Source organism: Mesorhizobium sp. WSM4823, from assembly GCF_055811195.1.
Window position 1 is genome coordinate 449,499 of record NZ_JBVVQL010000002.1, and the last position, 57,671, is coordinate 507,169.

General features: G+C 61.1%; 42 protein-coding genes and 3 pseudogenes (1 of these 45 only partly in view). 26 read left to right on the top strand and 19 right to left on the bottom strand.

The genetic code is table 11. The annotated features are described in order from the left end of the window. The first annotated feature begins 197 nt into the window (after positions 1-197). The 11 genes and pseudogenes from pyrH to lpxB all read left to right on the top strand — a co-directional run bounded on the left by pyrH (position 198) and on the right by lpxB (position 11,643). Complete coding sequence (gene pyrH, locus AC0L26_RS07085; protein ID WP_111546675.1) at positions 198-920, top strand: UMP kinase; 723 nt, start codon at positions 198-200, stop codon at positions 918-920. Positions 921-1,044: 124 nt separating this feature from the next. Then, complete coding sequence (gene frr, locus AC0L26_RS07090; protein WP_095485252.1) at positions 1,045-1,599, top strand: ribosome recycling factor; 555 nt, start codon at positions 1,045-1,047, stop codon at positions 1,597-1,599. 11 nt (positions 1,600-1,610) lie between these two features. Then, positions 1,611-2,354, top strand: a pseudogene (locus AC0L26_RS07095) (isoprenyl transferase); the annotation flags it as partial. Continuing rightward, positions 2,351-3,196 carry a phosphatidate cytidylyltransferase gene (locus tag AC0L26_RS07100; RefSeq protein WP_473631904.1) on the top strand — a complete coding sequence of 282 codons (846 nt, stop codon included), beginning with the start codon at positions 2,351-2,353 and terminating at the stop codon, positions 3,194-3,196. The pseudogene AC0L26_RS07095 and the gene AC0L26_RS07100, both read left to right, overlap by 4 nt. Positions 3,197-3,312: 116 nt before the next feature. Further along, positions 3,313-4,455, top strand: a complete 1,143-nt coding sequence (gene rseP / locus AC0L26_RS07105; protein ID WP_473631905.1) for an RIP metalloprotease RseP — start codon at positions 3,313-3,315, stop codon at positions 4,453-4,455. A gap of 217 nt (positions 4,456-4,672) precedes the next feature. Next, entirely contained in the window at positions 4,673-7,042 is a 2,370-nt protein-coding gene (bamA, locus tag AC0L26_RS07110) for an outer membrane protein assembly factor BamA (RefSeq protein ID WP_473631906.1), read from the top strand. A gap of 176 nt (positions 7,043-7,218) precedes the next feature. After that, entirely contained in the window at positions 7,219-8,277 is a 1,059-nt protein-coding gene (lpxD, locus tag AC0L26_RS07115) for a UDP-3-O-(3-hydroxymyristoyl)glucosamine N-acyltransferase (RefSeq protein ID WP_473631907.1), read from the top strand. Continuing rightward, the gene (fabZ, locus tag AC0L26_RS07120) at positions 8,278-8,736 is read left to right on the top strand and encodes a 3-hydroxyacyl-ACP dehydratase FabZ (protein WP_352929897.1); all 459 of its coding nucleotides are present in this window, start codon (positions 8,278-8,280) and stop codon (positions 8,734-8,736) included. A gap of 13 nt (positions 8,737-8,749) precedes the next feature. After that, a complete protein-coding gene (gene lpxA / locus AC0L26_RS07125) occupies positions 8,750-9,583 on the top strand; it encodes an acyl-ACP--UDP-N-acetylglucosamine O-acyltransferase (protein WP_473632144.1) in 834 nt (277 codons plus the stop codon). Then, entirely contained in the window at positions 9,570-10,469 is a 900-nt protein-coding gene (locus tag AC0L26_RS07130) for an LpxI family protein (protein ID WP_473632145.1), read from the top strand. Before lpxA ends, AC0L26_RS07130 begins: the two co-directional genes overlap by 14 nt. Beyond that, entirely contained in the window at positions 10,459-11,643 is a 1,185-nt protein-coding gene (lpxB, locus tag AC0L26_RS07135; RefSeq protein WP_473631908.1) for a lipid-A-disaccharide synthase, read from the top strand. The genes AC0L26_RS07130 and lpxB overlap by 11 nt, the downstream gene beginning before the upstream one ends. 68 nt (positions 11,644-11,711) lie before the next feature. Here lpxB and gltA read toward each other — a convergent pair whose 3' ends face one another. Next, positions 11,712-13,040 (bottom strand): citrate synthase, encoded by a 1,329-nt coding sequence (gene gltA, locus AC0L26_RS07140; protein WP_473631909.1) that lies wholly within the window; start codon positions 13,038-13,040, stop codon positions 11,712-11,714. Positions 13,041-13,221: 181 nt separating this feature from the next. Then, positions 13,222-14,646 carry a glutamate--tRNA ligase gene (gltX, locus tag AC0L26_RS07145; RefSeq protein WP_473631910.1) on the bottom strand — a complete coding sequence of 475 codons (1,425 nt, stop codon included), beginning with the start codon at positions 14,644-14,646 and terminating at the stop codon, positions 13,222-13,224. 102 nt (positions 14,647-14,748) lie between these two features. On the opposite strand from gltX, the gene AC0L26_RS07150 reads away from it, so the two are divergent. Beyond that, a complete protein-coding gene (locus AC0L26_RS07150) occupies positions 14,749-17,205 on the top strand; it encodes a ComEC/Rec2 family competence protein (protein WP_473631911.1) in 2,457 nt (818 codons plus the stop codon). On the opposite strand, the gene lexA is transcribed toward AC0L26_RS07150, so the two are convergent. From lexA to AC0L26_RS07180, 6 genes are all read right to left on the bottom strand, one after another. Beyond that, positions 17,199-17,951 carry a transcriptional repressor LexA gene (gene lexA, locus AC0L26_RS07155; RefSeq protein ID WP_352929915.1) on the bottom strand — a complete coding sequence of 251 codons (753 nt, stop codon included), beginning with the start codon at positions 17,949-17,951 and terminating at the stop codon, positions 17,199-17,201. The two genes, AC0L26_RS07150 and lexA, sit on opposite strands and share 7 nt — an antisense overlap. A 104-nt stretch (positions 17,952-18,055) precedes the next feature. Beyond that, a complete protein-coding gene (locus AC0L26_RS07160; RefSeq protein ID WP_473631912.1) occupies positions 18,056-19,261 on the bottom strand; it encodes a molybdopterin molybdotransferase MoeA in 1,206 nt (401 codons plus the stop codon). Beyond that, the gene (gene moaC, locus AC0L26_RS07165; protein WP_473631913.1) at positions 19,261-19,758 is read right to left on the bottom strand and encodes a cyclic pyranopterin monophosphate synthase MoaC; all 498 of its coding nucleotides are present in this window, start codon (positions 19,756-19,758) and stop codon (positions 19,261-19,263) included. Before moaC ends, AC0L26_RS07160 begins: the two co-directional genes overlap by 1 nt. Positions 19,759-19,824: 66 nt before the next feature. Continuing rightward, on the bottom strand, positions 19,825-20,676 hold the full coding sequence (gene trpC, locus AC0L26_RS07170; RefSeq protein ID WP_473631914.1) for an indole-3-glycerol phosphate synthase TrpC: 852 nt from the start codon (positions 20,674-20,676) through the stop codon (positions 19,825-19,827). A gap of 4 nt (positions 20,677-20,680) precedes the next feature. Then, positions 20,681-21,691 carry an anthranilate phosphoribosyltransferase gene (gene trpD / locus AC0L26_RS07175; RefSeq protein ID WP_473631915.1) on the bottom strand — a complete coding sequence of 337 codons (1,011 nt, stop codon included), beginning with the start codon at positions 21,689-21,691 and terminating at the stop codon, positions 20,681-20,683. Beyond that, positions 21,688-23,580: a peptidyl-prolyl cis-trans isomerase gene (locus AC0L26_RS07180; RefSeq protein WP_473631916.1), complete on the bottom strand. Its 1,893-nt coding sequence runs from the start codon at positions 23,578-23,580 to the stop codon at positions 21,688-21,690. Before AC0L26_RS07180 ends, trpD begins: the two co-directional genes overlap by 4 nt. Before the next feature lie 144 nt (positions 23,581-23,724). On the opposite strand from AC0L26_RS07180, the gene tpiA reads away from it, so the two are divergent. The 5 genes from tpiA to AC0L26_RS07205 all read left to right on the top strand — a co-directional run bounded on the left by tpiA (position 23,725) and on the right by AC0L26_RS07205 (position 28,801). Continuing rightward, positions 23,725-24,492, top strand: coding sequence for a triose-phosphate isomerase (tpiA, locus tag AC0L26_RS07185; protein ID WP_473631917.1), 768 nt, complete (start codon positions 23,725-23,727; stop codon positions 24,490-24,492). Positions 24,493-24,666: 174 nt separating this feature from the next. Continuing rightward, positions 24,667-25,128, top strand: coding sequence for a preprotein translocase subunit SecG (gene secG, locus AC0L26_RS07190; RefSeq protein ID WP_352929935.1), 462 nt, complete (start codon positions 24,667-24,669; stop codon positions 25,126-25,128). Between the two features lie 212 nt (positions 25,129-25,340). Beyond that, entirely contained in the window at positions 25,341-26,474 is a 1,134-nt protein-coding gene (locus AC0L26_RS07195) for a L,D-transpeptidase (protein WP_473632146.1), read from the top strand. A 130-nt stretch (positions 26,475-26,604) separates the two neighbouring features. Beyond that, positions 26,605-28,242, top strand: a complete 1,638-nt coding sequence (locus AC0L26_RS07200) for a CTP synthase (RefSeq protein WP_473631918.1) — start codon at positions 26,605-26,607, stop codon at positions 28,240-28,242. 19 nt (positions 28,243-28,261) lie between these two features. After that, positions 28,262-28,801 (top strand): DUF1697 domain-containing protein, encoded by a 540-nt coding sequence (locus AC0L26_RS07205; protein ID WP_473631919.1) that lies wholly within the window; start codon positions 28,262-28,264, stop codon positions 28,799-28,801. 30 nt (positions 28,802-28,831) lie between these two features. On the opposite strand, the gene AC0L26_RS07210 is transcribed toward AC0L26_RS07205, so the two are convergent. Continuing rightward, positions 28,832-30,289 carry an NCS1 family nucleobase:cation symporter-1 gene (locus tag AC0L26_RS07210; RefSeq protein WP_352929942.1) on the bottom strand — a complete coding sequence of 486 codons (1,458 nt, stop codon included), beginning with the start codon at positions 30,287-30,289 and terminating at the stop codon, positions 28,832-28,834. A gap of 115 nt (positions 30,290-30,404) precedes the next feature. On the opposite strand from AC0L26_RS07210, the gene AC0L26_RS07215 reads away from it, so the two are divergent. Further along, positions 30,405-30,905, top strand: coding sequence for a DUF982 domain-containing protein (locus tag AC0L26_RS07215; protein WP_473631920.1), 501 nt, complete (start codon positions 30,405-30,407; stop codon positions 30,903-30,905). On the opposite strand, the pseudogene AC0L26_RS07220 reads toward AC0L26_RS07215, so the two are convergent. Together AC0L26_RS07220 and AC0L26_RS07225 are read right to left on the bottom strand one after the other, a co-directional pair. Then, positions 30,892-31,086, bottom strand: a pseudogene (locus AC0L26_RS07220) (winged helix-turn-helix domain-containing protein); the annotation flags it as partial. The gene AC0L26_RS07215 and the pseudogene AC0L26_RS07220 sit on opposite strands and share 14 nt — an antisense overlap. A gap of 6 nt (positions 31,087-31,092) precedes the next feature. Beyond that, a complete protein-coding gene (locus AC0L26_RS07225; protein ID WP_473631921.1) occupies positions 31,093-31,386 on the bottom strand; it encodes a hypothetical protein in 294 nt (97 codons plus the stop codon). 90 nt (positions 31,387-31,476) lie between these two features. Here AC0L26_RS07225 and AC0L26_RS07230 point away from each other — a divergent pair. Together AC0L26_RS07230 and AC0L26_RS07235 are read left to right on the top strand one after the other, a co-directional pair. Beyond that, positions 31,477-31,824 (top strand): annotated as a pseudogene (locus tag AC0L26_RS07230) (ABC transporter permease); the annotation flags it as partial. Next, positions 31,821-32,492, top strand: coding sequence for an ABC transporter ATP-binding protein (locus tag AC0L26_RS07235; protein WP_473631922.1), 672 nt, complete (start codon positions 31,821-31,823; stop codon positions 32,490-32,492). The pseudogene AC0L26_RS07230 and the gene AC0L26_RS07235, both read left to right, overlap by 4 nt. A gap of 77 nt (positions 32,493-32,569) precedes the next feature. Here AC0L26_RS07235 and AC0L26_RS07240 read toward each other — a convergent pair whose 3' ends face one another. The 5 genes from AC0L26_RS07240 to AC0L26_RS07260 all read right to left on the bottom strand — a co-directional run bounded on the left by AC0L26_RS07240 (position 32,570) and on the right by AC0L26_RS07260 (position 40,220). Next, on the bottom strand, positions 32,570-34,348 hold the full coding sequence (locus tag AC0L26_RS07240; protein WP_473631923.1) for an alpha,alpha-trehalose-phosphate synthase (UDP-forming): 1,779 nt from the start codon (positions 34,346-34,348) through the stop codon (positions 32,570-32,572). Positions 34,349-34,510: 162 nt separating this feature from the next. Next, positions 34,511-36,673, bottom strand: a complete 2,163-nt coding sequence (locus tag AC0L26_RS07245; protein ID WP_473631924.1) for an amylo-alpha-1,6-glucosidase — start codon at positions 36,671-36,673, stop codon at positions 34,511-34,513. A gap of 51 nt (positions 36,674-36,724) precedes the next feature. After that, complete coding sequence (locus AC0L26_RS07250) at positions 36,725-37,786, bottom strand: glycosyltransferase family 4 protein (protein ID WP_473631925.1); 1,062 nt, start codon at positions 37,784-37,786, stop codon at positions 36,725-36,727. Positions 37,787-38,000: 214 nt separating this feature from the next. Further along, a complete protein-coding gene (locus AC0L26_RS07255) occupies positions 38,001-38,174 on the bottom strand; it encodes a hypothetical protein (RefSeq protein ID WP_473631926.1) in 174 nt (57 codons plus the stop codon). 105 nt (positions 38,175-38,279) lie between these two features. Then, the gene (locus tag AC0L26_RS07260) at positions 38,280-40,220 is read right to left on the bottom strand and encodes an autotransporter outer membrane beta-barrel domain-containing protein (protein WP_473631927.1); all 1,941 of its coding nucleotides are present in this window, start codon (positions 40,218-40,220) and stop codon (positions 38,280-38,282) included. A 1,055-nt stretch (positions 40,221-41,275) separates the two neighbouring features. Here AC0L26_RS07260 and AC0L26_RS07265 point away from each other — a divergent pair. The 4 genes from AC0L26_RS07265 to AC0L26_RS07280 are packed head-to-tail and all read left to right on the top strand — an operon-like array spanning position 41,276 to position 47,978. Then, positions 41,276-42,499 carry a glycosyltransferase family 4 protein gene (locus AC0L26_RS07265; protein ID WP_473631928.1) on the top strand — a complete coding sequence of 408 codons (1,224 nt, stop codon included), beginning with the start codon at positions 41,276-41,278 and terminating at the stop codon, positions 42,497-42,499. Continuing rightward, a complete protein-coding gene (locus AC0L26_RS07270; RefSeq protein WP_473631929.1) occupies positions 42,496-43,752 on the top strand; it encodes an O-antigen ligase family protein in 1,257 nt (418 codons plus the stop codon). Before AC0L26_RS07265 ends, AC0L26_RS07270 begins: the two co-directional genes overlap by 4 nt. A 4-nt stretch (positions 43,753-43,756) precedes the next feature. Further along, positions 43,757-45,754: an asparagine synthase (glutamine-hydrolyzing) gene (asnB, locus tag AC0L26_RS07275; protein ID WP_473631930.1), complete on the top strand. Its 1,998-nt coding sequence runs from the start codon at positions 43,757-43,759 to the stop codon at positions 45,752-45,754. 1 nt (position 45,755) lies between these two features. Then, the gene (locus AC0L26_RS07280) at positions 45,756-47,978 is read left to right on the top strand and encodes a GumC family protein (protein ID WP_473631931.1); all 2,223 of its coding nucleotides are present in this window, start codon (positions 45,756-45,758) and stop codon (positions 47,976-47,978) included. A gap of 506 nt (positions 47,979-48,484) precedes the next feature. Here AC0L26_RS07280 and AC0L26_RS07285 read toward each other — a convergent pair. From AC0L26_RS07285 to AC0L26_RS07295, 3 genes are all read right to left on the bottom strand, one after another. After that, a complete protein-coding gene (locus AC0L26_RS07285; protein WP_352929972.1) occupies positions 48,485-49,525 on the bottom strand; it encodes a glycosyltransferase family 2 protein in 1,041 nt (346 codons plus the stop codon). Continuing rightward, positions 49,522-50,838 (bottom strand): lipopolysaccharide biosynthesis protein, encoded by a 1,317-nt coding sequence (locus AC0L26_RS07290; protein WP_352929974.1) that lies wholly within the window; start codon positions 50,836-50,838, stop codon positions 49,522-49,524. The genes AC0L26_RS07285 and AC0L26_RS07290 overlap by 4 nt, the downstream gene beginning before the upstream one ends. Positions 50,839-51,080: 242 nt before the next feature. After that, the gene (locus AC0L26_RS07295) at positions 51,081-51,788 is read right to left on the bottom strand and encodes a helix-turn-helix transcriptional regulator (protein WP_473631932.1); all 708 of its coding nucleotides are present in this window, start codon (positions 51,786-51,788) and stop codon (positions 51,081-51,083) included. A 284-nt stretch (positions 51,789-52,072) separates the two neighbouring features. Between AC0L26_RS07295 and AC0L26_RS07300 the strand changes: the two genes are divergently transcribed. Together AC0L26_RS07300 and AC0L26_RS07305 are read left to right on the top strand one after the other, a co-directional pair. After that, a complete protein-coding gene (locus AC0L26_RS07300; RefSeq protein WP_473631933.1) occupies positions 52,073-53,842 on the top strand; it encodes an adenylate/guanylate cyclase domain-containing protein in 1,770 nt (589 codons plus the stop codon). 108 nt (positions 53,843-53,950) lie between these two features. Next, positions 53,951-57,671 carry the 5' portion of a cytochrome P450 gene (locus tag AC0L26_RS07305; protein WP_473631934.1) on the top strand. It continues 443 nt past the right edge of the window, so 3,721 of the gene's 4,164 nt are visible here — the first part of the coding sequence; the start codon lies at positions 53,951-53,953; the stop codon falls past the right edge of the window.

A 57,671-nucleotide genomic window follows, 5' to 3' on the forward strand; every position in this document is an offset into this window, starting at 1 on the left:
GGGGTGTGGGGCGCCGCGTATTTAAAGGGCCAGTGTTCATTGTCCGCTCTAACCAAATGCGGGCCTTTTTTTTTCGCGGGGGGGGGCGGGGCGCCCCCGCGCGCCCCCCTTCGTGTATCGGAACGCCAATGTTTCGGGGCAGCGCCTGCGCGGGGGAGCCGCTCCAGGCGCGTCACACGCGCAACGATGAGGACCAGATGACGGTGAAGCCCCTCTACCGACGTGTCTTGCTGAAAGCGTCAGGCGAAGCGTTGATGGGCGAGCAGCATTTCGGCATCGACGTTTCGGTCGTCGATCGTATCGCCGCAGACATCGCCGAGGCCCGCGCCCTGGGCATCGAGGTCGGCGTCGTCATTGGCGGCGGCAACATCTTTCGCGGCGTGGCGGTTGCGTCCAAGGGCGGAGATCGCGTCACTGGCGACCACATGGGCATGCTCGCCACCGTCATCAACTCGCTGGCGCTGCGCACCTCGTTGAACAAGATAGGCGTCGACGCGGTGGTGCTGTCGGCAATCGCCATGCCTGAACTTTGCGAGAGCTTTTCGCAGCGCCAGGCGACCGCCTACATGAACCAGGGCAAGGTCGTCATCTTCGCCGGCGGCACCGGCAATCCGTTCTTCACCACCGATTCGGCCGCGGCGCTTCGTGCCGCGGAAATCGGCGCCGATGCGCTGTTCAAGGGCACTCAGGTCGACGGCGTCTATTCGGCCGATCCCAAGAAGGACCCGAACGCGACTCGCTTCGAGCGCATCAGTCATGGCGAAGTCATAAAACGCGGTCTTTCGATCATGGATACAGCCGCGATTGCACTTGCGCGCGAAAACAACATTCCGATAATCGTCTATTCGATCCACGAGAAGGGTGGTTTCGGTGATATTCTGAGGGGCGGCGGCCGTTGCACTGTCGTCGCGGACGACTGATCGGGAGCCCGATACCGAACCGGGTCCGCCTAAGCGAAAAGCGGGAACCGGTTTTCGGATTTAGGCTCGAATACGGGGCTACCCCTGAACAGTGAACCCGGGCTAACGGGTCGAGGAGATGATGATGAGTGGCGAATACGATGATCTCAAACGGCGCATGGACGGGGCGATCGCTGCGTTCAAGCACGATCTGGCTTCGCTGCGGACCGGCCGCGCGTCGAGCAACCTGCTCGACGCGATCCAGGTGCAGGCCTATGGCACCACCATGCCGATCAACCAGGTGGCGAACGTGTCGGTGCCGGAGCCGCGCATGATTTCGGTTTCGGTCTGGGACAAGTCGATGGTCGGCGCGGTCGATCGCGCCATCCGCGAGTCCAATCTTGGCTTCAACCCGATCGTCGACGGCACCAATCTCAGAATTCCGCTGCCCGAGCTCAACGAACAGCGCCGCAAGGAGCTGGTCAAGATCTCGCATGGTTATGCCGAGAATGCGCGCATCGCCGTGCGCCACGTGCGCCGAGACGGCATGGAGTTTCTCAAAAAGGCGGAAAAGGACGGCGACATCAGCGAGGACGATCAGCGCAAGCGGTCCGACCAGGTTCAGAAGCTCACCGACGAGATGATCGGCACTATCGACCATCTGCTTTCCGATAAGGAAGCTGAAATCATGCAGGTTTAAGGGTCCGACCCGAAAGCGAAACTATGACAAGCCCCGCGCATGTCGCGATCATCATGGACGGAAACGGACGCTGGGCCAAGGCGCGCGGCATGCCACGGCTTGCCGGTCATCGCGCCGGCGTCGAGGCCCTGCGCAACACGGTCCGCGCTGCTCCTGGCCTCGGCATCTCCTTCCTGACCGTTTACGCCTTCTCGTCGGAAAACTGGTCGCGACCGAAGTCCGAAGTCAGCGATCTGATGGGCCTCCTGAAAATCTTCATCCGCCGCGATCTCGCCGAACTGCACCAGAGCGGCGTGCGGGTCAGGATAATCGGCGACAGGGCAGGGTTGCAGCCTGATATCAGGAGCCTGCTGGAAGAGGCCGAAACGCTGACTATGCGCAACGAGGCGCTGACCCTGGTCATCGCCTTCAACTATGGCGGGCGCGACGAGATCGTGCGCACGGCGCGCAAGCTTGCCTCGGCTGTGGCGCGCGGCGAGCTCGACAGCGAGGCGATCACGGCCGAGTCCTTTGCCGGCTCTCTCGACACTCAGGGCATTCCAGACCCGGAACTGGTCATTCGCACCAGCGGCGAACTCAGACTGTCGAATTTCCTTCTGTGGCAGGCGGCCTATAGCGAGCTTGTATTCTTGCCTTGCTACTGGCCCGATTTCAGCCGCGAGCATTTGGCCGATGCGTTGCGCGATTTCGCTGGCCGCGAGCGCCGTTTCGGCGGACTTGGCGCTCAAGACGTCGCCGTGACTGCCAAGGGATGAGCAACCTCCGGCTTCGCGTGATTTCTGCCGTCGTGCTTGCTGCTATCACGCTTGGCCTGACCTGGCTCGGCGGACTGCCCTTCCGGTTGCTTTGCGCCGCCATGACGATCCTGATCTTTTACGAATGGACGCGAATGTGCCGCCCGGTCGCTGCCACGGGTCTTGGTCTTCTGCCTGAAGCGCTGCTTCTGGTCTTCGTCGTCGCCTTGGTCGCCGGCCTGCCGGCGTTTTGGCTGCTGCTTCTTATGGCGGCGATGGTCGTTGTCACCATCCTCGTGGCTTCGATGCGCCAGAACTCGATGCACCAGACTTCGATGCACCAGACAGGGCCCTGGGACGCGTCCGGCCTTGCCTATGCCGCCATTTCCGGCCTGTCGCTTGCTCTTTTGCGCGACGGCGACCGATCCGGCCTAGTCGCCATTCTCTTCCTGTTCGCGGTGGTTTGGGCGACCGACATATCGGCCTATTTTGTCGGTCGCGCTGTTGGCGGTCCGAAGCTGGCGCCATCGATCTCGCCCGGCAAGACGCAGAGCGGGGCGCTCGGTGGGGCCGTTGGCGGGGTTGTTGCCGGGCTGCTTTTGGCCGCCTCTGCCGGGGCCGGCAATCTCGCAATTCTCGGTATCGTTGCGCTCGTCCTATCGGTCGTTGCCCAGGCCGGCGACCTTTTCGAATCATGGGTGAAGCGCCGTCACGACCGCAAGGATTCGGGCACGCTGATACCGGGCCATGGCGGTGTGATGGACCGGGTCGACGGGCTTGTCGCGGCGGCCTTCGCCCTATACGTCATCGGGTGGATTTCGGCGACCGCCGACCATCCGGCGCAGGGGCTGTTTCCAGCTTGATCGGCATTGTTCCTTGGCCCGGTTTCCTGACCTGCGCAGGATGCGCCATGGATTCGCCTGGATTGATGTCACAGTCGCGGTACGAGCGTGCTGCGGACGAATTTTGAGGACATGAGTTGAACGAGATTCTTCACGCGGTTTTCAGCACGGAGGGCTTTTTCCTCGGCACGCTGGTGCCTTTCCTGTTCGTGCTGACCGTGGTCGTGTTCGTGCACGAGATGGGCCACTACCTCGTCGGCCGCTGGTGCGGCATCGGCGTAAAAGCCTTTTCGATCGGCTTCGGCCCGGAGCTCTTCGGCTTCAATGACAGCCATGGCACGCGTTGGAAGCTCTCCGCCATTCCGCTTGGCGGCTATGTCAAATTTGTCGGCGACATGAATGCCACGTCGAGCCAGCCCAGCTCGGAGGAGCTTGAATCGCTGACCAATGCCGAACGCAAGATTGCCTTTCACACGCAGCCGGTCTGGAAGCGCGCGGCGACTGTGGTGGCCGGCCCGCTGTTCAACTTCCTGCTGACGATCGCCGTCTTTGCGGTGCTGTTTTCCGTCTATGGCCGCCCTGTGATGGAGCCGATGGTGGCTGAAGTCACCGCCGGCAGTCCTGCGGCCAGGGCAGGCATCCTGCCCGGCGACCGATTCGTCAGCGTCAACGGCAGCAAGGTCCAGACCTTCTCCGACGTCCAGCGCCTGGTTTCGGGCCGCGGCGGCGATGCCATTACCTTCGTCATGTTGCGGGACGGCAAGGAGATCACCGCCACTGCGACGCCGGAGCTGATGGAGCAGCAAGACGGGCTGGGCAACAAGGTCAAAGTGGCCGTGATCGGCGTCGTCAACAATCAGGAATTCGGCCAACCCAGGCTAGTGACTTACAACCCGATCGAAGCGGTAGGGGCGGCGGTCGAGGAGACGGGATACATCATTCAGCGCACCGGTCAGTTCCTGCAGCGTTTCGTCGTCGGCCGCGAAGACAAATGCCAGCTGGGCGGGCCAATTAAGATCGCAAAGATGTCGGGGCAGGCGGCAAAACTGGGCTTCGACTGGCTTGTACAACTTGTTGCTTTGCTGTCGGTCGGGATCGGTATTCTCAACCTTTTGCCGATTCCCCCCCTCGACGGCGGCCATCTGTTGTTCTACGGCGTGGAGGCAGTCATTCGGCGGCCGGTGTCGGAACGGATGATGGAAATGGGTTACAGGGCTGGCTTCATGCTCGTGTTGGGCTTCATGGGGTTCGTTTTCTGGAACGATCTGTTTGGATGCTGAAATCATGAAGAAATTTGGCTTCGACAGAGCCAATGTTGAGACGCCGTTTACCATGCGTGGGGATATGCGTGACGCGAAAGCCACGCAACAGGGTTAAGTAAATACAAATTAACCAGGAGCCTTGCGTGTAGGGAAAATCCGGTTAATACGGTAGGGGAAATTACCGCACGTCCGGTTTTCTCGCCGTGGGGACTTCGAGAAAAGGTACAAAAGCCCGATGAAGGCAACTTCCAAGTTTCTGAGCGCCGCGTCCGCGGTGGCCATGTCCGCCGCTCTGGTCGTGCCAGGTGCGCTCGCAGTGCAATTCGTTGCCACATCGGCGGTCGAGGCCGCTGTTGTCTCAAGAGTCGAAGTCAGCGGCAATCAGCGTGTCGACGCCGACACGATCCGCAACTACGTCACGATCAAGCCCGGCAAGGCCTTCTCCAGCTCCGATATCGACGATGCGGTCAAGGCGCTGTTCGGCACCGGGCTGTTCTCGGACGTCCAGATCAATCAGGTCGGTTCTTCGCTGGTCATCAAGGTTTCCGAGTATCAGGTCGTGAACCAGGTGCTGTTCCAGGGCAACAAGAAGCTCAAGGACAACGCGCTTGCGGTCTCAATCCAGTTGAAGCCGCGCGGAACGTTCTCGCAGCAGGCGCTCGATGCCGACGTCGAGGCGGTCAAGGCCGCCTACAGGCGTATCGGCCGCGACGACGCCGCCGTGACCACCCAGATCATGGATCTCGGCGACAACCGCGTGAACGTGGTCTTCAACATCAACGAAGGCGGCCGCACGCAGATCGCCGCGATCAATTTCGTCGGCAACAGCGCCTATTCGAGCCGTCGTCTGTCCGATATCATCTCTACCAAGCGCTCGTCCTACCTTTCGTTCGTGCTGCGCGACGACGTCTATGACGAAGACAAGCTGCGCGCCGACCAGGAGCTGCTGCGCCGTTTCTATTACAATCACGGCTATGCCGATTTCCAGGTCGTTTCCGCGGTCGGCGAACTCGACGAGACCACCAACAAATACACGGTGACCATCACCGTGCAGGAGGGGGATCGCTACACATTTGGCGACGTCAGCGTCGAGAGCACGATTCCCGAGGTCGACGGCGCATCGCTGCAGTCGGTGGTCGAGACCCACAAGGGCGATGTCTACAACGCCAAGAACGTCGAAGACACCATCATCGCGCTGACTGAGACGGTCGCCGGTTCCGGCTATGCCTTCGCCCAGGTGACGCCGCGCGGCGACCGCAATTTCGAGAACCACACGATTTCGGTGGTCTATACGATCGACCAGGGCACCAAAGCCTATGTCGAACGCATCGAGATTCGCGGCAACGACCGCACACGCGACTATGTCATCCGCCGCGAATTCGACGTGAGTGAGGGCGACGCCTTCAACCAGGTTCTCATCCAGCGCGCGAAGAAGCGGCTGGAAGCGCTCGATTATTTTGAAAAAGTCGAAGTTTCCACCGTGCCCGGCTCTGAGCCTGATCAGGTGGTGCTGGTGGTCGACGTGGTCGAGAAGTCGACCGGCGAGTTCTCGGTTGGCGCCGGCTATTCGACTGGCGGCGACACGTCAGGCCCATCCGTCGAAGGATCGATCACGGAGCGCAACTTCCTCGGACGCGGCCAGTTCATCAGGATATCGGCGGGCGGCGGCAGAAATTCGCGCGACTACAACTTCTCCTTCACCGAGCCCTATTTCCTCGGGCGGCGCATTGCCGCTGGTTTCGATGTCTTCAACCGGACCAGGCAATATGACGAATACGAGAGCGAGACGATAGGTGCGACGGTGCGCTTCGGCCTGCCGATCACCGACAACATCTCGACACAGCTGGCGTACAATATCGCGCAAGAGAAGTATAAGCTCGACGATGGCTGCGAGACCGACGGCGAATACGATCCCCTCAAATGCGATGTCTCTGAAGCGATCCTCGAAGGTATTGACGAGAGCCCGTGGCTCAAGTCGTCGATCAGCCTTGGCCTGGTCTACAACACCATCGACGACATGAAGAACCCACATGAAGGGATCTACGCCAATGTCAGCACGGAGGTGGCCGGCCTTGGCGGCGATGCCAAATTCATCAAGGTGACGGCGCGTGGCAGCGTCTACCAGACATTGTCGGAGCAGCTTGATCTGGTCGGGTTGATTTCGGGCGGCGCCGGCCACGTCCAGGGCTACGGCTCCGGCGATCTGCGCATCTTCGATCATTTTCAGAGCAGCGACCGGATGATCCGCGGCTTTGCCTATGGCGGCATCGGTCCTGTCGACGACCAGGGCTTTGACGACCATCTCGGTGGCACCACCTATTTCAACGCCTCGGCGGAGGCCCAGTTTCCGATGCCGATCATTCCGGAAAGCTTCGGCCTGCGCGGCGCAGTTTTCGCCGATGCGGCGACGCTTTATGGTAGCAAGGTCAGAGGAGATTTGGTCGATCCGTCGTCAACCGACATGCAATGGCGCGCCTCGGTCGGCGTCGGTCTGATGTGGGCGTCACCGTTTGGCCCGATCCGCATCGATTATGCGGTACCGGTCCTCAAGGAAGACACCGACGACGTGCAGGAGTTTAACTTCGGCATATCGACCCGCTTCTGATCGGCGGGCAACGATGCTTCCGGGCCGTTGGTCCGGAAGAGAGTGAACCGATACTACAGCGCCGTGCGTCCTCCGGAGGCGCAAAGCACACTGTGGCACTTTGATTTGCACATGATCCTTCCCGAAGATCGATTCCGATTTTTGGGGTCATGCGCTAGCTGGATATAGCTTCTGGAATGACCGATCCGGTGTTCTTCGCGCCCTCACGCCGGTACACGGCTGGCGAAGTCGCGAATCTGACCGGCTCGGTGCTTGTCGATTCGGGCCTCTCCGATATATCGATCGAAGCTTTGGCGCCGGCAAGCGAAGGCGGCGAGCATGCCCTCGTCTTCGTCGATGGCAGGCGCAACTTCGCGCTGATGCAATCGCTGCGGGCAGCGGCAGTTCTCTGTCCCGCCGAATTTGCCGGCAAAGCGCCGGCGGGCATCGCGGTTCTGGTCCATCCGCGCCCGCAACAGGCTTTCGCGATGGTCGGGCGCCTTCTCTTCCCAGCGGCTGCGACACCGGCGCCGATGACCGGCGAAACCGGCATCTCGCCGCATGCTCATATCGACCCATCGGCGCATATTGAGGCCGGCGCGATCATCGAGGCCGGCGCGATCATCGGCCCCCGCGCTTCTATCGGCAGTGGAACCGTCATCGCCCCTCATGCCGTTATCGGTCCCTCCTGCCAGTTCGGCCGCGACGGCTATGTCGGCCCAGGCGCCAGCATCCAGTACGCGCTGATCGGCAACCGCGTCATCATCCATGGCGGTGCCCGCATCGGTCAGGACGGCTTTGGCTTCGTGGCTGGCGCGAAGGGCCCGGAGCGCGTCCCGCAGATCGGCCGTGTCGTTATCCAGGACGATGTCGAGATCGGCTCAAACACCACGGTCGATCGTGGCGCCATGTCCGACACGATCATCGGTCAGGGGACCAAGATCGATAATCTGGTGCAGATCGCTCATAACGTCCGCATCGGCCGCAACTGCATAATCGCCGGCCTTTCAGGTATTTCCGGTTCCGTGACGGTGGGCGACAACGTCACCATGGGTGGCGGTGTCGGCCTTGCCGATCACCTGACCATAGGGACCGGGGCCAAACTTGCTGCGAGAAGCGGGTTTATGAGCAACGTTCCTGCGGGCGAGATTTGGGGAGGATATCCGGCACAGCCGATGGCGGAAGCCATGCGGGAGATCGCAGCTTTGCGAAGACTGGCCAGGGCGCGCAAATCCGGCGAGGGGGGGAATAGCTAGATGATGGCGGCGACGACGCTCGAAGCGGTCGACATATTGGGGTTGATGAAGCTCCTGCCGCATCGCTATCCGTTCCTGATGATCGACCGCATCATCGACATCGATGGCGACGAGTCCGCTATCGGCATCAAGAACGTGACCATAAACGAGCCGCATTTTCAGGGTCATTTCCCGGATCAGCCGGTCATGCCCGGCGTGCTGATCGTCGAGGCGATGGCGCAGACGGCCGGCGCCATCTGCATTCGCAGCCTTGGCACCGAAAAACCATCGCTGGTCTATTTCCTGACCATCGATAACGCCAAATTCCGCAAACCGGTCGTTCCTGGCGACCAGTTAAAGATTCATGTGAAGAAAATTAAGAAACGCGGCAACCTTCTCAAATTCGCTTGCGAGGCTCTGGTCGACGGCGTCAAGGCCGCGGAAGCCGAGATCTCAGCGATGATGGTTACGAGCGACTGACGATCGAATGCTTATGAAAATCCAAACGGTTATCCATCCATCTTCGGTCATCGAGGCAGGCGCTAAAATCGGCGAAGGCGTCCGCATCGGGCCGTTCTGTCACATCAGCGGCGACGCCGTGATCGGCGACCGCGTCGAACTGGTCAGCCACGTCTCGGTGATGGGCGCGACCACGATCGGCGCCTCGACCAAGGTCTATCCGATGGCGACATTGGGCGCGCCGCCGCAAAACACCAAGCACAAGGGCGGCCGCACCACGCTCGTCATCGGTGAGAACTGCACGATCCGCGAAGGCGTGACCATGCACCTCGGCACCGATTCCAGCCGCGGCGAGACTGTTATCGGCGACAACGGCAATTTCCTTGCCTATGCCCATATCGCCCATGACTGCGTCGTCGGCAAGAATGCCACGTTTGCCAATCAGGCGACGCTGGGCGGCCATTGCGAAATCGGCGATAACGTCTATATCGGGGGCCTCACCGCTGTTCATCAGTTTGTCCGCGTCGGTGACAATGCCTTTCTCGGCGGCTGCTCGGCAATTGTCGGCGATGTCATTCCCTACGCCATCGCCGTCGGCAATCGCGCCAGCCTTCGCGGCCTCAACATCATCGGCCTGAAGCGCGCCGGCCTGCCGCGCGCCGAGATCCTTACGTTGCGCAAGGCTTACAGGACGATCTTCGATCGCTCCCGAACCGTCGGCGAGAATATCGAGCTCGCAAAGGCGGAATTCGCTTCATCGCCGACGGCCATGAAGATCATCGATTTCATCGCCAGTCGCGGCAAGCGGCACTACGCCGTCCCGTCGCTCAAGGGCGGCGACGGTGACGATGGCGATGACGAAGGCTGAGATCGCCGGGGCGAAGCTTCAACTCGCGCCAGGCTCTAGGATCGGTATCGTTGCCGGTAGCGGCAGCTTGCCCGTGGAAGTCGCCGAAGGCCTGGCCGCGCATGATCATCCGCCTTTCATTCTGTTGATGGAGGGCGAGGCCGACCGGCAGGAGCTCCGCCAGTACGAGCACGACAGCTTGGCACTTGAGCAGATCGGCTCATTGGTGGCGACGCTGAAGCGTCACGGCGTCACCCATCTGGTTCTTGCCGGCGAGATCAAGCGCAGGCCGCGGCTGATCGACATGCGCCCGAGTCTCGGATTGCTGGCGATCGTGCCTTCGGTGGTCCTGGCGCTGGCGCGCGGCGATGATGGGCTTCTGAAAGTCCTGACACGAGGCCTTGAAAAGCGGGGCATCAAAGTGGTCGGCGCGCATGAGGTGGTTCCCGAACTGGCAGCGAGCCAGGGAACTCTGACCGCGGCAGGACCAAATCGATCCGACTGGCGTGACATCGAGGCAGGGCGGGCCGCCGCGAAAGCCATTGGCGCGCTTGATATCGGCCAGGCGGCAATAGCGGTCGGTGGGCGGGCGATCGCGCTGGAAGGCATCGAAGGCACTGCCGGGCTGCTTGAGCGGGCAAGAGAGTTGCGCGGCCATGGCAGGCTGGCTGGCGGCACGCGTGGTGTCCTGGTCAAATGCGCCAAGCCCGGCCAGGAGTTGCGCGCCGACCTGCCGTCGATCGGCCCGCAGACGGTCGATGCGGCGCATGCAGCCGGCCTTGCCGGCATTGCCATCGAAGCTGGTCGTTCGCTCATTCTGGAGGGCCCCGTCACCATCGCGCGCGCCAATGCGCTGGGCCTTTTCATCGTCGGCCTGCCCGTCGAGGAGCCGGCCTATGGCCAGTGACAAGCCGCTGAAGATCGCCATCGTCGCCGGCGAGGAATCCGGTGACCTGCTTGGCGCCGACCTCATCCAGGCGCTCAAGCGCACGACCGGCCGCGAGGTCAGGCTTGTCGGCATTGGCGGACGCCATCTGCAGGCGCTTGGCCTCATCCCACTATTCGAGGGCAGCGAGATCGCGCTGACGGGGCTGAGCGCGGTCCTGCGCGACCTGCCGCGCCTGATGCGGCGGATCAGCCAGACGGCCGGCGCGGTCGCCGGTGAAAGGCCCGATTGCCTGATCACCATCGACAGCCCGGATTTTTCACTCCGCGTAGCCAAGAAGGTGCGTGGCGCCGATCCGGCAATCCCCATCGTCCACTATGTCTGCCCGAGCGTCTGGGCATGGCGGCCGGGCAGGGCGCTGGCGATGAGACCGTATGTCGACCATATCCTTTGCATCCTGCCTTTCGAGGTGAAGGAACTCGCCCGCCTCGGAGGTCCGCCCGGCACCTATGTCGGCCATCGCCTCACGCATGATCCGGGCGTGCTCGGTGCTGCCAAGGCGCAAAGCCTGCCGCGCGACCTGTCCGAGGATCGCGTGAAGACATTGCTGGTGCTGCCCGGCTCGCGTCGCGGCGAGGTGCGAAGGCTGGTCGGCCCATTCGGCAAGACGATCTCGATCCTGCGCGCGCGGGGGCATCGCTTGCGCCTGCTGTTGCCGACGGTTCCGCATGTCGCCGACCTGGTCAGGACTTCGGTGGCGAGTTGGGACGAGAAGCCGGAGATCATCCTTGATCCCGAACGCAAATGGCAGGCTTTCGGCAAGGCCGATGCGGCGCTGATCGCATCGGGAACGGTGTCGCTGGAACTGGCGCTGTCGGGCGTGCCGATGATCTCCTGCTACCGGCTCGATCCGGTCATGCGGATGGCCCAACGCTTGATCACCGTATGGAGCGCCGCCTTGCCCAATCTCATCGCCGACCGTCCGGTGGTGACCGAGCACTACAATGAATATGTGCGGCCACACTATCTGGCGCGGCAGCTGGAAGCGCTGTTTTCCGACACTGCCTACCGCACTTGGCAGAAGGACGGTTTTGCCGAAGTGGCCAGACGCATGGCCACCGGCAGGCCGTCCGGCGATATCGCGGCGGGGGTGGTGATGGAGTACATAAAGAAGCGAATAGGGAGTAGCGAATAGCGAGTAGGGGCAGACTGGCGTCTAGCGTTCGCTGTCTTCTTCCTATTCGCTACTCACTATTCGCTCAACTACCGCTTCGCAATAGGCACGTAATCCCGTTCCGGCGCACCTGTATAGAGCTGGCGCGGACGGCCGATCTTCTGGTGCGGATCCTCGATCATCTCTTTCCACTGCGCGATCCAACCGACTGTGCGGGCGACCGCGAACAGCACGGTGAACATTGTGGTGGGGAAGCCCAGCGCCTTGAGCGTGATGCCCGAATAGAAATCGACGTTCGGATAAAGCTTCTTCTCGATGAAATAGGCATCGGTCAACGCGATCTTTTCCAGCTCCATGGCGATGTCGAGCAGCGGATCGTCCTTGATGCCGAGTTCGCCCAGCACCTCATGTGCGGTCTTCTGCATGATCTTGGCGCGCGGATCGTAGTTCTTGTAGACGCGGTGGCCAAAGCCCATCAATCGGAACGGATCGTTCTTATCCTTGGCGCGGGCGATGAATTCCGGGATGTGGTCGACATGACCGATCTCGCCCAGCATGTTCAGAGCGGCCTCGTTGGCGCCGCCATGCGCCGGTCCCCACAGGCAAGCGATGCCGGCAGCGATACAGGCAAACGGATTGGCGCCCGACGAGCCGGCGAGGCGGACGGTCGAGGTCGAGGCGTTCTGCTCGTGATCGGCGTGCAGGATGAAGATGCGCTCCATCGCACGCGCCAGCACCGGGTTGATCTTGTATTCCTCGCACGGCACGGCGAAGCACATATGCAGGAAGTTGGCCGCGAAATTCAGCTCGTTCTTCGGGTAAATGAAGGGCTGGCCGATGTGATATTTGTAGGCCATCGCCGCTATCGTCGGCATTTTGGCAATCAGCCGCATCGATGCGACCATGCGCTGGTAGGGGTCCGAGATATCGGTGGAGTCGTGATAGAAAGCCGACAGCGCGCCGACCACGCCGCACATCACCGCCATCGGATGCGCGTCGCGGCGAAAGCCGGTGAAAAAGCGTGACATCTGCTCGTGCACCATGGTGTGGCGCGTCACCCGGTAGTCGAAATCGTCCTTCTGCGCCTTGGTCGGCAATTCGCCATAGAGCAAGAGGTAGCAGACTTCGAGGAAGTCGCCATGCTCGGCCAGCTGGTCGATGGGGTAACCGCGGTGCAAAAGAATGCCGGCATCGCCATCGATGAAGGTGATTTCCGACTCGCAGCTTGCCGTCGACGTGAAGCCGGGATCGTAGGTGAAGGCCCCGGTGGTGCTGTAAAGCGAGCCGATGTCGATGACATCTGGTCCGACCGAACCGCTTCGCACCCTGAGCTCGTGAGTTTTGCCGCCGAATTCAAGTTTTGCAGTCGATGCTTGGGTTTTGCCGCCAAATTCCATCTTTGTCGCAGCTTCGGACATTGCAAACTCCTTTTGGTTTTCTCACTGCCGGCAAGGCAATATATCTGCAACGCAACACGTCGAAAGGATCGGAGTTCGCGCGTTTGCGCCCGCTTTTGGATTTGCGTGCCAAATTGGGCCAAGACCTAATGTTGCACTGCGAAACCCGCCTTTCAATGCCAATCTTCTTGGGCCAGTTTTGCTAATCGATTTGATCGGATATGCGCGCCAGGCTTTCGTCGCGGCCAAGCACGGCAAGCACATCGAACACGCCGGGCGAGGTGCTTTTGCCGGTCAGCGCGGCACGCAGAGGTTGGGCCACGGCACCGAGCTTATGACCGCCTGCCAGAGCATATTCGCGGATCGCAGCCTCCGCGGCGGCGGCCGTCCAGTCACCTGAAACTGCCTTCAGCACCGCGTGGGCACCCCGCAGGATCTCGCGCGCCTCACCGCTGAGCAGCGCTGCCGCCTTCTCGTCGATCGGCAGCGGCCGCTCGGCGAACAGGAAGCCGGCGCCGTCGACAAGCTCGACCAGCGTCTTGGCGCGCTCCTTCAGGCCTGGCAGCGCTGCAAGCAATTGCGCCTTGCGCGTGTCGTCGAGGCGCGTTGCGATCGCCGGGCCGCCTTCGAGATAGGGCAAGGTGGCGATGAAGATATCGAGCAATTCGGCGTCGCTCATCCGGCGCATATGCACGCCGTTCAGGGCCTCCAGCTTGGCGAAGTCGAAACGAGCGGCGCCCTTGTTGACGTCGCCGATATCGAACCAGGCAATCATGTCCTTGATCGACATCACTTCGTCGTCGCCATGGCTCCAGCCGAGCCGCGCCAGGTAGTTGAGCAGCGCCTCGGGCAGATAGCCCATGGCGCGATAGGCCTCGACACCGAGCGCACCATGTCGCTTCGACAGCTTGGCGCCGTCGGCGCCGTGGATCAGCGGAATATGCGACATCGACGGCACGTCCCAGCCCATGGCTCGATAGATCACCATCTGGCGGGCGGCGTTGGTCAGATGATCGTCGCCGCGGATGATGTGGGTGATGCCCATGTCATGGTCGTCAACGACGACAGCATGCATATAGGTCGGATTGCCGTCCGAGCGCAGGATGATGAAATCGTCGAGATCCTTGTTGGGGAAGCGCACCTCACCCTGCACGAGATCATCCACCACCGTCTCGCCCTCGGTCGGCGCCTTGATGCGGATGGCGCCCTTAACGCCCGCAGGCGCCTCCGACGGGTCGCGATCGCGCCAGCGTCCATCGTAGCGGGGAGGGAGCCCCTTGGCCCGCGCGCTCTCGCGCATCGCCTCCAGCTCGGCTGGCGTCGCATAGCAATAATAGGCCTTGCCCATGCGCACCAACTCCTCGGCCACCTCGCGGTGGCGCGGCGCGCGCTCGAACTGCGATACCGGCTCGCCGTCCCAGGTGAGGCCGAGCCAGGAGAGTCCGTCGAGGATGGCAGCGGTTGCCGCAGCCGTCGAACGCTCACGATCGGTGTCCTCGATGCGCAGCAGCATCGTGCCGCCGGTGTGTTTCGAATACAGCCAGTTGAACAGCGCCGTGCGCGCCCCGCCAATATGCAGGAAGCCGGTGGGCGAGGGGGCAAAACGGGTGACGACCTTGTCGGACATGGAACTCTCGGGCAGGCGCAGGAAACGGATGTGGTTGCGCGGACTTTCGCGCGTCGCGCGTTCATGTAGCATAGGAGGTCAAGGGCGCAAGGGGCAGACCCGATGGCTGGACCAGGCCGCGGCGTGAACGAGAGCGAGGGCGCGGTCGCAAGCGTCAGCGAACGATCGCTGTTTGCCGACGTTCCTCACGCCGAGCCGCTACCCGTTTCGTTGCCTGGGTCGCACCCGGGCATCCAGCCTCTTTCGCCAGCCCGCTCCGCGCCAATACCCAGTCCAACACCCGGGCTTGTCGTTGGCTTCCGCCGACAGTTCCGTCGCCTCGCACCATCCGCTGTCCGCAACAGCGTTGTTTCGGCGGCCGGCATGGAACTCGACCGCGGCGTCGCCTTCCTGCTGGTGCCGGTTTTCCTGGCATCCGGCGTGATCGTCTATTTTTCGCTTGCCGTGGAACCGGGCTTTCCCCAACCCATCGCCGTCGTGGTCCTCACGGCATTGTGTGCAGCGGTCACGCGGTCATGGCGCAAAACGCATTTGTGTTTCATGGCAGCGTTGCTGTGCGCACTCGGTGTGCTCGCCGCCAAGGTTGAAACCTGGCGCGCGGGAACGCAGATGCTCGGTTCGGTAATCCAGACCCAGCTCACCGGCCGCATCGTCAGGCTCGACCAGATGGCGAACGGCCGGATCAGGCTGACCATCGACGTGATATCGACCGCTCGGCCGACACTGCGTTATGCACCGGAACGTGTCAGGGTTTCGGCACGCAAAACTCCCGCCGAGATGACCGCAGGCTCGGTGGTAACCGGCTATGTGAGGCTTCTGCCTCCGACTGGCCCGGTTAGGCCGGACAGCTATGACTTCTCCTTCGACAGCTATTTCGCCGGTATTGGCGCCAGCGGCTTTTTCCTCGGCAATCCGAAGATCGTCGCTTCCGAGGATGCACCGTTAGCCGCGCGCCTTTCCGCCTCGATCGAAAAGGCGCGCGAAAGCATCGCCGACCATATCAGGGACAGCATCGGTGGCGCCGAGGGGGAGATTGCCGCAGCGCTGATCGTCGGCGTGCGTGCCGGCATCCCCGAAGAGATCAACGAATCGATGCGGCGCACCGGCATCTATCACATCATCTCCATTTCCGGCCTGCACATGGCGCTTGTCGCCGGCACCATCATGGGATTGCTGCGCGGCGCCTTTGCGCTGTTTCCCGATTTTTCGTCGCGCAGGCCGGTCAAAAAATATGCGGCCGGCGCCGCACTCGTTTCCATAGCTGCCTATCTCATTTTTTCCGGTGTCGTGGTCGCGGCTGAGCGCAGCTTCATCATGTTGGCGGTGATGCTTGTCGCCGTGCTGTTCGATCGGGCCGCACTCACCATGCGCAATCTGACGATTTCAGCGATCGCCGTCATCGTCGTGTCGCCGCACGAGGTGGTCGGCCCCAGCTTCCAGATGTCCTTCGCCGCGACCGCAGCCCTCGTAGGCGCCTATGCAGGCTGGTCAGACTATCGTGCCGACAAGGCCAAGGCGCCGCCGCAGCGACGGTCACCGGTCGCTTTCGTCACGCGGAAACTCCTCGCTGGGACAGGTGCAATCGCAATGACCTCCATCATTGCCGGCAGCGCCACCGCGCTTTTCGCCATCTGGCACTTCCAGCGCGTCTCGCCGCTCAGCCTGTTCGCCAATCTGGCCGTCATGCCGATCGTCACGGTCGTCATGTTCCTGGCCGTCGTCAGCGCCTTGGCAATGCCTTTCGGCCTCGACGGGCCTTTCCTCTACATGATGGGCAAGGGGCTGACGGCGATGATTGCAATATCGGGATGGATCTCCGAGCGTTCGCCGGTCGATGCAGTCGGGCTGATTTCGTTGCAGTCGGTTCTGATGGTGACGGTCGCCCTGGTCATTGCCACAATGGCGACGACATGGTTGCGGCTTGCGGCACTTCCCTTTGCGCTCGCCGGCCTGCTAACGATTTCCGAGACACGCACCCCCGACGTGCTGATCTCGGAGGACGCACATCTGGTGGCGCTGCCGATCGGCGGCGGCGAACTTGCCATCAACCGAGTGCGTTCGAACGAATTCACCACCGACAATTGGAAACATGCGCTGATTTCAGCGACCATTGTCGAGCCGGAGACATTCGAAAAAGGAGACGTGCGGTTCGACATCGCCGATCCGGCCGACCTGCCGCCGGGATCGCCTTTCTACTGCACTGACGGCCTCTGCATCGCCCGGCATCCGTCCGGCGCGATCATCGCGCTCGCCGATGACCGCAAAACCGCGCGGCCAGCCTGTGGCTTTGCGGATTTGATCGTCATCGACGATGCCACGGCCTATTATAATCCCTGCCGCAACCCGCTGGTTCTCGTCGTCACCAAACGCCAGCTCGCTCGCATGGGCAGTGCCGCCGTTTTCTTCGACCCGCTATCTGCGACGACGCGCGCAGAAATCCGTTTTGCCGTCGAACAGCCATATAGGCCCTGGCATGAGCAGCGGAGATTCTCGCGCGAGGCGAGGGGCTTGCCGCCATACCGCAAGGCCGAGAAACCCGGGAAAGCTGTCGCTCAGTAACGCCGGATCAACCCGACCAGCTTGCCTTGCACCTTGACCCGGTCCGGCCCGAATATGCGCGTCTCATAGGCCGGATTGGCGGCTTCCAGGGCGATCGAGGCGCCTTTGCGGCGGAACCGCTTCAGCGTCGCTTCCTCCTCGTCAACCAGGGCGACAATGATCTCGCCAGGTTGGGCGGTGTCGGCGTTGCGGATGATGACCGTATCGCCGTCAAAAATGCCGGCCTCGATCATCGAATCACCTTTGACCTCCAGCGCGTAGTGCGCGCCGCCGGTGATCATGTCCGGTGGCACCGAGATCGAATGCGTCTGGTGCTGGATGGCATCGATCGGCACACCGGCAGCGATACGACCCATCACCGGGATGGAGACGGTGGCGACAACGTCGTCGTCGTTGCCGGCCGCAGGCATGCGTGAAGGCGCCGGCTTGATCTGCCGCCCGAGGCTGCCCTGCCCATGGCTGCTCTGCCCAAGGCTGCCCTGAATGACGCTCGGCGAGAATTTGCGCGCCGCATTGAGGCCGGGCGCGATCGAATCGGGCAAGCGCAGCACTTCCAGCGCGCGAGCGCGGTTGGGCAGCCGGCGAATGAAGCCGCGCTCCTCCAGCGCCGTGATCAGCCGATGAATACCCGACTTGGAGGCGAGGTCGAGCGCTTCCTTCATCTCGTCGAACGATGGCGGAATGCCGCTTTCCTTCAGCCGCTCGTGGATGAACATCAACAGCTCATGTTGTTTGCGTGTCAGCATCGCGACCCCCAACAGAATCAGAAAAACAAACCCAGAACAAACACTATCTGTTCCAGTTGTGTTCCGCAACTGTTTAAAGTTTAATGAATGCGTTGACGGTTTGTTCAGCGTAACATCAGCACGCTGCAGGCGGCGCCTGTCGCGGCTGGGGGTGCAAATGGCTCACGCACGATCAGCCCGTTCGCGTCGGCCAGCATCCTGAGCATCGAGGAATCCTGGATGCCGAACGGCGTCGCCGTTAGCGTGCCGGCGTCTTCCTTCACCACCGCGCGTACATAGTCCTGCCTGAGATCGTTGGCCGGCATGGCGGCGCCGAGCCGCGCCTGACGCATGTCCTGCCGGTAGGCGCGGCCGCCGAGCCGCGCAAGCAACGGCTTCAGGAAAAGCTGTGTGCAGACCAGGCTCGCCACTGGATTGCCAGGCAGGCCGATGCAGCGGACGTCGCCCAGCCGGCCGAACATCAGCGGTTTGCCCGGCCGCATGGCGATCTTCCAGAAATCGAGCGTCATGCCTTCGCCAGTCAGCACGTCATGGACAAGGTCGTGGTCGCCGACTGAGGCGCCGCCCAGCGTGACGATGACGTCGGCTCCTGCATCGACCGCTTTTTTCACCAGCGCGGCGATCGCCTCCTTGCGGTCGGAGGCGATGCCGAGATCGAGCGCGTCGGCGCCGACCAAGCGGGCTGCGGCGGCGACGCCATAGGCATTTGACGAGATGATCTGGTCGGGGCCAGGCTCGCTGCCCGGCGGCAGCAATTCGTCGCCGGTAGCGATGATGGCGACCAACGGCCGTTTCACCACGCTGACCTGCGGATGGTTGGCCGCCGCCGCCAGCGACAACGCCGCCGGATCAAGCAGGCGGCCTTTCTCCAGCAGAACGTCGCCCTTTGAGAAGTCAAGCCCGAGGCGGCGGATGTTGCGGCCCTCAACCGTCGAAGCGGTCACTTCGATGCTGCCACCGCCGAGGTCGCGGACATTCTCCTGGATAACGATGGTGTCGGCGCCTGCGGGAAGCGGCGCGCCGGTGAAGATGCGCACGGCCTCCACCGGGCCGACTGTTCCGGCAAAGCCGCGTCCGGCCGGCGCTATGCCGATCACCGAAAGTGTTGCCGGCACGGCGGCGACATCCTCGACCCGCACTGCATAGCCGTCCATGGCGGACGCGTTGAAGGGCGGCTGGGTGCGGAGCGCCGTGAGCGGCTCCGCCAGCACGCGGTCGGCGGCGTCCATCAGGGCGACGCTTTCAGCTCGCAAGGGCGCAGCATCTTCAAGCAGGCGCTCTAGCGCCTCGGCGACCGGAAGCAGCGCCATTATTGGCCCGCCTCTTGGGCGCCTACCTTGTAGTCGCCGGATTTGCCGCCGGTCTTTTCCACCAGCCTGATGCCGGAGATCACCATGGCGCGGTCGACCGCCTTGGCCATGTCGTAAATGGTCAGGCAAGCGACCGAGACGGCGGCCAGCGCCTCCATCTCGACGCCGGTCTTACCGGTGACGCGGGCCAACGCCGTGACCTTCAGGCCGGGCAGCGTCGCGTCCGGTTCGATGTCGACGGATATCTTGGTCAACAGTAGCGGATGGCAGAGCGGAATCAGCTCATGCGTCCTCTTGGCCGCCATGATGCCGGCGATGCGCGCCGTACCGAGCACGTCGCCCTTCTTGGCGTCGCCATCGAGGATCATTTTGAGCGTCTCCGGCAGCATCGAGACGAAACCCTTGGCGATCGCCGTGCGCGTCGTCTCCGCCTTGTCGCCGACATCGACCATGTTGGCTTCGCCTGTCGCGCCAAGATGGGTGAGGGCAGCCGCCATCGTCAGATGGCCTTAAAGCGACGTGCGTCCGTTTGGACGCACATAGTACGCTCTAGCACGCTGGATTTATGCATCGTGCTCTCCGAAAATCGATTCCGATTTTCGGGCCGATGCATGAGCCGGTGCCTTGCCCGTCAAAAGCAGGTGCGTTGCGGCAGCCACGTCCTGTTGCCGCATCAGGCTCTCGCCGACAAGGAAGGTGCCGATGTCGCTTTTTTCCAGCCTGCGGCAGTCCTCGTGCGAGAAAATACCGCTCTCGCTGACCAGCAGGCGGTCGGCCGGCACCATCGCCGCGAGCCGCTCCGAAGTATCGAGACTGGTTTCGAACGTCCGGAGGTTGCGGTTGTTGATGCCGATCAGCCGTGACGACAGTTTCAGCGCGCGTTCCGTCTCGACCTCGTCATGCACCTCGACCAGCGCGTCCATGCCGAGTTCGAAAGCTGTCGTTTCGAGCTCCCTGGCCATGGCGTCATCGACGCTCGCCATGATGATCAGGATGGCATCCGCGCCCCACGCGCGGGCTTCGAACACCTGATAAGGCTCGAACAGAAAATCCTTGCGCAAGGCGGGCAATGTCACGGCGTTACGCGCATCGGTGAGGAATTCAGGCGCGCCCTGGAAGGACGGCGCGTCGGTCAGCACCGAAAGGCAGGCGGCACCACCTTTCGCATAGGCCTTGGCCAGTGTCGGCGGATCGAAATCGGCGCGAATCAAACCCTTGGACGGGCTCGCCTTCTTGATCTCGGCGATCAGCGCGAAACTGCCGGATTTGCGCTTGGCTTCAAGGGCCGAAAGAAAGCCGCGTGGCGCATCGGCGTCTTTCGCCCGCGCCTTGATCTCGGCAAGCGGCACGCGCGCCTTTGCCGCCGCGATCTCGTCGCGCTTGTAGGCTTCGATCTTGCGCAGAATGTCAGACACGGCTCTATCCGTTCGAAATCTCGACCAGTCGGTCGAGTACTTGCAGCGCGCGGCCGCTGTCGATGGCTTGCGCCGCCGTCGCCATGCCGTCGGCAAGCGTCGTCGCCTTGCCCGCCACCACCAGTCCGGCGCCGGCGTTCATCAGCACCGTGTCGCGAAAGGCGCCGGCAGCGCCGCCCAGCATGTCGCGCAGCGCCTGGGCGTTGTAGGCGGCGTCGCCGCCGCGCAATTCGTCCTTGGTGTGACGCTTCAGCCCGACCGCTTCCGGGGTCAGTGTGAAGCTGCGGATCTCGCCGCCGACCAGTTCGGCCACTTGGGTTTCACCGGTGGTGGTAATCTCGTCATAGCCGTCGCCATGGGCGACCCAGGCGTGGTCGGTGCCCAGCGCCTTCAACGTCTCGGCCACCGGCATGATCCACTCCGGCAAGAACACGCCGACCATCTGTCTGGCAACACCGGCCGGATTGGAGAGCGGACCAAGCAGGTTGAAGATGGTGCGGGTGCCGAGCTCGACGCGGGTCGGGCCGACATGCTTCATCGCCGGATGATGCGCCGGCGCGAACATGAAGCCGACGCCTGCATCGTGGATGCAGCGGCCGATCGTTTCCGGCGGGATATCAATCTTGACGCCGAGCGCGGTCAGCACGTCGGCGGCGCCGGTCTGCGAGGACAGTCCGCGGTTGCCGTGCTTGGCCACCGGCACCCCGCAGGCGGCGATGACGAAGGCGGATGCGGTCGAGATGTTGACGCTGTGCGAATTGTCGCCGCCGGTGCCGACGATGTCGATGGCGCCAGCGGGGGCATCGACGCGCAGCATCTTGGCGCGCATGGTAGCGACGGCGCCGGAAATCTCGCTCACCGTCTCGCCGCGCACGCGCAGCGCCATCAGGAAGCCGCCGATCTGGCCGGGTGTCGCGTCGCCCGACATGATGATGTCGAAGGCCTCCCGCGCCTCCTCGAAGGAAAGGGCGTTGCCGGCCGCGACCTTGGCAATATGGGACTTGAGCGCGCTCATCTGGTCAGGGCTTGGGCAACGGCGGTCTGGTCGATGCGAACGTCGTATTGCGTCTGCAACTGCGCCACCAACTGGTCGAGCAGGTCGCCGGACATGCCGGAGGTGAAGGATTTCTGCGCGTCGTCCGGTACCGAGCTGGCGTCGGCTCCGGCAGGCTCGAAGACTTCGGCGATCTTGAACAGGATCTGTCCGTCGCCGGTGGGCGAGGGGATCAGCCCGGTCCCGCCTTCGCCTTCACCGAACATCGCCGCGGCTCCTTCTTTGCCGAAATCGACGTCGTCCGCCTCGCGCTTGACGCCGCGCTTGGTCTTCTTCTCGAGCTTGAGCTCGCTCGCGATCACATCGAGCGTGGCGCCAGCATCGAGACGCTTTTCGAGTTCGTTCGCTTTTGCGGTGAGCCGCTTGGTCGTTTCCGCTGCCGTCCAGTCGGCCACTACCTTCTGGCGGACTTCCTCCAGCGTGCGGTCGCGGGCCGGCGTGACCGAATCCACCTCGTAGAACACGAAGCCGTTGCCGGCGGTGGTGAGGTCGGGATTCTCGGCGCCGGGTTCGGCGTCGAACACCGCTTTGATGAGATCCGGCGATTCCGGCAGGTCGTTGACGACGGTGCCGTCCGGCCTCTGGCCGGTGCGATCGATCGCGTCAATGGTGACGACCTTCAGCTTCAGCTTTTCGGCAGCTTGCGCGAGCGTGCTGCCCGAAGCGCGCATATCTTCGTAATTGTCATGCACATCAAGCAGAATGCGGCTCGCCTCGCTCAGCGCCAGATCCTTGCGGATCTCAGCGGACACTTCGGCCAGCGGCTTCACCACTTCGGGCTTGATGTCGGTGACGCGCAGCAGCACCGGACCAAAAGCGCCCTGAACGACCGGGCTGACCTCGTTGGCGTTGAGCGCGAAGGCGGCGTCTGCCACCGCCTTGTCGGCGATCTTGTCCTTGGTCAGCGTGCCGAGCAGCGTGTCGGCTTGCGTCTTACCCTCGGCGGCAACGATCTTGTCGAAAGTTGCGCCGGTCCTGAGTGAATCGAGCGCTGCCTTCGCGGCATCAGGCGTCTTGAACACGAGCTGTTCGATGGTGCGCGTTTCCGGCGTGGTATAGCGCCCCTTGTTCTTGTTGTAGTCCTCGCTGACCTGTTGGTCGGTCACGGCGCTCAGATCCATAATGTCTTCCGGCTCGAGCCTGACATAGGAGAATTTGCGGTATTCGGGCGCCGCATAAGTCTTCTTGTTTTCCTCGAAATAGGCCGAAAGCGCGCTGTCGGATGGCGCTTCAATCGGCTCGACCAGCGATTTCGGTAAGGTCACATAGTCGATGGTGCGGTCCTCTCCACGATAGAGTGCCACCGCCTTGAAGAAGGTATCCGGAACCTTGAGGCCGTCCGAAACCGCCTCGACGATCTGCTGGCGCACAGCTTCCTGGGCGCGATTCTTCAGATAGTCTTCCGGCCGCATACCGACCTGTTGCAGAATGTATTCGAACGTTCTCCTGTCAAATCTGCCGCCGGGACCCTTGAAGGCCGGGTCTTCATGGGTGAGTTGGGCCAGCCGGTCCTTGGACAGTCCAAGCCCGAGCTTGCGGGCCTGTTCATCGAGGACTGCACCCGACACGAGTTGCACCAGGACCTGGTTGTCGAGGCCAAGCGCCGTCGCCTGCTCGCGGCTGATGCGCTGGCCGAATTGCTGCGACATCACGCTGATCTGGCGATCATAGGCGAGGCGATACTCATTGATCGACACTTTGGTGCCTCCGGCCGTGATAACCGCGTCGTGACCTGCAAAACCACCCGCCACCTGCCCGGAAATGCCCCAGACGAGAAAACTCAACACCAACAATATCAGCAGCGCCTTCGCGACCCAGGTCCCCGCCGCGTTTCTCAAGATACCAAGCATGGTCACTTCCGATTTTTGCGCATTTTCGCATGCGCCGAGTCTGAAACAAGCGCAATAGCGTCCTTCCGGCCCACTGTCGATTGCTTTGTGGGCTGAGTTTGCTAGTGAGGACACAGCCGAATATTGCCCGGAGAAGCAAATCCCATGACGCCAGGAATCCGCCCGCTGGTCGCAGGCAACTGGAAAATGAACGGCACCAGTGCCTCACTCAACGAACTCAGGATGATCGGCAACGGCTTCATGAGCGGACTCGATGCTGAGACCGAAGCGCTGGTCTGCGTTCCGGCGACCCTGCTTGCGCACGCTGCAGAGATTTTGTCGCGCACGCCGGTCCGGGCCGGCGGCGAGGATTGCCACACCAAGGAGAGCGGCGCCCATACCGGCTGCATTTCGGCCGAAATGCTGAAAGATGCGGGCGCCAGCCACGTCATCGTCGGTCATTCCGAACGCCGCGCCGATCACAATGAGGACGACGCCATTGTACAGGCCAAGGCGTCCGCCGCGTGGCGTGCCGGGCTGGTGGCCATCATCTGCATCGGTGAGACGAGAGCCGAGCGTGAGGCGGGCGCTACGCTCGACGTGCTGTCGCGCCAGATCGCCGGCTCGGTGCCGCCCAACGCCACGGCGTCGAATACCGTCATCGCCTACGAGCCGGTATGGGCGATCGGCACAGGACTGACGCCGACCGCCGCCGACGTTACCGAGGCGCACGTGCATATCCGCGAAAAACTGTCGGAAAAGCTTGGCAGCGCAGCGGCGAAGATGCGCATTCTCTATGGTGGCTCGGTCAAGCCGTCGAACGCCGTCGAACTGCTTGGCGTGAAAAATGTCGACGGCGCGCTGGTCGGCGGCGCCAGTCTGAAGGCGGCGGACTTTCTCGGCATCGCCGAAGCCTATCGAAATATATCGTAGCACCCAGCCCTGTCGGGCTAGGATAGGCAGTGCCGCAGCGGAAATCGTTGCAAAGGGCGCATTGCTTCCCATATTCCGGCTGCGGGCTTGGAAATGCCATCAAAGCATTGTATTGAGCCGCCTCCAAATCACCGGTCGTATCCACGGCCGGGCAAGGCTTTGCCAGGATAAACTATGGAAACCGTACTGATCGTCGTCCACCTCATGGTCGTGCTCGCTCTTGTCGGCGTGGTGCTGCTGCAGCGCTCCGAAGGCGGCGGCCTCGGCATCGGCGGCGGATCGGGCTTCATGACCGCGCGCGGCGCTGCCAACGCGTTGACACGGGCGACGGCGATCCTGGCGGCGGCTTTCTTCGTCACCTCGCTGACGCTGTCGATCATCGCCCGTTACGGCGAGAAGCCGATCGATATTCTCGATCGCGTGCCGGCGGCGAACGGCGCGGGCGGTGGCGTGCTCAACCAGTTGCCTGGCACTACGGCGCCTGCGCCGCCTTCCGGCAACACGGCACCGACGCCGCCTTCCGGCAATGATGCAGCAGCGCCGGCTCCCACTGCGCCGCCTGCCGCGGATTCGACCACGCCGCCGGCCACAAACGGCGCCACGGCGCCGGTGACGCCGCAGGTTCCAAACCAGTAATCAACGGACGTCCGGCGCCGCGATCTGTTGTTGTTTGAACACAGTCGCGGCAAATGCCGCACGATCACGCAGATTCGACCGGGCACGGCACGACGCGGCGCTTGAGGCGACTTCGATTAATCGATTATAGATTGCGCGCGGCACTTTCGGGGTCCTTGGGGGACGCCGGGCGACGCCGTGGGCAACAAGCATTGAACGATCGGATCTTCGCCATGCAGCTTCGCAGCTTCATTTTAGCCGGCCTTTGTGCCGCGCTCAGCCTTGGTGCGCCCGCTTACGCGGCCATGCCGGCGGGCAATTCGGCCTCTAAGGCCGCAGTGACAACGGATGTCGTCAACGTCGCCGCCAAAAGCGATACGGCGCAACTTAGGCTCCTCAAAAAGAAGAAAAAGCCGACTTCGGACGATCTTGCCCAGATCGGCAAGCTCGAAGCCAAGATCGCCGCCGACAAGGAGGCCGCTCGAGCCAAGGCGATCGAGGCCAGGAAGCTGTCGATGCGCGAGGCGGCCAAAGCCAAGGCCGACGCGGAACGGCAGGCATTTCTTGCCAAGAAGGGCCTTGCCCAGAAAGATAAGCCTGCTGCCCAGCTGGCTGACGTCAAGCCGGCTAAGAACAAGGCCGTCAAGATCATCGAACCGGTTCAACCCCTCGTACCGATCCAGTCGGCCGAACCAGTTTCCGCCGAGGCCATGAACGTTGCGCTGGTCCGCAACAATGGCGAATTGCGCAGCGAGGCGATCGGACAGAAACCGCAGAGCGTCGGGCTGTTCGCCGGCCTGTTCGGCGGCAACGCCTCGTCCTCTTCGATGTCGCTGCTCCCCGAGACGCGCGCTCTTGACGCCGCACTCGCCAGGAAGGAAGCCAAAAAACAGTTCACGGTAAAGCCGGAGTTCGTGCCGCAGAGCGTGGAGTTCACCGGCTACAATCCCGGCACCATCGTCATCGATACGGGCGCGCGCCGCCTCTATCTCGTCGAATCCTCGTCGACCGCCCGCCGCTACGCCATCGCCGTCGGCCGTGAGGGCTTGCAGTTCAAGGGCACGGTCGCAGTTGGCGATAAGCAGGAATGGCCGCGCTGGATCCCGACGCTCGACATGCAGAAGCGCGAGCCGAAGAATTATGGGCGGTACAAGGACGGCATGCCCGGCGGCGGCGACAACCCGCTCGGCGCGCGCGCCATCTATCTCTATGAGGGTAAGAAGGACACACATCTGCGCATTCACGGAACCATCGCGCCGCAGTCGATCGGAACGAGCGCCTCCAATGGCTGCTTCCGCATGATCAACGAGCATGTCATGGATCTCTACCGCAGGGTGAAAGTCGGCACCAAGGTCGTCATCATCTGACGTTTTAAACGATACTGCCGAAGGGCCGGCTACGCCGGCCCTTTTGTTTTGCTCGCCCGTCACGCCTTCTTGGGAAAAAGCCTTCGCGGCGCTTTTTTCTCTGGCGGAATCAATTCGGCCGCGTTAAGCGATGACTCCCATGGCGCGATATGTATTCATCACAGGCGGCGTGGTTTCCTCACTCGGAAAAGGCATCGCTGCAGCGGCCCTTGGGGCTCTCTTGCAGGCGCGGGGTTACCGCGCGCGCATAAAGAAGCTTGATCCCTATCTCAACGTCGATCCCGGCACGATGTCGCCATACCAGCATGGCGAAGTCTTCGTGACCGACGACGGCGCCGAGACCGATCTCGATCTTGGCCACTATGAGCGCTTCACCGGCCGCTCGGCCAACCAGCAGGACAACATCACCACCGGCCGCATCTACAAGAACATCATCGAGCGGGAGCGGCGCGGCGACTATCTTGGCGCCACCGTACAGGTCATTCCGCACGTCACCGACGAGATCAAGAATTTCGTCCTCAACGGCAATGACGACTACGACTTCGTCCTGTGCGAGATCGGCGGTACCGTCGGCGACATCGAGGCAATGCCGTTCCTGGAGGCGATCCGCCAACTCGGCAACGACCTGCCCCGCAACAACGCCGTCTATGTCCATCTGACCCTGATGCCGTACATTCCGACGGCGGGCGAGTTGAAGACCAAGCCGACCCAGCATTCGGTCAAGGAGTTGCGCGGCATCGGCATCGCGCCCGACATTCTTCTGGTCCGCGCCGATCGCCCCATTCCCAAGGAAGAGCGCCGTAAACTGTCGCTGTTTTGCAATGTGCGCGAAAGCGCGGTCATCCAGGCGCTCGACGTGCCGCACATCTACGACGTGCCGATGGCCTATCACAATGAAGGGCTGGATTCGGAAGTGCTGGCCGCCTTCGGCATCGATCCGGCACCGAAGCCGCGCATGGAACCCTGGCAAGCGGTGTCCAATCGCATCCACAATCCGGAAGGCGAGGTGACCATCGCCGTCGTCGGCAAATACACCGGCCTCAAGGACGCCTACAAATCGCTGATCGAGGCGCTGTCGCATGGCGGCCTTGCCAACCACGTCAAGGTCAAGCTCGACTGGATCGAGAGCGAGATATTCGAGAAGGAGGATCCGGCGCCGTGGCTGGAGAAGGTCCATGGCATTCTGGTTCCCGGCGGCTTTGGCGAACGCGGCGCGGAGGGCAAGATATTGGCGGCGAAGTTCGCCCGCGAACGAAAGGTGCCGTATTTCGGCATCTGCTTCGGCATGCAGATGGCCTGCATCGAGGCGGCGCGTTCGCTGGCCGGCGTCGAGCATGCCTCTTCGACCGAATTCGGCCCGACCGAGGAGCCGGTTGTCGGCCTGATGACCGAATGGCTGAAAGGCAACATGCTGGAGAAGCGCAGAGAGACCGGCGATCTCGGTGGCACCATGCGGCTAGGCGCTTATCAGGCGGACCTCGCCAAGGGCTCGAAAATCGCCGACATCTACGGAGACACGCAGATTTCCGAGCGCCACCGCCACCGCTATGAGGTCAATGTCGACTACAAGGAGCGGCTCGAAGATTGCGGTCTGGTCTTTGCCGGCATGTCGCCGGACGGCGTGCTGCCGGAAACGGTCGAATACCCCGACCATCCCTGGTTTATCGGCGTGCAGTACCATCCCGAGCTGAAAAGCCGGCCCCTCGACCCGCATCCGCTGTTTGCCAGTTTCGTCGAGGCGGCGGTGGAACAGTCGCGGCTGGTCTAGAAGGCCGACGGGCCGCACCATGCAAACTTACGTCGCGCTGCTCTACAGCATCGTCCTGGGTGAAGGACGCCGGGTCGTGATGTCCGATCTCAGGGCCATGGCGGACGGCCTGGGGCTGGACAACCCGCGCACGCTGGTAGCGACCGGCAATCTGGTCTTCGAGGCGAAAGAGACAGAAATTGCCGCGCTCGAACACCGGCTGGAGACGGCGTTCGAAAGAACATTCGGCCGCCATGTCGACATCGTCGTGCGCCGCGCGGATGACTGGCTGGCACTTGCGGCGAGCAATCCGTTTCCGTCCGAATCGGTCGCCGCTGCCGACCAGGTGGCGGTGCGCGTGATGAGGGCGCCTGTTTCCCCTGAAGCGGTCCCCGCGCTGCAAGCCTATGTTGGCCAGGACGAAAAGCTGCTGGCGGTCGGTGGCGATCTCTGGATCGTCTTTTCCCGCGAAACGCCGAGTTCGCGGCTGCTTGCGGCGGTGAGCCACAAACGTCTCGGCATCGGCACCTCGCGCAACTGGAACACAGTGCGTCGCTTGGCGGAAATGGTCGTGAAGTAAAACGGGGCGGCTCGCGCCGCCCCGAATCCGTCAAGCCTTCGCCATCCTCGCCCCGGCACCGAGTGCCATCGTGCGCAGCACATAGTAGATGACACCTGCGATCGCCACGCCAAAGAACCAGCCGTAGACGCCCCACCACGACGGCAGCCAGTTGGTGAAGTTCGGCAGGAGCGAGGAGAAGATCGCGCCGATGCCGGCTGCGATGAAGGCGTTGACATGCCAACCGTTCTGGAAGCGGAACTCGCCGTCTTCCCTGTAGAGTGCCTCGACGTCGACCTCGCCCTTCCGGATCAGGTAATAGTCCACCATCATGACACCGAAGATCGGTCCCATCGTCGCACCGATGATGTTGACGAAGGAGGCAGCGCTGCCTTCCCATGGCGCGAAGGGGTAGAGCACCAGCGCGATCAGCGCCGCGATATAGCCGCCCTTCTTGAAGTCGATCTGCCGTGGAAAGACGTTGGAAAAGTCGAATGCCGGCGACACGAAGTTTGCCACCACGTTGATGCCGAGCGTCGCCACGGCGAAGGTCAGGGCTGCGAGCGCGGCCAGGAACCAGCTGTCGAACTTGGCCGATATCTGGTCGGGATGCAGCAGCACTTCGCCATAAACGTCGAAGGCGGCAATCGTGGTGACGCCGGCGACCAGCGAAAACAGGATGAGATTGACCGGCAGGCCCCAGATATTGCCCTTGCGCAGCGATGCCTTATCCGGCGCGTAGCGGGCGAAATCGCAGAAGTTGAGGTAGAGCGCCGAGAAATAAGTCACCCAGATCGCCGCCACTGCGAACAGCGAAGTCCACGAGCCCGGCGTGCCGGGCACGCCCGCATCCTTGGTCTTTTCGAGCAGCACATCCATCGGGATGTCGCTGGTGAAAGCAAAAGTCCCTGACTTGACACAGAGGTAGATCGCCAGGATCAGCATCATCACCCAAACCGCCGGACCGGCCCAGTCCTGAAAACGCCGCACCGTTTCCATGCCTTTTTGGATAATCAGCAACTGCAGCGCCCAGACCACCGCGAAGCAGATCACCTCCAGGCCGGTATGGCCGAGGAAATGTGTGTTCTGGTTAAAGTCGGCAAACCATTGCGAGCGGATCAGCAGCGCCACGATCGCGCCGGACGCGGCTGCGGTCTGAGCGCCGTACCAGAAGCAGGCGACGATGGCGCGCACCAAGGCCGGTATGTTGGCGCCCCAGATGCCGAAAGAGGCGCGAGCAAGGACAGGGTAGGGCACTCCGGTCTTCACGCCGGCATAGCCGACCATGTTCATCAGCACGTAGATGATCATGGAACCGATGCCGATGGCGATAATGAAGTTGACGAAGCCACCGCAGAACAGGAACAGGCTTGCCGCCAGATAGTAGCCCCAGAGGCTGTGAACGTCCGACGTCCAGACGTTGAAAATGGAGAACGGTCCCCAGTTTCGAACCTTGGCCGGAGCGAGATCCTCGTTATACAGGTCAGGTGATGCGCCTTGTATGGTCATTGCGATGTCCCCTTGTTGGTCGCACGCGCCCTCACGCGTTGACCGTGCAGGTTAAGCCTGACGCAAGGGGACCGGCAACAGATTGATTTGCTGGCTTTGACCTTAAAGATATTCAATGAGAATCGGTCTTATCGACGCGGCGCAACGGTTTGTCGCTCGTTTGTCACGTTTGGTGATTCGATTTCGGTCGAGCGATGTGAGAGGCTTGTATTTAGCCCGACCTTCTTTTTCGGGCTCTCTTTGCCGGAACCAAATGGCCAGCCGACAGTTTAATACAGCTCGATCAGATGTTGCGATCGACCGGGAGGAAACGATGGATCGCCTGCAATTCTTTACGCCTGTGCGGATTTCGCGCCGGCAAAACGGCCCTGCCGCGGAAATTGGTAGCGTGGCCGAAGCAATGGACTTCTTGCGTAAGTGGCCAACAGGCCGTCGTGGACCCGTCTATCAATGTGCGGTGAATTGCTGCTCCGCGGCTCTGGCTGGAAGGATGTCGGCAGAGGAAGCAAGGAAGGCTTTTGCCGGGTTCGCCCGCATCACGCGCCTGCTCGACGACGACATGGCGCTGCCAATGGGCGGCGAAAATATCGGTAGCGTGCATGCTATGAGGCGATGAACGTTGATATCTGCCATGAACATGGCGCCCCTCCGGCAAAGTCACAGCACCTCGACTGAGGCTCGAACAGGTACCCAGCGCCCCGCTCGGTGACAATGAGATTCGGTTCGCTCGGGTTGACCTCCAGTTTGCGGCGCAGTCGCAATATCTGCACTTCGATGCTGCGATCGAACACTGCCTCGGCTGATCACGGGCCTGATTCGAGGAAAGCCCGGGCAAACCCGGGTTGCGCCGCTTCTATCGTTCCATCGGGTAGCTTCAAAAGCCGGTCGATTGCGATGCCATAGAGCCGCAGCCGGTCGTCGAGCAGTCGCGCCGCTTCGTCGATATTGCCCTGCTCGGCTTTTAGCAAGGCGCGGTGCATCACATAGCGAAAGATCAGCCGCAACTGCAAAAACATCTCGGCGAAAGCTTCCGGATCGGGCACGTCGAAGATGCCTTCCCCGCTTCCTTTCCTAAGCAGATCGGTGATTATCGGCATGGCCAATTCCCTGGCCGCCTGGTCGACCCGATGGAAGAGGGCAAGGTTTTCGGGCCGGAACAGGACGAAAAATGTTTTGCGCAGTTGCGGAGCAAGCTCGACGTTGAGAAGGCGCGCGACATTGCCATCATGAAATCGCTTGGCTTCGCGGAGTCCGATATGCGCCGGCTCTTTCTGCTGGAAGGCGTGGCGATCGGCGCTGCCGGCTCCGTGCTCGGCGCGCTGCTCGGCTTCTCCATGACTTATGCGCTGTCGCTGGTGCGCTTCGAGATCGCCGCGACCGGCCAGGAGATGACCCGTCTGCCGATCGCCTGGAGCTTGATGCATTACATCATCGCCTCGGCTTTCGCGCTGGGCTCGGCGGCAGTTGCCGGCTACCTGCCGGCGCGTCGTGCGGCGCGCCTGAACCCCGTCGAGATCATCAGAGGCGCGTCATGAGTGCACTGATCGAGACCGATAAACTGACACGCGTGTTGCCCGAGACCGTTCCCGTCACGCTGGTCAAGGACATCACGCTCGCGATCGACGAGAGGGAATTCGTCGCCGTCACCGGTCCCTCCGGCTCCGGCAAATCCTCACTGCTCTATCTGCTCGGGCTGCTCGACCGGCCGACCGCTGGGAGGTTGAGAATTGGCGACCGTGATACCGAGCCGATGAATGAAAGGGAGCGCGCGCGGACCAGGCTTTCGATGCTGGATTTCGTGTTCCAGTTCCATTTTCTGCTGCCGGAGTTCACGGCCCGCGAAAATGTCGAAATCCCGATGCGCAAGCTGGGCCGACTGGCACGGCCCGAAATGCGCCAACGGGCCGGGGAACTGCTTTCATCCCTGGGCCTCGGCGAACATCTCGACAAGCGGCCTGACCAGCTCTCGGGCGGCCAGCGTCAGCGCGTCGCGGTGGCACGCTCGCTCGCCAATGACCCGCCGCTCATCCTCGCCGACGAGCCGACGGGAAGCCTCGACAGCAAGAGCTCCGAGCAGGTTTTCGCAATCCTGGAGAACCTGGTGCGCGAGCGCGGCAAGACCGTCGTGGCGGTTACCCATGATCTCGACATGGCGGCGCGTATGGATCGGCGCATTCACATCGTGGACGGGAAAATCGGCTAAGGTGTGTCAATATTCAGGTGCTGCGGCGTGCAGCTTCGCCGGTGTGTTTGGCAGCTGCGGCAGCAACCGAAGGCTTGTCACGACACTGCCTTTCTTATTCGCTCGAACATGGGAATGACGTTGTTGTTGTTCGACGGCCGCTCGCCGTTACCCATCACCCGGTCGAGGTCGCCGCGCTTGCGAAGCCGGGCGGCATCCAGAAGCATGCTGCCGGCCCAGCGATAGACGTTGTTGTCGCGGACCATCTCGCGCATGGGCCGCATGCGCTCGCGCTGTTCCTCCGGTGTCATGGTCAGCGCCTGCAGCAAAGCCTCGCTCGTCATGGTCGTATCGTAGGGATTGACGATCAGTGCCTCCAGGAGTTCGCGCGAGGCGCCGGCAAAAGTGCTGAGCAACAACACGCCCTGTTCGTCATCGCGGGCCGCGACGAATTCCTTGGCCACCAGGTTCATGCCGTCATGCAGGCTGGTGACCATGCATATGTCGGCGCCGCGATAGATCTCGTAGACCTGTTCCTGCGTGTGATGTTTGTCTACCATCAGGACAGGACTGTAATCCTCGCTGCCGTATCTCTGATTGAGCTCTTCGACATAGCGGCGGCATTCATTGTGGAGTTGCCTATAGGCCGGGAGTGTGCCCCGGCTAGGTGCTGCGATCTGTAGGAAAACCAGTTTTCCGACCCATTCGGGATGTCTCGTTAACAATTCATCCAGCGCCCGGAAACGGTCGAGGATGCCCTTTGTGTAGTCGAGGCGCTCGACGCCGACGCACAGTTTGACATCCGCTTTCAGCCCGAACCTCTCGCGCACGCGGGCGCGGCATTGATCGACATCAGGCAGTTTCGCCAGAAGTTCGGCCGGCCATTCCACGGAGATGGGGTACGCATGCACCAGCGTCGTCTGTCCGCCGTAGGAGATCGCCGCATCGGCCCGCTCAATGCGGCTTTCCAGGAAGCGATCGACACTTTCGGCGAAATTGTTGGCGTGGAACTGGGTATGGAAGCCGATGATCGAGCTACCGAGCAAGCCTTCCAGGATCCGCTCACGCCATGGACAGATGCTGTACACTTCCGAGTTGGGCCATGGAATATGCCAGAAAGTGATGACGATCGCGTCGGGCAGGCGCTCGCGGATCATGCGCGGCAAGAGCGCGAAATGGTAATCCTGGACCAGCACGATCGGCCGCTCGTGGCGCGCTTCGGCAACCACCGTATCGGCGAACTTGCGGTTGACGGCCTCATAGGCCTCCCAATCCGACGCGCGAAAAGTCGGGCGGGTGAAGGCGATATGGCAGAGCGGCCACAGACCTTCATTGGCGAAGCCCAGATAATAGCCCTGATATTCTTCCTCCGTCAGCCAGACCCTGCGCAGCGTGTAGGACGGATTGCCAGGTGGCACCTCAACCCGGTCATTCTTGTCGACCGTGAGACGGTCCGCTGTCCCGCCGCCGTACGCGATCCAGGTGCCGGCACAGGCGCGGGTGATCGGCTCGAGCGCCGAAACCAGTCCACTGGCCGGTACCAAGAGCTCAACGCCATCATCCCTAGTGTTGTGAATGTAAGGCTCGCGGTTGGATACGACGATCACCTGCGTCTCCGGCAGATCGTCGGCCAGAATCTTGCGTAAGGTGTCGGGCGACCATGTGATCAGGGCCGCACCGGCCGAGTGGCGGTTCTTTTCAAACTCCCGCAGCACTTTGCGAGTCGCTTCAGAAGCCACGTCCTCGCCTGCGGCATATGTAACCGGTGGGGTGTGGCTGTGGCGCCGTTGGAATACCGAGAACACCACGGCAACGGCGGAAAGGCCGAGGCTTGCAAGGATCAGAACCCACAGTACCTCTACGCCATAGTTTGACATCGGAACAACGAATTTTCCTCCGGCCGGTCGGCCGTTTTTCTTTGCCTTCGAAGCCGGCGACTTGTGACAGGTAGCCGTGCGCCGGCGTGGTTTGCAACGCACGGATGGGCCATCGGTTCCGGCAGTTGGAGCGAGGCGGTCAATTCGATGCGCAAAGCTAAACTAGGTCCGCACGATGAGCGGCACTAAGCCCTCATGGCGGTCGGCGAGAAAGGCGACGACCCTGTCGCCGACGCGCTGAAATGTCAGATCCACGGCCTTTGCGCCAATGCCCAGATGCCTCAGCGTGAGCGTGTCGATACCAATCGGCAGCCTGGGCCGGGTGACGTGGATTTCGCGATCCCAGCCGTATATCTCCAAGCCGAGGCAGGCCTGCATCAGCATGAAGGCAGACCCGGCCGACCACGCCTGCGGCAAGCAGGCGACGGGATAGGCGATCGGCGCTTCGCCCGGCGCGCGGGTAAAGCCACAGAACAGTTCAGGCAACCGCATGTTGAAATGAACCGCCGATTCGAAGGTGCTGCTCATCAGCCGGACGACGCTTTCACGCTCGCCAAAGCGTGCCAGACCGGCGCCGCACATAGCGGTGTCATGCGGCCAGATCGAGCCGTTGTGGTACGACATCGGGTTGAAGAACACAGCATCGTCGGCGAGTGTCCTCAGCCCCCAGCCCGAATGGAAGGACGCCGAAAGCAGCTGGTCGGCGACCATCTGCGCCCGCGTCGGCTCGGGGAGCCCGACATAGAGAAGATGCCCGACATTGGACGTCCGCACCTTGCAGGGCTCGCCGGCGCCATCAATCGCCAAAGCATAGAAGCCGAGATCGTCCAGCCAGAAATGGCGTTCCACAGCGGCGCGCATGGCCTCGGCGCGGCTGTCCCAATGATCGGCTCTGTCGCCCTCGCCGCGGCGGCGGGCGAGGGCTGCCAGCCCCCGGAACGCGGCAAAGACATAGCCTTGCACCTCCACCAGGGCGATCGGGCCCTTGGGAATTCGGCCATCTGCATGGAAGACGGAATCGATACTGTCCTTCCATCCCTGGTTGGAGAGACCGGACTCGGCGGCACGCTGATAGGTGACGAAGCCAGTCGGCCGGCTTGCCTCCTCGGTCCATTCAGCGGCCGCGCAGAGCGACGGCCACAGGCTGTCGACGAATGCCATGTCGCCAGTACGGTCCGCATAGGCGCAGGCGAGATGGATGTAGAGCGGCGTCGTGTCAACACCGCCATAGTAGCGGCCGAAGGGAAGTTCCCGCAGCGCTGCCATTTCGCCCTTGCGGGTCTCGTGCATGATCTTACCCGGCTGCGAATCGCTGAACGGCGATGTCTCTGTCGCCTGGTGCTGAGCAAGGAAGGCCAGCACGCCTCGCGCCAGGCCTGGGTTGAGCCACAGCATCTGCAAAGCGGAGATCACGCCGTCGCGGCCGAACGCCGTCGAAAACCAAGGGATGCCCGCATAGGGATAAGGTCCGGTCGTTAGCTCGGTGGTCAGCAGCGCCACATCCGCACGCGCGCGCTCGACCCAATCGTTGAAGACGCGCCCGGAACTGTGCACCGTAGCACCATGGCGGCGCTTGGCCCGCATGCCGAAGCGAGCTCGCGCCGCGGCGGCGCGGTAGCGATCGCGGTTCGGCGTTTCCGCTACCTCGGGACCGACTTCGACATACAGCACCTTGCTGCTGCGCCTCGTCACGGCAATCAGGAAATCCGCACGGTCGGCCGTCAGACGGTCCGGCGCCTGCGAAAACGATATCGCCGACATCCGCGCTAGCCCGTCCAACCCATCGTAGCGAAGCAGGACGGAAGTTGCATCCGTCTCGGCAGCATGGGCCATACCGCGCTTCAGCCTTGTCGAGCCGCGTACTTCGAACATGTCGCGGAAATCGGCAGCAAAATGCAGCGAAACGCGGATGGTGGAGTGTTCCTGGCTATAATTGGAAAGCGTGATGCGTTCAAACAGCCGGTCCTCCCAAAGCAGCCTGACGCGTTCGATATGGATCGCGCCCTGCGGAATGTCCCGGCCGCGGACGCTCTGCATCGGCAGATTGGTCAGGTTGGAGGTGAAGAGCACATTGTCCTGGCTCAGCGACGCGCCTAGCAGCGATGTCTGCCGGCCGCCGACGGTCAGCCGGAATTCGGAAAGCACTCGGGTGTCGTCACGGAAAAAACCGTCGCCGGCGCCGCGGATATCGCCGTAGGCGTCGGCCACGGCAAAGCAGTCGCCCTGCTTGAGCGCGAACAGCCGGTGCGGCTCTCGAGGTGCGGTGGCGTCGAGGGAGGCAAGTGCCACCGCCGGATCAAGCTTGCGCTCGTCAAGTTGGGTCATTCGCTACACATCTCTCTCGTTTTCGACCCGCGCGCTCCGAGGTAACGCCGCTCACGATGCTCTTGCTTCGGCCGAGGCACCGAGCAGGCGCGCATAGGCGGAAATGTAGTCGTGGGTCATTCTTTCGGCGGAAAACCGCCTTTCGAAGGCAGCTCGCACCTTCCGCCTGTCGAGCCGCAGCATGCCGGGCACAGACGCGACCGCATCCTCCATTGAATTCACAATAAAACCAGTCACTCCCTGATCGATAATCTCCGGCATGGCGCCGGAACTCCACGCAATCACCGGGGTGCCGCAGGCCATCGCTTCTATGACGGCAAGACCGAACGGTTCCGGCCAGTCAATCGGGAATACCAGACCCGCCGCCCTGCCAAGGAATTCCGCTTTCTTGTCCTCCTCGATCTCGCCGACATAGTCGACACGGCCACCGTCGATCAGTGGCTCGACCACCTCGTGGAAATAAGAACGGTCGTCATCACCGATCTTTGCCGCAAGCTTTAGTTTCAGTCCCGCGCGAAGCGCGATCTCGATGGCACGATCCGGCCGCTTGTCGCGCGACATCCGGCCAAGGAAGGCAAGGTAGGGCTCCCCTGGGCTCGTCTCGAAAACCGGTTTGTAGATCGCGGTCGGCAGGCCGTGGTGGATCGTTGCCAACCAGTTGGCGCTGGCGAGCCCGGTCCTTTGGCTATGGGAGACGGAAATCATCGGAAAGCGTGGAAAACGCTCATAGGCCGGCGCCAGATCGACATAGTCCAGCCTGCCATGCGGCGTCGTCACTGTCCGTTCGGGCATGTGCTCGAAGAATGAAAAATGCAGGAAATGGCTGAGGTGAAAGTGAATAATATCAAATTCTTGAGCCCGTTTCCTCACCTCGGCAAGCATCAAAAGATGCGCGGCCGTCTCCGATTTCAGCGGACGTGGGTCAAGACGCAACGCACGCTCGCGACACGGCACCAATTTTGCCGACGTCATTGTATCGCCACTGGCGAACAAGGTCACGTCATGGCCAAGCTCGACCAATCCTTCGGTCAGGTAAAAGACAATGCGCTCCGTACCTCCATAAAGCTGGGGCGGCACGGATTCATGGAGCGGTGCCACATGGGCTATTCTCATCGTCTGGCATTTCCCTCAGGTCATCGCTGAAGTCGAAATGCATTAACCTCTCGAACGTTCCCGCGACGGTAAGAGTTCCCTAGGGGATAACAGGCAATTCACTCGGCTGCTGCCGCGGACGGGAACCATTTGGCTAGGCGAACACATTTGCATTCGGCGCAGAACACTGCGTTGCCCTAGACGCGACTGCGCCATGCTATTACGCCGTACGCATTCATGCGATGTTTCGGAACACGTAGGGGATATGGACAATGCGGAAATGGCCTAGAATGGTCTTGGGCACGGCCGGCGCCATCGCAGTTGCCATTGTTTGGGGAATCGCTGCCACCTTGATGGGAATGCCTTCAATTTTGATCACGATAGGAGCGGTCGCCATCGGCGCGGGCATCTACAGCTATCTCAGTCAAAACTGATCGACCATTCGTCGCAGGTGCCGCGACGGTCCGCGCCAGAGCATCCACGCCCTGGCGCGATCTCGTTTCAGCTAACTCCTTCAGGTCACGAAGAATGAGGCTGCCGTAAGCGACAGACCTGGAGAGAGAGTGGCGAACTGTGTTTGAGCTGCGCCGCCGATCCCGTCGCTGTCGAAGGAGAGCGCTCCAGTCGAACTGTTGTAGATGATGTGGTCGGAGCTATCATGCGCAGCTTTACCCGCAAAGAAAGCTCCGGATGAAAGCCCTCCCAACTTGAGCCCGGCAAAAATGGCGTCGTCGAGGTGGATCTTGTCCTGGGATTTATTGAAGTCGGTGACCCTGTCGATGTTGCCGGTCCCAAGAGCGGTATTGAAAACGAAGGCATCGTTGCCGCCGTTACCGGTCAAGGTGTCGGCGCCGCCACCACCTTTGATGACATTGGCGCCGGCATTGCCCTGGATGGTCTGGGCGAACGCGTTGCCGGTAAGGTTGATCGCTCCCGTGCCGGAGGATTTCGTGGTGCCAAGAAGCTCGACATGCGCGCCGGCAGAAAGCGCATAGCTCACCGAGGCGAATACCCTGTCGCCGCTGCCGCCGGCCGCTTCAATCACCTTGTCGCCGGCATTGTCGACAATATAGGTGTCGTAGCCGCCATAGCCGGTCATAGTGTCGGCGCCACCCATGCCGTTGATGTAATTGGCGCCGGCATTGCCCTGGATGGTTTGGGCAAATTCGTTGCCAACCAGATTGATCGTTCCCGTACCGGCGGCGTTCGTGGTGGCAAGAAGTTCGACCTGCGAGCCGGCCGAGTGCGTAAGCGCAAAGCTCGCCGAGGCGAGCACCTTGTCGGTACCACCGCCAGCCGCTTCGCGCACCTTGTCGCTGGCATTGTCGACATAATAGGTGTCGTTGCCGCCATACCCGGTCATCGCATCGGCTCCGCCGCCGCCATTGATGACATTGGCGCCGGCATTGCCCTGGATGGTTTGGGAAAACGCGTTGCCGACCAGATTGATCGCTCCCGTACCGGCGGCGTTCGCGGTGGTGAAAAGCTCGATCTGCGAGCCGGCCGTAAGGGTATGGCTCACCGAGGCGAGCACCTTGTCGGCACCGCCGCCGACGGCCTCGATCTCCTTGTCGCGGACATCCTCGACATAATAGGTGTCATTGCCGCCATAGCCGATCATCGTGTGGCCGCCGGCCCCGTGGAACACGTCGGCGCCACTTGTGCCATACAAAATTTCATTGCCGGAATTGTCGGGAGGAGGGGTGCCGGTATTGCTGGTGTTGTGCTGTCGGAAGACGGCTTGCAGTGCCGAGGAGCTTTCAAGCGCGGTGTCGCCGTTCTGCGTTCCCCACTTATAGGTATAGTCGAAGGCGGGTGACGGAACCAGCGCGCCCCAGTGATCGATCATGGTTTTCAGCTGTTCGGCGGTGGGCATGACATGTCTTCCGCCGTCGGAAGTTTCCCAATTGCCGCCGCCAAAGGCCTGATAGACCGGAATGATCTTGCTGGTCGGGATGCCCGACTCGACCGCGGCAGCCACGGCTCTGTCGATCATGTCATAGTCGACCGTGTCCGTTCCCGTGCGCACCGGATAGGGGTCCAATCCGAAATAATCGATACCGGTGTTGGCTGGATTATAGGTATTGGAGAAGTCCGGATTGTCGGGAGATCCCATGTTCATCATGGTGATGAAGGTCTTGGCGCCTGGAAAATTGTCGTGGATCCAGTCGGATTCCGCCTTCAGGTCTTCAGCGGTCGCGTAGGTGCCCCATCTGCCGGTGGGATCCGGCTCGTCAGCAAGGTAGAACCCAAACACCTTCGGATTGCCAAGGAAGGGCGTGACTTTGTCGATGAAGGATGAAGTTACCCCGTCGGCCTCGCCAAGATAGACTAGGGCCTTCATGCCATCCGGCAACGCGTTGACCTGCGAAAGGTATTGAACGTCAACCAGGTTGAATCCGGCGGTTGCGATTTCGGCGGCCGATCCACCCGATGTATAGTGCAGAGTAGCCATCTACAATTTAATCCTTCGTCTGATTCGATAGCGCCCCGCGGTGCCCCTGCCTAACCGACAGGTATATTAGCTCCAAATCACATACCCGCATTCATCTGATAGAATCGTTGATCGACGATAGGACGTCTGCGCGGGAGAAAATATTACTTGGAATACACTGCGAAATTTAAACATGAAATATGTTGTTGCATATAGAATTGCTAAACCTGCCTCGATAAGTTTGCGCTATTTCTGATAAGTATCTTTTCATTATTTCTAATAACTAAATATAACATTTAGATATGTTTATAGGTATGATTCTGTTTAAATTAGATCTATTTTTGTCCTTCAAATATCCATTGAATTGGATTTTTCGACGTCGGTTCAATTGGGAAATGTGGGAGAGAGTCAGATTTCACTAGTATATTCTTAAGGGATACGACTGAAATCACGTCATCTGTCTGAATAAAGACGTTCTCACGCTACCCACTTTTCATTCCGGCTAAATTAGTAAAGGTTAATCTGAATATTGATCCAGACCACATTGCCTACCGTCGGAACCAAGTTTGTTGTGGACAGACAGTGGACAAGTGCCCGTTCACAACCCGCAGCATCGATAGTTGAGGATGCCGACGTCGGAATGGTCAAGTTCGGCTTATGGGCTACTCGCCTATGGTGATGTCTCGAAACCGTTGTGACTGAGATGCTGTCAACAGCCCACCGAGTCGCCGGTAACGGAACGAGGCACGGCGGAGGCGTAGTCTCGGTCGCCTCGCCACCGGGCTTATCGGCAAAAAATTTGATCGAGCAGGCCCGCTATACAGCCTCGGTTTCACCGTGCCGCGAACCCTCGTGTGGATGGCCTGATCGGCCAGGGAAACCCCAGCTCCCTAAAGTCCGCAACACCTTGATCCAAACGCGGTTTGCCTCATTCAAACAGACGAGGACAGTAGGCGAGCCTGCCCCTACCGTGAACTTGGCATCATGCGCAAAGAAGTAGCGAATTCCATGAAAGCAGCTCTAAAAACCGGATACTTCGCGCGACCGGGGTACAACGCACGGTCAGGAGAGGCAGGATGAACCCGCATCTCGTGTGCGTGGGGGGCGAGGATCACGCCTTGAGAATTCCGTTCCTGATGTCGCTGCGGGAAAGGGGATTCCGGGTCACTGCAGTTTCCAGCGGCGATGACGCTGCTTTTTTGCGGCATGGCATTCCGCATCGCAGCTACGGTTTCGACCGATTTACCAGCGGCAGCGGGGAATGGAGCGCGATCAGGACGATCCGAAAGTTGATGTCGGAGCTGCGACCCGACATTGTTCAAAGTTTCGATACCAAGCCCAATCTGTTGGCACCGCTTGCCGTGCGCGGGCAAGCTCCAGTCGTTCGCACAATCAACGGCCTGGGCTGGACGTTCTCGTCGCTCCAACCGCGGGCGCTGGCCTTACGTCCAGTCTTTTGCGGGCTACAATGGCTTGCGTCCTGCTGGACGGCCGCCACAGTGTTCCAGAATCGGGACGATCAGGCTTTCTTCGAACGCTATCGATTGATCGGACGCGGCAGCCAAAGAGTGATCCGCAGTTCTGGAATCGACGTCGATGCATTCGCTATGGCAAGGCATCTTGCGCCGTCAGCGATGAGAATGCGCCAAGAGCTTGGGCTCCAGTCCGCCGAGGTCGTAATTTTTGTCGGCCGATTGACTCGCCAGAAGGGCATCCCAACACTGCTTGAAGCAGTTCCCCGTGTCCTGTCTGAACGGCCCAACGCTCGTTTCGTGCTTGTCGGCCCTTGGGATTCCGAAGGTCCATTTGCAGTCGAGAAGGCGGAAATCGATCGGCGCGCTCCTCATGTCATCGCACTAGGCCCGAGACGCGATGTTCCAGCCCTTCTTGGCATGGCCGATCTGTTCGCCTTCCCCACACAGTATCGAGAAGGAATCCCGCGTGTCCTGCTTGAGGCAGGACTGGCGGGATTGCCCATCGTCGCCTCAAGAATGCCGGGCTGCAATGAAGTGGTTGAAGACAGATGGAACGGCTATCTTGTCCCTCCTCACGATGTCGCTGGCCTTGCGTCTCGAATAATAGACATCCTCTCTGATCGCGATCGCGGAAAGATCATGGGCGCCCGGTCTGTCGAACTCGTCCGGGAGCAGTTCGCGCTGCCGCGGGTCGTAGACCAGTATTGCGATCTGTACAAAAATGTCCTTAGCGCCAAACGCCACGGCGGCCTTGCCCGACCGGCGTCTCGGATCCGTCTCAAAGAGGATGCCGCAAGCCGCGGATTGGGTGGAGCGAGCCGATGATCCGGGACGCGATCCTGGGCTGCGGCCTCGCAATGTCCTTTGCAGTGCAACTCGACGTTCCGGGGTCGCCCTTTGGGGTTGGCGAACTGTTCTTGGTGCTTTGGATGATGCTGTCGATTGGGCGGGTACTCGCGGGCGGCCGGCTGGAAACCACGCCGGCGCTGATACGCCTCGCAAGCTTCTGGACGATGATGGCATTTGGTCTCGGGGTCGGTGCCATTATCGGCTATCTGACCACAATTCTATACATGACTGGGGTGATACACGATACGATGGCCTACCTGCTGTTGGCCAGCGTCACCTGCCTTGCCGCCGCCGAACCCGAGGCTGATCGCCATCTCCGTCGCACGGGCTGGTGGGTAGTGGGCGTCGCGAATATGGCTCTTGCCATTCAGGTAGGACAGGGCTGGGGGTGGATCCCTCGGGCCGGCGTCGACCCTTGGTTCTGGGATCGCTTTCGCGGCTGGTCGCAGAATCCAAATCAGCTCGCGCTCTACTGCGCAATCTTTGGCCCTCTGGCCTTGCATCTCGCCACCACCACCACCAATCGATGGGGCAGGTTGCTTGGGATCGCCAGCTTGTTTCTTACCTTCTATGTCGGGAGGCTGACGAAGAGCGATACCTATTTGTATACCAGTATCCTGGCCTGCCTGACATTCCTCGGATTGCGGATCAGGACATGGCTCAGGACAGGCGGCAACAAGGTCAGCTTTTCGCGGCAAGCCGTCCTCCTGTTGCTGGTCGGCATGCTCCCGTTAGCGATGGCAATGAGCCCCTACGTCCTGACGGAGGCGAGCGTCATCGGAAACTTCGCCAAGAGCCTGACCAAGGACAAGGGCGGCGAGGCTACGGCCGAAGCCGCTGCACTTCGCGTGCATCTCTGGGACGAAGCGTTGGAAAAAGGCGCAGAATCCGGGTCGCTGGGCCTTGGTCCGGGTCCGCATCTCGAGCGACCAGCAGTGGCCGAGCGGCAATTTCTGGAAAGACCGTTTGAGGCGCACAACACGATCCTCGATCTGTTCACTCAAGGCGGTTTCATCGCAGTCCTGGGATTGGTGTGGATCGTCGGCGCTGCCATCATGTCGGCGTGGCGTGCGAAGCACGACGCGCTGTTGGTGCTCCTGGTGTCAATCGTCATCTTCGGGATGCCGCACCTGATCATCCGCCACCCGATCGTGTGGTTTGCGCTGACCATCTGCCTTGTTGCCGGTACTCCGCGAACAGTTTCGACCGTCTCTAACAATCTGGGGTAGTGGCATGTGTGGGATTGCCGGAATTCTTTTAGCTGCCGATTCAGCCGATACCAAGCCGCTCAGGGCAATAGAGCAAATGACGGCGGCCCTTCATCACCGCGGGCCCGATGGTCAAGGTTTCTGGACAAACCGTGAAGCCGGCGTTGCTTTCGGTCACAGGCGTTTGGCTATCGTCGACTTGTCGGAAGCAGGTCGCCAGCCGATGCTTTCCGAAAGCGGCAGATACGTCATTACCTTCAATGGCGAAATATACAACTTCCGCGATCTGCGCCGCGAGCTGGAAAGTACGGGCCATCGTTTCCGGGGTACCAGCGACACCGAAGTCATGCTGGGCGCCATCGAGAGTTGGGGCCTCGATAAGGCGCTTACGCGTTGCGCTGGCATGTTCGCGTTTGGGCTGTGGGATCTGAAGACAAGAACCCTTCACCTTGCCCGCGACCGCATGGGTAAAAAGCCGCTCTACATCGCTCCAACACGGGATGCACTCGTCTTTGCGTCCGAGTTGAAGGCCATCAACTGTTTTCCAGGTTTCTACCAGGAGCTCAACCTTGATGCAGCCGCCGCCATGCTTTCGAAGGGATGGGTACCGGATAACAGTTGCATCTGGCGAGGTGCGTTCAAGCTACCGCCCGGCTCGGTCCTGTCGGTGACGGCCGCCGATTTGGCTGGGGCACGCAGTGCCGCATCCCTGTCGCATCGCATCCGATACTGGTGGTCGCTGGCTGAAACCGTCGCGAAGGGTAGGGCGGAGCCGATCGTCGGCACTGACGAAGAACTGACGGATGAGCTCGATGTCCTGCTTCGGCTTGCCGTTCGGGAGCGTATGATCGCTGACGTTCCGCTGGGAGCCTTCCTGTCGGGGGGAATAGACAGTTCAGCTGTTGTTGCCCTGATGCAGGCTCAGTCGGAGAAGCCTGTGCGCACTTTCACCATAGCTTTCGGCGAGGACGGGTTTGATGAAGCTCCCCACGCTGCGGAAGTCGCGCGGCATCTGGGCACCGACCATACTGAACTTCACCTTTCGGCAGCCGCTGCGCGCGAGGTCATTCCTGAACTGCCGCAGATATGGGACGAGCCGTTTGCCGATGAATCGCAAATACCAACTCTGCTGGTGGCACGGCTTGCCCGCCAGCACGTTACGGTGGCTCTGTCGGGCGATGGCGGGGATGAGTGTTTTGCCGGTTACGCCCGCCACTTCATGGCGGCCCGACTGAAACGACAGCATGCTCTGCCCTCGCCACTGCGTCAGGCGCTTGCAGCAGGGGTCGGGCTGATGGCCCATGCAGCCCGTCACGATCTCGTCGGCAAGCTACCGCTCTCTGCGGGCGCACGGCATGCGCTGCGGGGCGACCGTCTGAATCGCCTCGCTCAACTACTCGCTGCGGCCGATGAGGACGAATTATATCGGAAACTGACGGGATCGTCGAACGAGAACCTCACTCTCCACCAGCCGCCTTCATCAACTCGCGCCGAGCACCGGCCTGACGGTTTGCTGTCCCGCCTCTTGTACGACGACATGGCTGGATACCTGCCCGGCGATATATTGGTGAAGCTGGACCGAGCCAGCATGGCCAATAGCCTTGAGGGGCGCTGCCCGTTGCTCGATCACCGGGTTGTCGAATTCGCTTGGCGCCTGCCGACGGATACGAAGGTTCGCAATGGCAGAGGCAAGTGGATCCTTCGTCGGTTGCTGCATCGTTATGTTCCGCAGCGGCTGATGGACCGGCCGAAACAAGGTTTCGATGTTCCCATCGCAGTCTGGTTGAGGGGCCCGCTGCGCATTTGGGCCAACGATCTCGTCGCCGACATGCGTCTCTCCGGAGACGGGATTTTCGACTTTGCAAAGGTGGATGCGTGCTGGCGCGATCACGTCGACGGCAGGCACGACCACTCTCGCGAGTTGTGGTCGGCTTTCATGTTCCAGGCCTGGCGCAACGAGGCAAGGCGGCCATCGATGCCGGCAACGGAGCTTTCTCGCGCGCCCGAACTTACAGGAGTCTGAGATGGAAGGATCAATAGTTAGCCGCATCCACCTTCCTCACGTTGCGGAAATCCCCGTGCCTGCGCGCGAGATCAATCCGCGCATGAGACGGCCGTTACGCGAGCAGATGGATACGCAAACCCCGTTCCATCAGCTTCTCGTCACTCTCTTAAGAAAAAAATGGTTCCTGCTGGCCATGGCCGTCGCAGGCGGCTTGTTGGCGGCGATTGCGGGTCTTGCACGGCCTGCCCTATACGAGGCCACCACACAGGTAATCGTCGACGCGCCTGGCAGAGTGGCGCCCGGCGGCTTGATCTCTGCTCAGGAAATACTGGATTCCAGCATTGACGACCATATAACCATGCTCTCCTCGTCAAGCCACCTACGAAGCGTAGTGGCAGCGCTGCGCAAAACAGACGCTGCCAATGTTACGAAACAGGCTGATGTTACGAAACAGGCTGATGCCGGGACTGGAAACTCTCGTCCCGACCCTGCCCGCGTCGAGCCGCCGAATATGCGCGCGGCTCCAGCCGGTCTGCTGGCCAGAATTTGGCCGCAGAGCAAGCCGGCGGAGCCAGATGCGGCTGAACTCAAGGTGCTGCGCGAAGGTATAAGGATTGGACAGGAACTGCGATCAAGAGTTATCAGCGTCGGCTTTACCGATGACGATCCGGCGCAAGCCGCTATGGTAGCGAATACGTTTGTCCAAGTGTATATCGGCAATCTCGCAAGGAAGAGCCAGGCATCGGACAGGCTGGAGCTCGACTCGATAGCTGCCGGACTGCCGGCTATTCAAAGCAATCTCGCAGAAGCTACCGATCGTCTGGAGAGGTATCGGCTGAGCCATGGCGCCGTCGATCAAGGTGCGGCGGACAACGCTGCCAAGGAGACAGCCGAACTCACCCAGCAAATTTCCTTGTCGAAAGCGGATCTCTCCGCAACGGAATCTCGACTCCAACACATTCAGGAACTGCGAAAGGAGCGTGCGTCGGTCGCCTCGTTGGCCGAAGCCATCGGATCACCCGTGCTGGCCGATCTCTTGGCTCGCCAAGCCAGTGGCGCAACAGATAAAGATACCACAAGTGCAATCAACCGTGAGATCGAACAAGAAACCGCCCGCATCGCTGCTGAGGCGAATATCTATCGCTCTCAGGTAGCGGCGCTGCAAAAGCGTAAGGACGTCCTGGATGCGGTTGTCGCCGATACAGCCGGCAGGCTTTCTGGACTGCGCGCTCTCGAGCCGCAGGTCAGCATTCTGACGCAGCGATATAACGACCTTTTGACCCGGCAACAGGACTTGATGCGGCGTATCGCAAGTCCATCCTCCGGGGTCGGGATTCTTTCAGCGGCGTGGCCGCCCGCCAATCCAACAACTCTTTCGCCAATCTTCCTTATTCCGCCCGGGATGATCGTGTTTATTCTCATTGGCGGCGTCTTCGTCATCGTCAGCAACCGCTTTGACCGTACTTTGCGCGGCGAGGCCGAGGCTGAAGCAGCACTCGGGGTTCCGTGCCTTGGGCTGATACCCCAAGCTCCCACGACGCATGCAAGGCGACTGCAGCAGCTGGTTTTAGGTCAGCAGGCGTCCAGATATAGCCGAGCCGTGATGTCCCTGCTTGTCACCGCGGCGCCCAATCAGGCGAGGGATCGCTCTTCGCACGTGATCCTCGTGACCTCCAGTGTCCAGCATGATGGTAAGACCGAGCTTGCATGGAGCTTGGCGTTGGCAGCCACCCGACTGGGCGGGCGAGTGCTTTTCCTCGATCTTGACCGCACGGGTTCTCGCCTCACGGCCGAGTTCGGTGCACCCAAGCCGCACAATTCTTTCGGAGACTATGTGAGCGACCGTTGCGCCTTGCACGATGCAATCGCGGAAACGTCTGAAACCGGAATTGATTTCATGGCCATCGCACCGTCGGAGGATCTGCTGCCGCTGCTGTCCAAAGCCGACAGCTCTCTGCTCGCGGAGGAGTTGCACTCGACCTATAGCGTCGTCATCATTAATGGGCCGCTGGGACTGGGAGGGCCAGAGGCCAGGCTCCTGACCGGCTGGGCCAACATGGTTCTTTTTGCTGTTCGCTGGGGGAAGACACCTCGCAGTATCGCGCGCGGCGTTCTGGACCTGCTTGGGGGCGATATGCCGGCTCAGGTCCCCATTGGAAGCGTTCTCACGCAGGTTGATCTCAAAAAGCACGCCGGCTATCGGTTCGGAGACAGCGCTGATCTCTTGCTCGTGAGAACATGATAAGTGCGCCTGCTGCTGGCGCATTCGCTGTCGCCAGCCCTGTGCCGATCGCCTGGGAGCGGGGGGCGCGCGGCCGACGGACGCCGCCTGCCCGTCAAGGAGACAGGCCATCAGCTGTAATGGGACCATAACCCAACAACGTTGCGATCCGGCTTATGACATCGACCGGGTAGGTTGGTTACTGACCGCCGAGTCTTCTGGCTCCCGAACCGTCAGGCGGTGACCGCTCACCAACCTCCCGTCGACGCCGCCGTCGGACTTGCGGAGAGCGTTCCTTGCGGGTGAGAGCGGTGGTGGATGGTCCAATCGAGGCATCAGAGTCGATGTCGATACCGGCGGTCAGCGATGAAGCAGCTGAGATCTTCCCCGAGCGAGAGTGCACAGTCGCTGCGCTCTCATCTGCAAATCGGGATCCGTTCCTCCGAATCTGAGAACAGAGCGCGACCCCGCTCCCGCGATATGCGCCAGGGCTTCAGCAGGGCTGCGTTCGTTTGCGAGATTGAGGGCTATCGTGTCCGGGTAAGCAACCGGCCCAATCGCGGGCGGATCGCGAACAGGTAAGCAAGAAGGTGCTGGTTCGCGACTTTCATAACTGACGGACGAAGAATTTGCATGGCATCACGGATTGTCGCTCGCCAGGGCTGACGATGAAATCTCATGGGGAGACGAGCAACCCGCAGCGCCCGCAACACGGTCTCTGGGCGAGGGAGGCGTCTCCGATCTTCGATGAGGTTCCAGTTAAGCTGTTTGACGGCGAGGGTTACCTGATCCACCTCGTCGAAATTCTTGGATGTCGTGATGCTCGGATGGTTCGTCGCGTCGTAGAAGATCAAGCCATCATTTATTGCGACCATGTCTCCATGGCGGGCCAGGTCGACGAAGAACAATTGGTCGACTCCGGCCGGGATCGATTTGTGCGCACGCATCAGACAACCGGCGTGGATGACGTCGCGGTTGATCAACAGTGTCGATGGGATGATCCCAAGGGTGCGCGTCGTGCGGACCAGATAGAGGTCGGTCAGGCATTGCTGGCTCGAATAGACCGAAACCCGTTCTCGGTCCTCCGGCGCCAAACGGAACTTGACCCGCTTTTCTTCCATTACGTTCGCGGCGCAGGTTATGAATGCAGCCGAGGGGTGTTTCTTGGAAACCTCGGCGAATGTCTTGAGCGCGCCTGGTGCGAGCCAGTCATCGTCATGCAGCAACTTGATCCATTTTCCGGCGCAGGCGAGCATGGCATTGTTGGTATTCTCCACCTGGCCGCGACCTCGACGGTTTTCGACGATTCGGATTCGAGGCTCGGCCCGGGCATATTCGGTCACGATTGCCCAAGTCGATCCCTCTGGCCCCTCGTCATCGCTGACGACCAGTTCCCAATTGGAAAAATCCTGACGCAGGATGCTATCAATCGCCCGGCGGATTGTATCCGGTCGGCGAAAAGTTGGGATTCCGACCGATATGAACGGACGCAGTCCCGATGCATCAGCGCAATGATTTTGGTCAACCACATTGGTCGTTTGGAACTGATCAAGCGGCGATTGCTTCATGGTGTCTTTCCCTCGAGACGGTGAATCTGCTTTGGCATGGCCGCTCCTGCGAATTGAACGTCGTGGCTCAAAAGATACAGATAGGCCGCCGTTTTTATTGCAAAGCCGACGGTCCCGCCGGCCGCCATCAGGTAAATAACGGTGAGCGGTGCCCAACCCGCCGCAGCACCGAAGAGAAGTGGACCGAATACAAGTGCCGTCCGCGCGGTGTCGACGAGAAGTCGCACCTCCTGTCGCCGCAGGAGAGCGGGGACATCTTGAAGCGGCGTCGACAACGCCTGCGCAGCGCCCATGAACGCCAGCGCGGTCATAATTTCTGCGGCTGGAACCCAAGGCTCGCCGAGGAGAGGAACGACGATATATGGTGCGGCCAGCCCAAGCGCCAGTATCGGTAATGCGGTAAGGCCGGCTGCAAGAATCAAGAGGCCGCGTGCGGTTCCGATCAGATGCCCGCGACTGCTTTTTTTGTTCGCCTCGGCCACGAAAACATTGCTGAGCGGAGTGGCAATCAGCGTGACGGGTCCAGTGATGAGCCGCGCTGCAACGCCAAGGTAACCGGCGAAGGCGGCGCCAAACAACGAGCCAACGAGAATCGCGGGAAGGTTGATGATGGCGAAGCTCGCTAGGGCTGAAGGAATGTCGAACAACGGGAATTTGTATTCTCGCCTGGCGATGGCAAAAACGGTCCGCCACCGCGCTCGGACGATGCCCCGTATGTCTTCCCAACTCAGAATCCGATAGCCGAGGATTCCGATAAAGATGAATTGGCTCAGGATATGAGCATGCACCATAGACTCGCCTTGGAAATGGGCGAGACCGAAAGTCAACTGCAACAGCGCCATGGTCGCCGGCAAGATCAGGCGGCCGAGGGCAAAGTCGCGCAAAAGACCTGCCCGTAAACTCCAGCAGTTCACGGCTTCGACGAGGCCTGCGCCCGCCATCCCGAGTGGAACCAGCCAGACGAGGTGGCTGACGCGCGCGGGAACCATGCTCGACAACAGTTGTCCCGCCGCAAAGGCGACAACACTCGTTACCACGACAGCCAAGAGGATGAGCTTAACAGTGACATACGCTCGAGCATTGTCCTTGACGCCATAGAGAGAGGCCTCGAAGCGCAGTGCTGCGACCGCGCCGAGGATGTTCACGATCGAGAGATAGATTGTGAAGACCCCGAAATCGGCTGGGGAATAGAGCCGGGCCAACACGGGGATAGCAGCAACGAGAGTAAGCTGGCCGGCGATCGCCATCGCCGAAACGCCTCCTGCCGCGCGAAGGATTTTGCCAATCGGGCTTGCAGGAACGCCGGTGAACATTCTTTCGACCGCAGGAATCGTCCTGTATCTCAGAAAGTAGCTTTGGGGCATGAGATCGCGATTCCGAGAAGGTTTACCGGAGCTTATGATGGGTGCCAGACCTCGCCATCATTCGTCTGAACGATGGATCAGCCGGCTGACCTCCTCGGGCCGGCTGTCGCTGATATCGGGTAACCTTAGATGCGACGAACCGCGCAGCGCGGCGCGCGATCTGCAGGACGATCCACGGTGCCTGGGATCCCTTATGGCAAGACCGAAATACGCCCCAGAAGAGCCACCAACTCCGCCTGACGTCTCGTTTCGGTCTTGGCGAAGAGCGAGGCAAGCTGGGAGCGGATCGTGGTGGGGCTGAGGCGCCAACTGCGGGCGATCTCCAACGGCGCATCGCCCTGAGCCAGGCGCAGCGCCAGGTTGGTTTCTGCGCTCGTCAAGCCAAACATCCTTTGCAGCGTCTGCGGATTTGGCCCCGACCTGTTCTCGCGGTCCAGCAATGCCACGATGCTGGTTCCGTCAGGCGCGACAACTCCGTCCTCTCTCAGTATCACCGGCCTGTCGCCCGCGCTGCGGATCACCACCCAAGACAGTGAACCCGGCAGGAAATGGGCCGGAACGTTGGCGACCAGCCGCCTCAGGGCGATCGAAAGCTCACTGGCTGTTTCAGCCACTTCGCCCTGGCGCTCCAGCGTGGTTTGAGCGGCTGCGTTCCACTCGATCACTTTTCGTTCGCGGTTCAGCACGAGATAGCCGCAGCCGATGCGATCAAGCATGCCAGTGATGGATTCAAGGCTGCGTCTTCCTGGTTCGTCGCCGCCTGCATCCGGCCGATCAGATGCACGAGTTGGAAAAGCATAAGAAGGCCGCGTCGTATGTGGCTCGCGATTATACTTGGCGCCCATCGGAATGTACCGGTTGCGCGCAACAGCATTGCTGTGTCTGTCGACCAGAGTCATCTTGTTAATCTCCCCAAAATTTAACTAACCAGAAGCAAGTGGAAAGGATGCGATGGAACGATTTACGGAATCTATTTCTTTGCTATTGGGCGAAATAGAAATCGCGTGGGTAGTCCACCAAATATACCCGGCTTTCTGGGATGCTTTCCCCGACCCTCGCCTACAATGCAGATTGCGAGAACGCTCGTATGTGAAAATTTTTACATTCGCGTAGGTGAGCCCACAATTTCGATTGCAGCGTGCGGATGACAGCGCTAACGTTTCGGTGGAGGGTGGTAAGGGGAATGGCTGAGCGGCAATATATCCGTCAGCTCGCGACTATCATTTCCATTGATGCGGTTGGATTCTCGCGTCTGATGGGTCTCAATGACGAGGCTGCGGTTTCAGCGTTCGAAGGGCGACGGGCGCTGATTATCGAAAGCTGCACCTCCTTCGGCGGACGAATGTTCGGCGCTGCCGGCGACAGCCTCATGGCCGAATTCGGAGCTCCGATCGAGGCCTTGCGGGCGGCATTCGACTTTCAGGAGAAGATCGCGGCAATCAACGCCGCGGTTGTGCCGGACATGCGCATGCCTTTTCGCGCGGGCATACACACCGGCAACGTAATTGTCCGCGGTGAAAGTCTCTATGGCGACGATGTGAACATCGCGGCGCGCATCCAGGAGTTCGCGCCACATGACGGCGTCGCAATTTCCGAGACCACCTGGCACCATGTGAAGGGTAAATCGGCGGCCAAGTTCACCGATCTCGGTGAGTTTTCGCTGAAGAACATCGCTTTGCCGGTCCGTCTCTTCGTCGTGGCCCGAAGCGGCGAGGGACAAGGCACGATGCCGCCCGCGGCCGGAGGCATTCCCGGTTCCATACGTTTGAAATCCGCGGCGAACGGCCCGCCAGCGATCGCGGTCCTGCCATTCCGCATTGACGGGGACGATCGCGAAATCGAGTATATGGCGGACGGCATCGCCGAGGACATAATTCAGGGGCTGTCCAACACAAGATGGCTGCCGGTCATCGCCGAAAGCTCCAGCTTTCAGTTTCGCGACGATATGCTCGACACCCGGCTTGTCGGTAACGCGCTTGGCGCGCGCTACGTCGTCAGCGGAAAGCTTTCCCGCAGCAGCGGACTTCGGCTGAACGTCAGCCTTGCCGACGCCTCGAATGGAAGGGTGGTCTGGTCGCGCAGGTTCGATCGCGACTTCGCCGGCATCGTCGATTTGCAGGACGAGATCGGTGCTGAAATCGTGTCGATGCTGGAAAAGGAGGTCGATCGGGCCGAGCAGGTGCGCACATTCCAGGTGCCTTGGGAAAGCATGGAGACGTGGCAACTCGTGAGACGCGGGCGCTGGCACATGCAGCGTCGTACGCACGAGGATACCGAACTCGCCTTCGAGTTCTTCCAGAAAGCCTATCTCGAAGACCCGAATTCCTCGGCCGTGCTCAACGAACTCGCCTGGTGGCATTTCTGGCGCAGCTGGCTGCGCTTCGGCGACAACGAACATCTTGCCAAGGTGGTTGACTATTCCCGCAAGGCGCTGCTGATGGACAGTCAGGATGCGCGTCCCCATGCTTATCTGGGCATTACCGATATCATGCGCGGGCAGCCGAAATCGGCATTGGCACATCTGCGCGAGGCGCTTCGTATCAATCCAAGCTTTGCCTTTGCGTGCTCGGCAATGGGCAGCGCCTATCTTCTGCTTGGGCAGGTAAGGGAAGCGATCCCTCTGTTCCTCGCCGCGGAGCGGCTGAGTCCGTTCGACATCTATGGCTTCCACAATCTCGGCGAACTGACGGCGGCCTACAGTTTCGCTCATGATTGGGATTCGGCGATCGCCACCGCCGATCGCTCGCTCGAGTTGTCTCCCGGTTATTTCTACTCCCGATTCCTCAAGATAGGCGCGCTCGCGCGCAGCGGACGCGACGCCGAGGCGCGTGCGGAACGCGCGATCTTCCAGACGCGCCATCCTGATTTTTCGCGCCAGCAGGTGGACTGGATACCGTTTACCGAAAAGTCGGCGAACGCTTTCCTCATAGAGAACTTCGAGAGGGTGCAATGAGAGTGGGGCGGCAAAAAACTGTGAACCAGCTCACATACGCCGGAGGCGAGCAAACGTAGATCAAATCGTTGGGCATCCCGTCGGCCGGGATGCCGGGGGCCTGAAGCGATGATCATCACCAAATACTACGACGGCGTTCGCCGGGCTCAGAAAGATCAGCGGCCGGCGGCGGAATTGCCTGCCTTCGACGTCGAGCGCCTTCGCTTCACGAGCCTGACCGGCCGCCTGACAAATCGCCTGCTTCAGGATCCCCGCTGGATACTGGCGCTTCTGCGGCGCTTCTGGCCGATGTTGAAGCTCGGCAACATCCTGCTCGTGACCAGGAACGAGGATGTCCGTGAAATCTTGGAGCGGCAGGATATTTTCCAGACGCCGTATGGCCTCGAAATGACGGAGATTGCCGGCGGAACGAACTTCATTCTCGGCATGCAGGATGGGCCGGCATATCGCCGGATGAAATCGACCATCCTCAGCGCCTTCCCGGTTGACGAGGTGGAACGTGTGGCAAGGCCCATCGCCGCCCGCCATTCGCGCGAGATCATGCTGACAGCCGGATCGGGCTTCGATGTGGTGCGCGATCTCCTCAAGGTCGTTCCGGTGCGCATCTGCCGGGATTATTTTGGGATTGTGATCGACGACGATGCCGAATTCGCGAACTGGGCAAATGCGTTGAGCGGTTTGTTCTTCGCCGACCCTTTCGGCAGTCCTGCAGCTCGCGAACTCGCCATCATCGCGGCGGGCCACATGGTGAAGGCCATCGACCGCTCGATCGAGGCGATCCGCGAAGGCCGGGGTAGTCTCCAGACACCGCTCGGTCGTCTGGTGGAAATGCTCGACCGCAGCCAGCCTGCCACAAGCCTTAAAGAAATCCATTCCATCATGCTCGGCATGATCGCCGGCTTCGCGCCAACAAATCTTCTCGCGGGCAGCAATTGCCTCGACGTGGTTCTTTCCCGGCCGGAGGCGCAGGCAGCGGTGGAAGGCGCCATAGCCGCGGGTGACGAAGAACGGCTCGGTCGCGCGATCCTGGAAGCGATGCGGTTCAAGCCGATCTGGATCGGTCCCTTCCGCTACACCACCCAGGACACGGTGATAGCCAGGGGAACTCACCGCGAGCGGCTGGTGAAGGCAGGTACGGCCGTGATGCCGGCGACATTGTCGGCGATGTTCGATCCTGATGCCGTCCAGCGGCCGAACGAGTTCGACATAGAGCGTCCTGCCAGCGACTATCTCGTCTTCGGCCATGGTATTCATCAGTGCATCGGCGCTGCGCTGGCGCGGATCCAGATTGCCGAAGCTTTTCGTGCGCTTTTCGCAAAGCCTGGGGTCCGGCGCGCCGCTGGCAAGGCCGGTCGCCTTAGATCACTGGGCGCATACCCCGAAAGCCTGAAGGTCGATTTCGATATCTCGCCTCTTTCCGAGACCGTTCGACACGCAATGGTCACCGTGGTCTGCAAGATCGACCGTGGGGTCTCCCTGGCCGCCCTGCGTGAAAATGTTACGGCGCTCGGCAACCCTGCCGGTGGCGAGATCGCCGCCGCGCTCGACGCGAACGGGACCATTCATTTCGCCAGCCTCGCTGTCGCCTGCAAGGCCAATCCCGCCGACGAGCGGGATGATGACGAGGCGCATCTCGTGCTGGAATTTTCCGGCGACGGCTCCGACGAGGAAGTCATCGATAATTTTGCGGCGGAAACCGGTCACTTCCTCCGCAGTATATTCGAGGAGGGGTGCGGCCTCGGTCGCGACGAATCGCTTAAAGAGTTCATGCGCAAGCGGGCGGTGAAGATTTCGCAATTGTTCGGCAGCAATGCCGGGCTGGTGTTTTCCGGCACGCCCGGACATTCGGTTGCCCGGATACGAGCCGAAGCCGATTTGGAGAACGCCGTGCGCAAGATCGTCGCGGAAGCCAATCCGGCGGATGAGAATGCCGGCGCAATGCTGGCCGAGGTTCGAAACCGCCTTGCGGCGCAGGGGTCCTATGGCTGGGCGTTCGAGCCAGCTGAAAGTCTTCTTGAGCAACCCGCGGGAAGCTTCTGGAGGGCCGTCACCAGCACGCTGAGAGCACCGGCGGTACTCGCTTCTGTGTTTGTCGGCCTGCTCGCCTGCTGGTGGATCACCTACAGTCTCGTTTTCGACTCCCCGTCCGGTTTTTCCCGAATCTTGCTGGTCGCGGGTACGTCCCTGGTGTTGACTCTCGTGGGGGTGACACTGCTTATCCTGTTCATCGCCCTGCTTCTCTATCTCGGGCTGCGACGTCTCGAAAAACGCGACGTGCCGCAAGACGCCTCGATCGATCCTGCTCGCCTGGAAGCGGTCATCTCGCGCGAGAACCATACTCTGCAGAACAATTTGACGGCGATTTCGGTCATGAAGTCCGGAATCCTGCGGCGATGGGCGCTGCGCTTGTCGTTTTATCTCATTTCGATCTCGGCAAAGAGTATCTTCCGGCCGGGTCATCTTGCCGACATCAATACGATCCATTTCGCACGCTGGGTGAAACTGCCAAGGACCGACAAGCTGATGTTCTTCAGCAATTTCGGCGGCAGTTGGGAAAGCTATCTCGAAGATTTCATAAACAAGGCGCATAGCGGCCTGACGGGCGTGTGGAGCAACACAATTGGCTTTCCGCGCACTCGCGCGCTTTTTCTCGACGGCGCGACCGACGGCGACCGCTTCAAGCGCTGGGCAAGGCGGCAACAGATACCGACGCTGTTCTGGTATTCGGCCTACCCCAAGCTGAACACCGGCCGCATCCGGATCAACTCGCTGATACGCCGCGGCATTGCCAAGGCGGCCACCGAGAGTGAGGCGCGCGACTGGCTCGGCCTGTTCGGCTCGCTGCCGCGGCCAGCCGGTGCGCTGGAAACCGGCGAGATCCAGACCATCTTCTTTGGACCCCTTGGCCCGCTGCCACACGCGCGGATGATCGCAGTGTGTATTCCGGAGGGGCTTTCAAGGGTGAAGCGCAAGGCATGGCTGGAGTTCGTCGCCAAACGGACGAGCTTCGCAAACCAGCTTCCCAAAGAGCGTGCGATGATGACCATGTTTGGTCCCGATGGCCTGGCGCGGCTCGGGCTGGAGGACACGACCCCCGAGGGAGCATTGGCGACGTTTCCGTCTGCCTTTCGTCAGGGCATAGCCAGCCCGGCCAGAAGCCGGGCGCTTGACGATGTCGGGTCGAGCGCACCGAAGCATTGGGAATGGGGTTCGCTGGAGAAGCCGGTGGACGCGGCAGTCGTCTGCTACGCGGCCGATCCGGACACGCTGAAGCAGGATGTCGCGGAATTCGAAAAACACAGCAAGACGGCGGGGATCACGATCGTTGTGCAAGTGCCGCTCGTCATACATCGCAAGGGAAAGCAGGCGTTCGAGCATTTCGGCTTCGCGGACGGCATTTCGCAGCCGGTGGTCAGCGGCACGCCGCGCGCGAATGCGCCGGTCGCGCCTATGCATGTCGTGGCGCCGGGGGAGTTCCTTTTCGGATATAAGGACGAACTCGGCTTTTATCCGCCAACGCCGACAGTGCCCCCATCGCTCGATCGCAACGGTATATTGCCCGCGCTTGAGCGTGAAACCGCCCTGTTCGGCGCGACGGCCGTCCTGAGGGATTTCGGCAGGAATGGCTCCTTCGTCGTCGTGCGCCAGATTCAGCAACACGTCGAGACATTCCGCGCGTACTGCCGGGCAGAGGCGGAAAAGCAACAGCTCAAAGGGCATAGATCCATAGATCCACGCTGGATCGCTGCCAAGATGGTCGGACGTTGGCAGGACGGGACATCGCTCGTGCGCAATCCGAACGGGCGCGGTAAGCGTGAGCCGGACAATG

Coding starts and splice junctions, on each gene's coding strand:
- AC0L26_RS07150 (WP_473631911.1), top strand. CDS start 14,749: ATGGCTGGACCAGGCCGCGGCGTGAACGAGAGCGAGGGCGCGGTCGCA.
- lexA (WP_352929915.1), bottom strand. CDS start 17,951: ATGCTGACACGCAAACAACATGAGCTGTTGATGTTCATCCACGAGCGG.
- AC0L26_RS07245 (WP_473631924.1), bottom strand. CDS start 36,673: ATGACCCAACTTGACGAGCGCAAGCTTGATCCGGCGGTGGCACTTGCC.
- tpiA (WP_473631917.1), top strand. CDS start 23,725: ATGACGCCAGGAATCCGCCCGCTGGTCGCAGGCAACTGGAAAATGAAC.
- gltA (WP_473631909.1), bottom strand. CDS start 13,040: ATGTCCGAAGCTGCGACAAAGATGGAATTTGGCGGCAAAACCCAAGCA.
- gltX (WP_473631910.1), bottom strand. CDS start 14,646: ATGTCCGACAAGGTCGTCACCCGTTTTGCCCCCTCGCCCACCGGCTTC.
- secG (WP_352929935.1), top strand. CDS start 24,667: ATGGAAACCGTACTGATCGTCGTCCACCTCATGGTCGTGCTCGCTCTT.
- AC0L26_RS07280 (WP_473631931.1), top strand. CDS start 45,756: ATGGAAGGATCAATAGTTAGCCGCATCCACCTTCCTCACGTTGCGGAA.
- AC0L26_RS07235 (WP_473631922.1), top strand. CDS start 31,821: ATGAGTGCACTGATCGAGACCGATAAACTGACACGCGTGTTGCCCGAG.
- bamA (WP_473631906.1), top strand. CDS start 4,673: ATGAAGGCAACTTCCAAGTTTCTGAGCGCCGCGTCCGCGGTGGCCATG.
- AC0L26_RS07210 (WP_352929942.1), bottom strand. CDS start 30,289: ATGACCATACAAGGCGCATCACCTGACCTGTATAACGAGGATCTCGCT.
- AC0L26_RS07240 (WP_473631923.1), bottom strand. CDS start 34,348: ATGTCAAACTATGGCGTAGAGGTACTGTGGGTTCTGATCCTTGCAAGC.
- AC0L26_RS07100 (WP_473631904.1), top strand. CDS start 2,351: ATGAGCAACCTCCGGCTTCGCGTGATTTCTGCCGTCGTGCTTGCTGCT.
- AC0L26_RS07200 (WP_473631918.1), top strand. CDS start 26,605: ATGACTCCCATGGCGCGATATGTATTCATCACAGGCGGCGTGGTTTCC.
- asnB (WP_473631930.1), top strand. CDS start 43,757: ATGTGTGGGATTGCCGGAATTCTTTTAGCTGCCGATTCAGCCGATACC.
- frr (WP_095485252.1), top strand. CDS start 1,045: ATGAGTGGCGAATACGATGATCTCAAACGGCGCATGGACGGGGCGATC.
- lpxB (WP_473631908.1), top strand. CDS start 10,459: ATGGCCAGTGACAAGCCGCTGAAGATCGCCATCGTCGCCGGCGAGGAA.
- pyrH (WP_111546675.1), top strand. CDS start 198: ATGACGGTGAAGCCCCTCTACCGACGTGTCTTGCTGAAAGCGTCAGGC.
- AC0L26_RS07250 (WP_473631925.1), bottom strand. CDS start 37,786: ATGAGAATAGCCCATGTGGCACCGCTCCATGAATCCGTGCCGCCCCAG.
- AC0L26_RS07160 (WP_473631912.1), bottom strand. CDS start 19,261: ATGGCGCTGCTTCCGGTCGCCGAGGCGCTAGAGCGCCTGCTTGAAGAT.
- trpD (WP_473631915.1), bottom strand. CDS start 21,691: ATGAGCGCGCTCAAGTCCCATATTGCCAAGGTCGCGGCCGGCAACGCC.
- AC0L26_RS07295 (WP_473631932.1), bottom strand. CDS start 51,788: ATGACTCTGGTCGACAGACACAGCAATGCTGTTGCGCGCAACCGGTAC.
- fabZ (WP_352929897.1), top strand. CDS start 8,278: ATGATGGCGGCGACGACGCTCGAAGCGGTCGACATATTGGGGTTGATG.
- AC0L26_RS07290 (WP_352929974.1), bottom strand. CDS start 50,838: ATGTTCACCGGCGTTCCTGCAAGCCCGATTGGCAAAATCCTTCGCGCG.
- AC0L26_RS07180 (WP_473631916.1), bottom strand. CDS start 23,580: ATGCTTGGTATCTTGAGAAACGCGGCGGGGACCTGGGTCGCGAAGGCG.
- lpxD (WP_473631907.1), top strand. CDS start 7,219: ATGACCGATCCGGTGTTCTTCGCGCCCTCACGCCGGTACACGGCTGGC.
- AC0L26_RS07285 (WP_352929972.1), bottom strand. CDS start 49,525: ATGAAGCAATCGCCGCTTGATCAGTTCCAAACGACCAATGTGGTTGAC.
- AC0L26_RS07205 (WP_473631919.1), top strand. CDS start 28,262: ATGCAAACTTACGTCGCGCTGCTCTACAGCATCGTCCTGGGTGAAGGA.
- AC0L26_RS07270 (WP_473631929.1), top strand. CDS start 42,496: ATGATCCGGGACGCGATCCTGGGCTGCGGCCTCGCAATGTCCTTTGCA.
- AC0L26_RS07225 (WP_473631921.1), bottom strand. CDS start 31,386: ATGCCGATAATCACCGATCTGCTTAGGAAAGGAAGCGGGGAAGGCATC.
- AC0L26_RS07260 (WP_473631927.1), bottom strand. CDS start 40,220: ATGGCTACTCTGCACTATACATCGGGTGGATCGGCCGCCGAAATCGCA.
- lpxA (WP_473632144.1), top strand. CDS start 8,750: ATGAAAATCCAAACGGTTATCCATCCATCTTCGGTCATCGAGGCAGGC.
- AC0L26_RS07195 (WP_473632146.1), top strand. CDS start 25,341: ATGCAGCTTCGCAGCTTCATTTTAGCCGGCCTTTGTGCCGCGCTCAGC.
- moaC (WP_473631913.1), bottom strand. CDS start 19,758: ATGGCGGCTGCCCTCACCCATCTTGGCGCGACAGGCGAAGCCAACATG.
- AC0L26_RS07300 (WP_473631933.1), top strand. CDS start 52,073: ATGGCTGAGCGGCAATATATCCGTCAGCTCGCGACTATCATTTCCATT.
- AC0L26_RS07255 (WP_473631926.1), bottom strand. CDS start 38,174: ATGCCCGCGCCGATGGCGACCGCTCCTATCGTGATCAAAATTGAAGGC.
- AC0L26_RS07130 (WP_473632145.1), top strand. CDS start 9,570: ATGACGAAGGCTGAGATCGCCGGGGCGAAGCTTCAACTCGCGCCAGGC.
- AC0L26_RS07215 (WP_473631920.1), top strand. CDS start 30,405: ATGAGAATCGGTCTTATCGACGCGGCGCAACGGTTTGTCGCTCGTTTG.
- AC0L26_RS07265 (WP_473631928.1), top strand. CDS start 41,276: ATGAACCCGCATCTCGTGTGCGTGGGGGGCGAGGATCACGCCTTGAGA.